We start from the raw sequence: 57,671 nt of genomic DNA, 5'->3' as shown, positions 1-57,671 counted from the left end.
CTCAAAAAAATAATCGATTCAGAAATTAAAAAGAAGAAAAAATGATAACGTATTTTTTAAAATCAGGTTTGCTGCTTGTTATTTTTTATGCAGTTTATAAATTGCTTTTAGAAAACGAAAAGATGTTTCGTTTTAATCGTATTTATCTTCTTGGAAGTATGATTTTTAGTTTGATCCTTCCGCTGCAATTGTTTTCAATCGAATCGATTTTTTTAAATAAAATTAAAGTCATTCAATTGAACGAAATCATGATTGTAACGAATAAGGCGATTTTGGATAAGGTAAATTATAACGAAATTCTAGCAGACTTTCTAACTATAAGTTATGCCGTTATTGCGGGAATTTTGGTTTTTCGTTTTGTACGGAATTTGTATTCCTTTTATAACCGAATAAAAAAATCTAAAGTGGAGATCATTGAAGGGCAAAAAATGGTTTTGACAAAAGAAAGTATTTTACCGCATTCTTTTTGGAACGCTGTTTTTGTTAATTATGAAGATTTTAAAAATGGCAAAATTCCATCAGAACTAATTGCGCATGAAAAAGCACATTTGGAGCAAAAACATACTTTAGACATTCTTTTTGTTGAGGTTTTGCAGATTTTATTTTGGTTTAATCCAATCTTTATTCAATACAAAAAAGCAATAAAACTCAATCACGAATTTTTGGCTGATGAAGCTGTCAATAAACAATTTGGAGAGGTTCGAAATTATCAAAACCTTTTACTTGGTTTTGCCTCACAAAAAGAGACAATTTCTTTGGCAAGTAACATTAATTATTTAATAACTAAAAAACGTTTACTGATGATGACAAAAAAAGAATCTCCAACAAAAATATTTTTAAAAATCGGTTCCGTAACTGCCGTATATCTTTTATCATTATTTGCTTTTAATACAGGAGCTTTAGCGCAGTCAGGCAATAATCTAATAAATCAAAATGATGATAAAATTAATTATGTTTCGGCAAATGTAAAAGAACCGCAATTTCCGGGCGGTATTGAAAAGTTTTATATGTTTGTGGGGCAGAATTTTAAAATTCCCCAAGAATTTTCAAAACAAAAAATTGATGGAAAATTGGCTCTGGAATTTATGGTTGAAAAAGATGGAAGTTTGTCTGAATTTAAAGTGGTGAAAGATTTGGGATATGGTTCAGCAGATGAAGCAATCAGGGTTTTAAAACTTTCTCCAAAATGGATGCCCGCATCAGAAAATGGAAAGCCAGTACGCGTTATGTACAGTTTGCCTATTACGATTCAGGCTGAAAAATAACAGAGGTTCAAAGGAACATAGGAGCAAAGGGACAAAGGTTTAGTTTAGGGGTAAATAATCTTCAAATGAAACCTTTGTCCCTTTGTCGATTTGAATCTTTGTGCTTTGAAAAAAAATCATACAAGCTGATGATAAGGTTCAAAGGAACATAGGAGCAAAGGGGCAAAGGTTTAAGTTGGAGTAAATAATCTTCAATGGAACCTTTGTCCCTTTATAGCTCTGAACCTTTGTACCTTGGGAAAAGGTTTACTTGGGATAAACCTTTGTGCCTTTGTGGCTCTGAACCTTTGCCCCTTCAAAAAAAAAATCCGCTTCTGGAACTTGAAGCGGATAAAATTAAAAACTAAAAAAAAAATTCTCAAAAAAAAGTAATCAGAACTAAAACAGGTCCGGATTATATCCAAAGTAAGGCATGGTTTGTTCATTAAAAACAACACCATACTCTTCTAATTCTTTTAAAATAGGGAGGTAAACTTCTTTTTTAATAGGAAGTTGTACACCGGGAGTTGTGATTTTTCCATTCAAAATCAATAAGGTCGCCATGGCAACCGGAAGTCCGACTGTTTTTGCCATTGCTGTATACGTTTGATCGTCTCCAATGCAAACCATTTTCGAATCGATTTGCGATTTCTCACCATACAATTCATAACCGAATTTATGGTACATCACAATCATATCTTTATCGTCTGACGCTAAAGTCCAGCTGTCTGATAATATTTTTTCTAATATTTGAGCAGGAGTGGCATTTGGTAAATTCACTTTTTTGTCCGGATTAAATAAATCCAGTTCCAAAAGTTTATCCCACATGATGTCGTCCTGATCAATTTTTAAGATCAATCGGGTTTTAATTTCAACAGAATCTGTTGGATGATACGGTAAGAATGAGTTTGTAAATTGACGGTAACTCATGTTTTCAGAATCTTCCATAATATAGCTGTCATCTGTCATTCCGAGTTGTACAAACATATTCCACGCTTTTGAAAAGCCAACTCTTCTAATCGTTCCGCGATACAAAGTCAGAATATCATCTAAACCATAAATAGAGCGATATTTAAGCGAATCACGGTTGGAATAGGCCTCAAATTTATCGTAGCCCTCTACTTCAAGAAATTCAGTTCTGCGAAATAAAGTTCCGTACGGAATGTATTTATAAGTACCTTCCTGAATAAATTTTGCTGCACCACCCTGACCCGCCAATACTACATTTCTTGGTGCCCAGGTAAATTTGTAATTCCACAAATTATTGTCTGATTCAGGAGCAACCAAGCCGCCACAAAACGATTCAAAAAGCAGCATATTACCACCTTTCGATCTAATTTCGTCAATAACTTTCATGGCGCTCATATGATCAATTCCGGGATCAAGGCCAATTTCATTCATGAAAATCAAATTGTTCTTTTTGGCTTCTTCATCAAGTGCCTGCATCGCGTCACTTATATAAGAAGCTGTGACAAGATGTTTTTTGAATTGAAGACAATCTTTTGCAATTTCTATATGTAAATGAGCCGGTAACATCGAAATTACGATAGACGCTTTTTCTATCGCAGCTTTTCTTTCATCGGCATCAAATATGTTTAAAGCAATTGGAGTAGCATTGGGATGTTTTTCTGTCTTTTTTTCGGCCAGGGCCAAAGAAAGGTCGGCTACAATAAGATGTAGGTTTTCACTTTCTGACTTTGATAGTAAATAACGTATCAAGGATGATGCTGATCTTCCAGCTCCGATAATTAAAATGCTTCTCATGTTTTAAATATGTAACACAAATATATTAATTTGTTACAAATATAACAATTGAATTGATTTAAAAAAATGAAATGTATTTTATTTCAGATAAAACTTTAAAGAATTCCTTTTCTCAAAAAAAGATTGCAGAAAGTAAAAAGCTTTTTGAATACTTTGAAGTATTTTTGCCTTAAAATTAAAAGTATTAGAATATTATGAAAAGAAGAATTATACTGACTGGTGCATTTATAGGTATGCTGGCTATTATTTTAGGGGCTTTTGGAGCACATCTTCTCAAAAAATACTTATCAGTAGAGCAGTTGGTTACCTTTGAGACCGGAGTTCGTTATCAGATGTATCATGCTTTCCTTTTGCTTTTTCTTTCAACGCGAAAAGAGTTTACTCCAAAAGCGTTAAAAACAATGTATAATTTAACGGTTGCGGGTGTAATTTTATTTAGTGGTTCGATCTATTTATTAGCTACAAAAAACCTTACGTTATTCGATTCTCAAATTATCGTATTCGCAACACCTTTGGGTGGATTTTTATTAATTCTCGCTTGGTTGGCATTATTTGTTAATATTTTTAAGCAAAAATCATAAAATACAGAATAAAAAATTCTATCTAAGAATTAATCTTTAATTTTGTCTCATAAATAACATAAAACTTTACTTCTGTGAATTTTTATTCTTTTTTGTTGGTATCAATAAAAAATATAACAATTCAATATCTTAAAATGTAAGTATTTAAAGATCAGAGTAAAAAATGTTTTCAGTTAAAAAATAAATATACACAACTACAAATTTATGGACACTAACACACTTTTCTCGCAATCGATTTCGTTAAAGGAATTAGGAATTGAAAATGCCAAAGTTCACTATCAATTATCTGCGGATGAACTGCATGCTATTACAGTGCAATCAGGACAAGGTGTCGAAAACTCTACAGGAGCATTGGCGATCAATACAGGCGAGTTTACAGGACGTTCTCCACAAGATCGTTTTATCGTAAAAGATAGTATTACTGAAGATAAGGTTTGGTGGGGAAATGTAAATATTCCGTTTTCATCAGAAGCTTTCGAAAAATTATATAATAAAGTAACACAGTTTTTATCAAATAAAGAAGTGTATGTGCGCGACTCATACGTTTGTGCAGATGCTAATTACAGATTAAATGTTCGTGTAGTAACAGAAACGGCTTGGTCTAATTTGTTCTGTTACAATATGTTTTTAAGACCGGAAGAGTCTGAATTAGCTAACTTTACTCCGGAATGGACAGTAATTTGTGCACCAAGTTTTATGGCAGATCCTGCTGTAGACGGAACACGTCAGTCTAATTTTGCAATTTTAGATTTTACTAAAAAAGTAGCTCTTATTGGTGGAACAGGTTATACAGGAGAAATGAAAAAGGGAATTTTCTCTGCTTTAAATTTCATTTTACCAGTTTTCAAAAATACATTACCAATGCACTGTAGTGCTAATGTTGGTGAAGGTGGAGATACTGCCATTTTCTTCGGATTATCAGGAACAGGAAAAACTACTTTATCTGCAGATCCTGCACGTAAATTAATTGGTGATGATGAGCACGGATGGACTGCTGAAAATACAGTTTTTAACTTTGAAGGTGGTTGTTATGCTAAAGTAATCAACTTGTCTGAAGAGAATGAACCGGACATTTTTAGAGCGATCAAAAAAGGAGCGCTTTTAGAAAATGTGGTTTTCAAAGCAGGAACAAATGAAGTGGATTATGATGATGTTTCTATCACTCAAAATACGCGTGTAAGTTACCCAATAACACATATTGATAATATTCAGCCAGGTTCTATTGGCCACAATCCAAAAAATATATTTTTCTTAACGGCAGATTCTTTCGGAATTTTGCCTCCAATCTCAAAATTGACTCCAGGTCAGGCTGCTTACCACTTTATTTCAGGATATACTGCAAAAGTTGCCGGAACTGAAGCGGGTGTAACAGAGCCACAACCTAATTTCTCAGCTTGTTTTGGAGCACCATTCATGCCTTTGCACCCAACACGTTATGCCGAAATGCTAACTAAAAAAATGAAAGATGCAGGCGTAAAAGTTTGGTTGATCAACACAGGATGGACAGGTGGACCTTACGGAACAGGAAGCCGTATGAAATTAAAATATACTCGTGCCATGATTACCGCTGCATTAAACGGTGAATTGGATAACGTAGAATATAAAGATCATGCCGTATTTGGAATTGCAAAACCACAATCTTGTCCTAATGTTCCAGAAGAGATTTTAAATCCTAGAAACACTTGGGAAGACAAAGATTTATATGATAAAAAAGCGTTAGAGTTAGCTGCGAAATTCAAAGCTAATTTTGCCAAATTTGAAGAATTTGCAAATGAAGAGATTTTGGCCGGTGCGCCAAAAACAGAATAAGGAAAATTACTAATTCAAACTAAAAAAAGCTGTTCGTTATGAACAGCTTTTTTGTTTGGTATTCAACCGCAGTAAAAAAAAATAAATAAAACACTGAAACCTGCGGCTGAAAAACCTAAAATATTATTTTTTAGCGGCATCAATACGTTGCTGCATCAAATCCCAGGCATAATAATGAAACGTCATTCCGTTGCTCATCGCTACAAAAAGCCCATTTTTATATTTTCCTCCTAAATTAATACTCGTAACATCAGCACCATCGCATTCAATTGTTGAAGTTGGAATTTCTGCCAATAAAGGATAATTATTCGGATTGCCTTTTGCGCCTTCTCTTGGATAAACCATAAAACTATTGGCTTGCTGGTTCGATACTAAAATGTAACCTGTAGAATCTGTTTTTTTGTAAATCGCAATTCCTTCATTGTCAGCTTTAAAACCCGTTTTTCCAAAAAGCGCCATTTCTTTATTGTCGTTTAATGCAGGATCAGCTTTGTATTTTCTAATTCCGAATTGCTCGTCGCAATATAAAATCGTTCCTAATTCATTATCAACAGCAATCGCTTCGATTTCTTTCTTTCCGCTGTAAGCGCCAAATTTGCGTACTACTTTTGCAGTGGCAAATTTCCCATTTCCGGAAAGTTCATATTGCCATAAATAACTTCCTGATGGTCCCGATTTTCTTCCTACCACGGCAAAAATTTTGTTATCACTTGGTCTCGTGTACAACGCAACTCCCATTGGGTCACGTAATTCTTCACCTTCAAAAACCGGAATTCCGCCGTTATCAATGGCTTTCAAATCGGGTAAACTGAAGATTCTTATTTTGTTGCTTTCGCGTTCTGTAGTTACGGCAACGTCAACTTTTTTTCCGTCGATTACTAATCCGTAAGCGATATCAACATTGTTAGGTCGTTTTAAAACTTCTGATTTACCTACAATTTTTCCATTTAAATCAAAGGCATACAAACCACCGTCTGTGTCTTTATCTGTTCCAACAATAATACTTTTTGTAGAATCGGTAGGATGAATCCAGATCGAAGGATCATCGGTATCGTGAGGCAAAGCTTCTGTAACTGCTGTGGGTTTAACTGCGTTTGCAGCAACGGGTGCTAATTTGTCATCTTTACAAGAAAGGAATAAAACACTTAAAAGTAAAAAAGCGATTATAGAATTATTTTTCATTCTGATTTTTATTTAATAAAATTAGACAGAACCGCAAAGTCCTGTCTAATTTAAGAATTTTATAAATGGTTATTACAAGTCAAATTTCAATCCCAAATTGTAACGGGCCTGATAGTATTCAGCTTGTTTGGTGTGCGCTTCAACTCCTTGGTAGTAACGCAGCGGTTGGTTTGTTAAATTATTGGCTTCAGCAAAAACGCGAAGTTGTTTAGTAATTTTGAAAGAAGCATTGGCATCTAAGAAAAACTGCTTGTCATAATAACTGTCTTTGTAAGACTCAGAACCCAATTCATCTAAATAATCTGATGTGAAATTTGTCGAAACTCTGGCTGAAAAACGTTTGTTTTCCCAAGATAATGATCCATTAAACATATGTGGAGTTGTTCCCGGAAGGCTGATGTCATTTCTTTCATTTCCATCTTCGTCAGCAATTCCTTTTGCTTTTGATTTTGTATACGTGTAGTTCAAATAGATACCAAATCCTTTTAAGAATTTACCTGGCAAGAAATCTAACTGACGTTGAAACGCCACTTCAAAACCGTAAACATCAACTTTATCTCCGTTTCTTGATTGTACAAATGACCAGTTTTCGCCAACCGGAATTGGGTTGATTTGATTTGGAAAATCAGTAGCAAATTTTACGCTGTCGTATTGATTATCACTGTAATTGTAAATGAAATCATTTAATCTTTTGTAGAAAACACCACCCGAAATCAAACCAACTGATTTGAAATAATTCTCAGCCATGAAATCATAGTTATAAGAATACGTTGCATCCAAATCTGGATTTCCAGCTGTAATTTCTTTGTCTGCAGCAATATTATTTACATAAGGAGCCAATGCATAGTAGTTTGGACGAGCCAAAGCTGTTGTAGCAGCCGCTCTTAAAACTAAATCTTTTGTTGCATTATATTGAAATGAAATACTTGGTAATAAATTAGTGTAAGAGTTTGTTGTGTTGATTTCACTTTCTAATTCCTCTTCATCCAAAACTCTGTTTCCTGTATAATCGATATGGGTGTTCTCTACACGGAAACCTAAAACCATAGAAAGTTTGTCGTTAAAATCCTGATCCCATCTTACGTATGCCGCATAGATATTTTCTTTAGCATTGTAGTTTACGGCTAAAAATTCTGCCGGATCTGCTTCTTTCTCAAATAACGCTGAATTGTTCAAATCTAAACTTCCTAAGAAATTGGCAGAAGCAAAAGTTCCCGGTACATATTTGCTTCCTGGATTAAATCCTTTTCCGTCATAATAACTTGTTGGGACTTCAGATAATAAATCCATTCCGTCGTTGATTGGTTCGTAAGAATAGAACATATTATTTCTTTCTTTTTCTTTTAAACGCAATCTAAGACCCGTTCTTAATCTACCTTTTTCTGAAGGAATAACGGTGAAAGGGAAACGAATGTTGATTTTCGCTCCAAATTCACTTTCGGTTGTCTCATCTGTGTTTTCTGTAACCGAATCAAATTCGAATTCATCTGTAGATTCACCAACAGTAGTCATTAAAGGAAATCTTGGATCAGATAAATTTTCGATCATTTGCAAACCTTCCTGACGGTATTCGATATAACGTTCCTGCGGACGATATTCTCTCGCTTTTGCATAATTCGCAGACCAGTCTAAATCTAATTTTGAGTGGATCAAATGCTCACCACGAATCGAATAATTCTGAACACGCTGATCTTCTAATCTTCTATTTTTGTTTCTGTCGCTATCAACTCCACCTTTTGTCTGGCGTTTTACACGACCTTCAAAACCTGTAATTTCTTCGCCATTGTATATTGGTTCAATATCATCATAAGTAGTTCTGAAACGGTTTTCTCTATCATCTCTCCAGTTATAAATAGCGTTGGCAAAAATGGTATTGTTTTCGTCAAATTTATAATCTAAAGCCACAGAACCGCTTCGGCGAATACGTTGTACATCGTATTTTCTAACTTCAGAAGCTTGCAAATATTCATTTCCGAAATCATCTTTTACCCATTCGTTTTCTATATTATCAGATCCGTAATCTACATTATTGTAAGATCCGCTAAAAACAGCTCCTAATTTATTGTCGAAAAAACGATTTCCATAAACTAATCCTGCAGTGTAAGAGGCATGTTCACGAATTGGTAAATAGCCTCCCGCAAGTGTTGCAGAAATTCTTTCGCCGTTTGGAGTTGCTCTTGTAATTAAATTTACAGAACCTCCAATGGCATCAGCATCCATATCTGAAGTTAAGGTTTTGTTTACTTCGATAGTCGAAATCATATCAGATGGAATCAAGTCCATTTGAACATTTCTGTTGTCTCCTTCTGCTGATGGAATTCGGTCGCCATTTAAAGTTACCGAGTTCAATGACGGAGCCAAACCTCTAATAATGATATTACGAGCCTCTCCCTGGTCATTTTGCATGGTGATACCCGGAACACGTTTTAATGCATCTCCAACATTCGCATCAGGAAAACGACCCATTTGGTCAGATGAAATTACGTTTCCGATGTTTTTATTATTTTTTTGTTGGTTCAGTGCTTTGGCCTGACCTTTTAAAATGTCTCCAACCACTACTTCGTTCAACTCAGTTCCTGAAGTTTTAAGTGCAAAATCAAGAACATTATTTTTGCCTGCCTCTACTTTGATTTCCTGAGTTGTTGTAGTATATCCTATATATTTTACTTGTACCTGATATGTTCCTTCATTAATATTAAGCAATTCAAAACGACCATTATAGTCTGAAACAGTGTACTTATTTTCACCCACAATTTGAATCATTGCTCCTGGTAAAGGAAGCTTGTCGTCTGCATCTAATGCTTTTCCTGAGATAATTGCTTTTTGAGCATACCCGGAAAAGGTTAATAATGCAAACATTAGTAATAAATAAAATTTTTTCATTAGTTTTTTAGTTTGATTTTGGTTGCGAAACTAGAACCTTAGTATTACTAAAAGCCTTTAAAAAAATTAACATACTGTTATGATTTTTGCGAAAAAGAGAAAGTTATTAATGTTTAAATAACATTTATTTAGAACAAATTTTTTATTGTCAAGTAAAAACAAATCAACTATTTACCTCAGAATTAATTTTTTGGCGTTAAATTTGCCCTATCAATCACAATCAAAAATCATCAATCATGTTAAAACAATTTTTCATCCTTTGTTCTGGAGCCGATCGAGATCTTCTCGAAGGCTGTTCAGAAGGCGAACAAACCAAATATGTTGGTATTGGGGCCACCGTTTTTTTTACCGCAGTTATGGCATTCCTTGCCAGTGCTTATGCGCTTTTCACTGTTTTTGATTCTATTTATCCCGCCTTAATTTTTGGATTTGTCTGGAGTTTATTGATCTTTAATTTAGATCGATTTATAGTTTCGACAATCAAAAAAAGAGATCGTTTTATGGATGAATTCCTGCAAGCGACTCCACGTATTGCATTGGCGATTATTATAGCCATTGTAATTTCGAAACCATTGGAAATTAAAATTTTCGAAAAAGAAATCAATACTGTTTTATTGAAAGAAAAAAACGAAATGGAATTGGCCAATAAAAAACAAATTGGAACCTATTTCAAATCAGATTTAGATAAAAATAAAGCTGAAATTGCTTCTTTAAAAGCAGATATCCTGAAAAAAGAAAAAGAAGTAAATGCTTTATATTCCACTTACATTACAGAAGCTGAAGGAACTGCCGGAACTAAAAAACTAGGAAAAGGTCCTGTTTATAAAGAAAAACGTGAGAAACACGATGCCATTTTAAAAGAATTCGAAATCTTAAAAACAACTAACGAAGCAAAAATTGCTGAGAAAGAAAAAGCAGGCAAACAATTGCAAGCCGACTTAGATAAAAAAGTTTCACAAACACAACCGATTATTGAAGGTTTTGATGGTTTAATGGCCAGAATTAATGCTTTGAATAAACTGCCGTGGATGCCGTCTTTCTTTATAATGTTATTGTTTCTGGCGATTGAAACTTCTCCTATTATAGCTAAATTATTAGCTCCAAAAGGGGAATTCGATTTTAAACAAGAGGAAGCTGAAACAGCTATGAAAGCAACATTGGAACAAAATAAATACCAACGCGAATTGCTTAAGAAAACTAGTGCTCAAATGCACGACAGGGTTTATGCTGATATTGGTGAAGATAAAAGCCTATACGATCTGCAACGTAAAAATGCAACCGAGTTATTAGAACTACAATCAAATAGTTTTGTCGAAAAACAAAAGGCTACGCTTTAGTCTGAAAGTCAAAAGTCGAAGCGAATACTTAAAAAAGATAAAGCCAGAAATAGAATTTTCTATTTCTGGCTTTTTTATTTAGACAAAGTCAAAAACTTTAAAACTTTCGACTTTTGACTTTAAGACTTACATATAACTTAATATCTCTTTTTTATAAGCATCATATTCACCTTGCATGATCAATCCGTTATCAAGAAGTTTTTTATAATTCTGTAATTTATCAAAAAGTTCTTCTTTAGATAATTCACTTAATTTACGTTCTCCTGTTGATGCTGGAGCAGGTTGAATTGGCTCATATGTTTCATAAGATGGAGAAGGGGTAACAGCTGGCATAATTTCAGCATAATTCGTTACTTCTTCTGTTTCAACTTCTTCAATTGCTTCTTCTTCCTCTTCCTCGTATTCTGGTTCAACAACTTCCTGAATAGAAGTTGCAGTTACAACCGGGTTTTTTAAAATATCCAATTGTTCTTTAGCATATGTATAGATTTTTCTTGCCTGAATTTTAGGAATATAATCTATTGAAACCTGAATGTCTGTTTTTGTAGAAAAAGAGAACTCCGAACCTAATATGTTTTCTTTTACAAAAGTTCCTACGATTTCATCCCAGGTATAATCTGTAAAGTCCATCGAAAGACCTAAATTTTTAGGTTTACAGATAATAATTCTTTTGTTTGTTAATACAATACTATCTGGAAAAACAGTAATTGCTGGTTTTTTTTGAACCGCGATATATCCAACTTCCTCACCTTTCATCAATAAATCATTGAGTTTTGAGGTGATTTTTTCAATCGCTTTTGGATCTTGTTCTTCGTTTAGAAATTTTTTAAATTGTTCTTTCATGTTTGATAAATTGCTAAGTAACTGAGTTGCTAAGTTTTTGACTGATGCTGCAAATGTAATGCCTAATTTTCTAATTGCTCCGCCTGTTCGGTAAAAAATTACCTCGGGTCGATAATTTCGTTCTGAATTTTCTTTGTCAAACTTTTGAAGACCAATTCATACGAATGATCAATAAGTTCTTTTATAAAAGCGGTCGACAAACTGCCATTCAGGGCGATAGTATTCCAGTGAACTTTGCTCATATGAAAGCCTGGTTTTATCTCATCATATTCGGCTCGCAGTTCCTGCGCGCGTTCCGGATCACATTTTAAATTGACAGAGGGTTCATTCTTTTCCCATTGCGATAAGGAAGATAAAGCAAACATTTTTCCGCCCACTTTAAAAACCAAAGTATCTTCATCAAAAGGAAAATGGTCGCTGACCCCTTTTTTCGAAAGACAATATTCGTAATACGTTTCTAGATTCATACTCTTTATTATTTACCAATTTCACCTAAATGTGTGTATTTAAAACCACTTTCATATTTTAAACCGTATCCAAAAAATCGATCCATTGATGAATGCGAAAATAAAATAATTCCTGTAAGTTGTAAAATTTCAATTTTGAAATAACAACCTATTATATACAACAAAACCGCAATTCCACGATGATGGAATATATTGTATAAAAAAGCGCCAATTTTAGTATCAAAAACATAACCAAGCATCGAAAAATCGGGTACTAAAATTAATGCCAAAAACCACCACCATTCATAATTTAAAAGACTAAACAAATAGATTCCGAGTATAAATAAACCTAATTCTTCAAGTTTTATTATTGTTTTCATAGTTTCTTTTCCATCATTTTTTCAGGATGTTCCAATGCTTTAAAACCGAATTTCTCATATAGAAAATGAGCATCGGTTGTGGCCAGTCTCCAAATTTGAATATTTTTTAAAATAGTTTCGTTCATCATATTTTCAATTAAAATAGACGAATAGCCTTTTCCGCGATGTTCTTCAGTAATGAAAACATCCATGACATATCCAAAAACTACATAATCTGTGATCACCCGCGCGAAACCAATTTGTTTATCGTTTAAGTAAACTCCAAAACAAACTGAAGCATCAATAGTAGTTTGAACTTCTTCAATAGTTCGGCCAGCAGCCCAATAAATGTCTTTTAGAAAGTTTTGTATGAAGGGAACATCGAGTTTGTTTTTATCGGTCGAAACGGTAATTTGATTCATTTTTTTTGAATAGGTTCTGAGGTACTAAGGTTCTGAGATTCTAAGGAAACTTAGCTTCTTAGTATCTCAGAACCTTAGCAACTTATTTTACTACATTTTAATTTTATCATCAATTTTTTCTACAGGTTTTGCAATAAAACCTGGTGCATTAAATCGGTAACCAAAATACAATAATCCGTAAATTTTATCATTACTAATAATGTTGTTTTTATCTTCATTATAAGAGCTAATGCTGAAATTTAAACTTGCACCAAAAAGTATACGGTCTGAATTATATCCCATTTTTAAACCGCCATCCAAATTTCTGGTGAAGTACGTTTCTTTCTCAATAGTTTCAACTCCCGAATCTATGCTTTTATCCTTCATGAACTTCACTCCTAAAGAAGGGGATAAATTTGGAGCAATATAAAATCGTTTATGAATGATAAAATTGTAATAGTAGCCAGCTGCAAGACGAATATCAAATTCTTTTTGCTTACCATCAAGATCATTTGATTTTGAGTGAATTGTATTGTAGCTATAAATTAAAGACGGAACAAAACTTCCTGCACTTTTTTTCTGCCATTCGGTAAATGAAGTAATACTTTTCAGAGAGAATTTTGGATTGAAAATATAGGAGGTTGACATTCCTAACTGCAAAGTTTTAAAATCAGGAAATTGAAGATATGGATCCTTTCCTTCAACCCAATCCGGTGCAAAATCTTTCATATTAGCAACATAATAGCCTTTTGTTTTGCTGTAATTGACCGTTTGAAGCCAGCGTCCTAAAAAGAAACGAAAGTTATAATCGGAAAAAGTAGATTTCCCTTTTAAATCTTCATCTTTATTTCCTCCAAAAAACTTTGGGTAAAAACCGTAACTGAAACCTATAAATTTATAATCGACACTTAGAAATAGCTTGTAGCTGTTATTGGTTTCCAGATCCAGATTTGATCCCTTTTTATTATTAAGAAGATAGTTGTCGCTCTGCGTGCTCAAATTTGCCCTGATCATTATTTTGTCAGGATAATAAATAAAATTAACAGTGTCTTGAGACTTCTCGTTTTGGCTATAAAGTGATGAGAAATTCAGAAAAAAAACCGCCAGAACAACACATAATCCAATTGTATTATGATTTGTTGGGTTTGCGTTTTTTTTCTTTAAAGCTTTCAATACAAGATTTTTATTTGTTTGTAATATAAAACTACTAATTTATTATCGAATAATTGAATATAAAATGGGCTTGCTCGGACTTGCGTCGTTTTCAAAAGAAGCAATCTGCAAGTTTAGTATATAATCGCCATCCGGAATTTCATCCGAAACAAAAATCATTTCTGTAATTGTGGCTTCAAAACGGGCGTCTTTATTTACATTATGCGTGTCTTTTACATTCCAAAATGCTTTATGCGCCAATAATTTTCCTTCGTCATGTTCTTTGTCAACGCTTGGCAAATCGATCAGTAAATGCTGAATTTCGCTTTCGCGGATGAAAATCGCCGCTTCCTCAGACAAATAAGGTGGATTTGTATTTGAATATTTTCTTGATTTTTTTGCTGCCTGATTTGGAAGTGTTCTGATGATTAAAGCTTCACTCTTTCTAACTGCAGTTGAAGCATTTGTCACATTGAGCGAAGTCGAAATGTGATCTTTTGTAATAACATAATCCTCTCCAATCTTTTCAGGTTCAACTGTAATCAATTTGGCAAAAAAGAAGAATTGTTTCAAAGCCTGATTGATACTGTAAAAATCATTCGTAATATGTCCCAGACACTCTGTATGGGTTCCATGCCCATGCGGGTTAAAGAAAATATTATTGAAATTCGTTGATGATTTTCCTTCTGAAACCTTCCCAATCCAATCACCAAAAACCACAGGTTCAATAACTGGTTTTTCGATATACCAGGCAATAGGGTTTTCGTCCGTATTGGTTAACGGAATAGAAATATCAATAGGTTTTGATAAGTCGATTTGATATTTGTTATTGAGAAGTGCTAGCATAATGGAACACGGATTTTACGGATGTTCTAACGCGGATTTTACGGATTTTCAATCAACGTTGCTTGCATCCGTTTTATCAGCGTTCTAATTTTTATTCTTCCAAATTTAGATAAAATAAATCTGAAGCAATTCCATCTGTCAGAAATTTTCCTTTTGAAGTTGGTTTGAGAATGTTATTTTCGATTGAAAGCAATTCATCGTTTAGGAATTTCTGACTTTGTTTTTGCAGATAATTTAAATATTCCAGACCAAATTCTTTTTCAATTCGTTCTAATGAAACGCCCCAAATCGTTCGCAATCCCGTCATAATATATTCGTTATATCGATCCGATTTTGATAGGATTTCAGTTTCAATCGGTAAAATATTTTCCTGAATCGATTTTAAATAAAGTGAATTATTCGAAATATTCCAGCCTCTTTTTTCGCCGTCATAACTGTGTGCCGAAGGGCCAATTCCAATATATTTTTTACCAAGCCAATAAGCTGAATTATTTCTCGAGAAATAATTCTCTTTCCCGAAATTGGATAATTCGTAATGTATAAAACCATTTTTTTGAAGAGTATCGACCAGGATCATAAAATGATTGGAAGCCACTTCGTCTTGTGGTTCAGCAATTTTTCTGGTATCGATTAATTTTCTCAAGGCCGTTTTGGGCTCAACTGTCAAAGCATAACTCGAAATGTGCGGAACACCAAAACTTAAGGCGGTCTCAATATTTTGTTTCCACATTTCGTCTGTCAATCCCGGAATTCCATAAATTAAATCCAAAGAAATATTGTCAAAATATTTGGTAGCTTCTTCCAAACATTTTTTGGCTTCCGCCGAATTGTGAGCCCGATTCATCATCTTTAAATCTTCTTCATAAAAAGACTGAATCCCAATGCTTAAACGGTTTATCGGACTTTTTGATAATGCTAAAATTCGCTCTGAAGATAAATCATCAGGATTCGCTTCAAGCGTAATTTCCGGATTTTCGGAGACTTTATAGTTTTTATAAACTTCGTCAATCAAAAAGTTTATTTCGTCATTTGTCAAGACAGATGGAGTTCCGCCGCCAAAATAAATGGTTTCTACAATTTCATTCGTGAATTCATTTTTGCGCATAACAATTTCTTTAGCCAAAGCCAAAACCATCTCCTCTTTCTTCTTCATCGAAGTCGAAAAATGGAAGTCGCAATAATGGCAAGCCTGCTTGCAAAAAGGAATATGGATGTAGATACCTGACATTTTTTTAATTAGATAATTTGTCAATTAGAAAATTAGATAATGTAATATTGGAATGTTGAAAATTATATAATTAGTTAATCTCAATTCAATTATCTAATTTTCTAATTGGCACATTATCTCATTTCCTCACTTTGTCTTCATTTTGTTTCACAAAAGCATCCCATCCCGAATAACTTTTCCCAGCTACTATTTTTCCGGAATTAAAGAAATGACAAACAGCCGCTGCCAAACCATCGGTTGAATCGAGGTTTTTTGGCAATTCTTTCAGTCCTAAAAGCTGTTGCAGCATTTTGGCAACTTGTTCTTTACTGGCGTTTCCGTTTCCGGTAATCGCCATTTTTATCTTTTTAGGTTCGTATTCCGTAATCGGAATATCTCTTGAAAGTCCCGCCGCCATGGCAACGCCTTGCGCGCGTCCAAGCTTTAACATCGACTGAACGTTCTTTCCGAAGAAAGGAGCTTCGATCGCAATTTCATCAGGATGATGCGTTTCTATAAGTTCAATAGTACGCTCAAAAATGATTTTTAGTTTTTGGTAATGATTGTCATATTTGGACAATTGCAGTTCGTTCAACTGCAAAAACTCCATTTTTTTGTTGATGACTTTAATCAGTCCAAAACCCATGATTGTGGTTCCGGGGTCGATTCCTAATATGATGCGTTCTTTTGTCAAGGAGTTTTTTGTTTCAAGTTTCAGGTTTCAAGTTTCCGCTCTAGAAAATTGACTCATTTTCTAATTGGCACATTCTCATTGTCACATTTTCAAATTGATTACTTTTGCGGCATGATTTCAATTCCTCACAAAGCTAAGCAATTCCTAGTTCTTCTGATCAAACTTTTGATTGTAGGCGGTGCATTTTATTTTATTTACAATCAGCTTGCAAACAACGATAAACTTGACTGGCAGAAGTTCCTTGTTTTATTTCGTAAAAATCAATCGGTTTTAGGAATCGGGTTTATATTGCTTTTGAGTGTTTTGAATCGCTATTTTGAGATTTTGAAATGGCAGAATCTGGCAAAAGTTATTCATGGAATTTCTCTAGGAGAAGCGACAAAACAAGTTTTAGCTGCACTAACAGCCGGAATTTTTACGCCAAATGGAGTAGGAGAGTACGCTGGAAAAGCATTGTATTACCCAAAATCAGAAGCTAAAAATGTCGTTTTTCTGAATCTAATCTGCAACGGAATCCAAATGATTTTGACAGTAATCTTTGGAACAATCGGTTTACTTTTTCTGGGATATTGGAAATGGGTTCTAACAATTATCGTAGTATCTTTCATCTTGCTTCTTGCCTCTTTCTTCTTAAAAAGTATAAAAATCAAAGGCTACTCAATTGAAAAACTGATTCAGAAAATCAATGAAATTCCGAAACCAATTCATCGCAAAAACATTGTATTAGGCATTTTGCGTTATTTGGTTTTCTCGCATCAATATTACTTTTTGTTTCTGGCTTTTGATGTCGACTTGCCTTATTGGACTTTGATTTCAACAATTGCGGTTGTTTACTTTTTGGCTTCGTCGTTACCCACTTTTCAGTTTTTAGATTTTGCTGTAAAAGGAAGTGTTGCGGTTTATTTCTTCGGAGTTTTACATGTAAACGAATGGATTGTTATTTTTATAAGTACCTTAATGTGGTTCTTAAATGTGGTTTTACCAGTGGTTTGGGGAAGTTATTATGTACTGAATTTTAAGACATCTCACGCTATACAAAATAAATAAAAGAATAGAATTCAATTAAAATTATATCGTCCCTACGGGACAAATTTCGACTATAATGTATGAACTACCAATATATAATCTCTCCGAGATACTCCGCTAGGAGTTAAACATTGGTAGAAATGTTGACCGGTATTTTTTAAAATGTCCCCGTAGGGACTACATTTATTGATTAAAAGTTTTTTATATTAAAGTTATGATGACCATTATTCTAAGTGTAATTTTAGTTATTTATATATCTAGTATTGGATTACTAACTTATGGTTTTTTACGAATCAAAAAATATCAGAAAACAGATTTAAAACCACAAACAAGTTTCACAATTATAGTTCCCTTCCGAAATGAAGAAGAGAATCTTCCAAATCTTTTAAATAGCTTTTCAAAATTAAATTACCCATCAGATTTATTCGAAGTAATTTTAGTTGATGATTCTTCTGAAGAAAAGTTTGACATCTCATCTTTCACATTTCACATTTCACAAATAGACAATATTCGCGTTTCAAATTCTCCTAAAAAGGACGCTATTACAACAGCAATGGAGCACGTAAAAACCAATTGGGTTATTACTACTGATGCCGATTGTATTGTGCATGCAAACTGGCTTTTAACCTTCGATAATTATATACAGGAAAATCAGGTTTCGATGTTGGCTGGAGCCGTCTCATATAAGTGCGAAAATTCATTTTTGCATCATTTTCAGCAATTGGATTTAACGAGTTTGCAGGGTGCCACAATTGGAAGCTTTGGACTTAACAAGGCTTTTATGTGTAATGGAGCCAATTTTGCCTACACAAAATCTTTGTTTGAAAAACTGAATGGATTTGAGGGGAACAACAAAATTGCCAGCGGCGATGATGTTTTTTTATTGCAAAAAGCGGTAGAGGAATTTCCAAAAGAAGTTCATTATTTAAAAGCGGAAGAAGCGATTGTAATAACCAAACCAACAGAAACCTGGAAAGCTTTATTTTACCAAAGAGTGCGCTGGGCGGCGAAAACAAGTTCGTACAAAAGTACTTTTGGAAAGTTTTTAGGATTGATTGTCTTCTTTGGAAATCTGAGTTTTGTAATCGGTTTTTTCTTTTTACTGTTCGGAATTTGGTCGTATCCAATATTTGTCTTGTTTGCCTTTTTTAAGTTTGGGATTGATTTTGTTTTGCTTTATATAACGAATCAATTTTTAACTAGAATCCGAATAAAAAGTTTATTTTTAAGTAGTTTGCTTTATCCTTTTTTTAGTTCGGCTGTAGCTTTGTATAGTTTATTTGGAAGTTATGAATGGAAAGGTAGAAGGTTTGGGAAATAAATTCCAATTTTTGCAAATTCCAAATTCCAAAATATGTAATCTCAATTTTGTGATCCCTCGTTCCTTGGAATGAAAATAGACAAAGCGTCTTTTGAAAATGAGTGCCCTAGCCCTGATGGGAGGGAAAATCCTTTTGTGCCGGGGTTCGGCGCAAAAGATTGGAAGGACAGCAGGAAATAGCTCCTTATAATTCTGATGATTTACTTCTGATCTTTAGCCTTAATAATAACAGGCAGAATGAACTGTGTTTTTACCGGAATGCCGCGTTTGATTGCAGGATTTACTTTTGGGAAATCGACTAAACGTGCATGCAGAATACTGTCGATTTTAATGGTATCGTAAGCGACAGTATCTTTAGGAAACTGTGGTTCAAATTTCATCGTTGCGTTCGGGAAAACGGTTACTTTGACTTCTATGGTGTCCAATTCCGGATAAAGAATTGATAACGTATCAATGTCTAGTTTTGCCTCAATAAGTTGTCCCATGACTTCAAAAAAACATTGCTGGCGCAGTTTTTTGTCGGCTATTTTTTCGCATTCAGCAACTGAAGGATACTCGTCAACTTCTTTCCAGTTAATTGCTTTTAACTCTTTTTGAAGTAATTCTTTTTCAGACGGAACCTGCTTGTCAAAATATTGACAAGAATTGAAAATAATAAAAACTAAAAAAATAGGAAACTGCTTCAAGGCTTTAATATTGATTGTAAACTAATTAGATTATAAAAATACGATTATTTTTTTTGAGAAGCTTTGTATTGCAAATATTCTTCGTAGCTTTCTGAAAGCCATTTTTCTTTGTTTGCTGCGGCAATTTCCTTTTGATCAGGATATAAATGTGCTAAACGATCTGAAAAAGTGGCAATTTGAACGGTGTAATTGTAAAACTCGGTTTTTGTTAAAGTAATATTTGGATCATTTTTTCGATTAAAATACTCAAAGAAAAGCTCGTCAAATTCCTTCATGGAAAAATTTAATACCTTTTTCTTATTACTTTTATAAATACTGTCCTGAAGTATTTGATCATCGACAGCTAGTTTTTTAACTTGTGCATATGCAATATTATTGATCGAAAAAATCAAAAAACAAATAAAAAATAATTTTAAAAGTCTAGGCATTGTCTAATTTTTCTGACGGTTGCTATACAAATTTACAAAAAAATATATGGATTTACTACTGTTCACGCTCGGATTTATATGCATTCTTATTGGGATTTTTGGTAGTTTTTTGCCTGTTTTACCTGGTTTGTCGAGTTGTTGGGTTGGATTGTTGTTATTGTATTTAACAAAAGCGGTCGAAAACAACTATTGGGTTCTTGGAATTACGCTTTTAATAACCATCATAATTACAATTTTGGATTACATAATTCCGGCAAAAGGAACCAAAAAGTTTGGCGGAAGTTCATACGGAATTTGGGGAACCAATATTGGTTTAGTTGCTGGAATTTTAGCTCCAATTCCGTTTGGCGTTATTATCGGACCTTTTGTTGGCGCTTTTATTGGAGAACTTATTTATGATTCTAAAAACCACAAAAGAGCATTAAAAGCCGCAACCGGATCTTTGCTTGGGTTTCTTGCTTCGAGTTTTATCAACTTTATGTTTTGTATTATTTTTCTAGGTATTTTTTTGCGTGTAACATGGGAATATCGAAACATATTGTTTTAATTATGTAACATTGGGTTAGGTTTTTTCTTATTTTTTGCGAATTTTTAAGGAAATATTTGATTTTTTTTAAAAATATTTTGTTTTTATTTTGATAACGAAAGGGTTATGTTTATTGGGTATGAGAAGTTTTTGACAAAAATAAATGTTAAATCCACGATTAAATTTTTAACTTAATCTTTGGAAATGTTAAAATATTTTATATTTTTATCCTGATAAACGATAAAAACGCCCCTTTTATCGATTATTTTGAATAAGTATAAATAATTTTTTAAATAAATTAAGTATGACTCCTAACCTACAAATTGAACTTAGACGTTTTATTTCTTCTAATGTTGTTTCCAAGTTGAACAAGTTTTATTTTGAAAATGATGCACTCTTAATCAAAGGAATCGATGTCTCGATCGGAACCGTTTTAATGGGATTGTATAACAGGGCCGGCGAATCGGGTTTCTACAAAGAATTGACCACCTTAATTGCAGACGATTCCACTTTTTACCAGGAAGTCGATTTTACATCAGGTAGAATCTTATCAGTTGATGATTGTTACCGAATAGAAGGAAACGCCTTATTGAAAGGAATCTTCACTGAAAAAAAAGGAAGAATTTCGGAGATGATTTCAAATGAAGTCGGAATCAAAAGCGAAACCGCAAGAGAAATACTTAACTTCTCAGCCTTATTAGTAGTTTCTTATCTTAAGAACAACATGCAATTACTAGACAGTTTAAAATTACTTCTTGAAGAACAAAAAAGAGAAATTTTAAACAGTATTCAACCCGGAATCAAAATTATCTTAGGATTTTCATGTCATGAAGCAGTTGAAGATAAAAACCAATCGATGGGAAGATCTATTTTTACCCTTTTTGGACACAACTTTTTCAGTTTCTAAATAAAAAAAAATCCCATCTTACAAAAGTAAAACAGGATTTATATTCTTGAATTTGAATCGTTTACTAAACGTTTTTCAAATTGATAATTTCTTGCTCAGTCAAAAAGCGCCAGTTACCTCTTGGTAAATTCTTTTTGGTTAAACCTGCAAATGATACACGATCTATACGTAAAACATCATATTCGAAGTTTTCGAAAATAGCGCGAACCACTTTTACATTCGATGAACGTAATTTAAGCCCAACTTCGCTCTTTGGTTCATTATCAATATAACTAACCTCTTCAACAAATACACGGTGTCCGTCAAGAACCAAACCTTTGCTGATTTTTTCTAAATCCTCAAATTTTAAGTTTTTGTCTAATGAAACCTGATAGATTTTAGATGATTTCTGACTCGGTAAAGTAAATTTACGAATCATATCTGTATCGTTGGTGAATAACAACAAACCAGTAGTGTTTTTGTCCATTCTTCCAATCGGAGCAATCTTTGCTGTTGTAGAACCGCGAACAAGTTCCAGTACGTTACGGTATTCCTGACCTTCGTCAAGTGCAGTCGTAAAGTTTTTAGGTTTGTTCAACAAGATGTATTCTTTCTTTTCAGGAGTCAAAGTAACACCGTCAAAATTGACAACATCGTTTAATTTTACTAAATAACCCATTTCAGTAACCGGAACGCCATTTACTTTTACGTTTCCAGACTGAATGTATATATCGGCATCACGACGCGAGCAAACACCTGAATTAGAGATGTATTTGTTCAAACGAATCTCGTCTGCAGCTTTTTGTCTTTTAGGCGCCTGATTCTGTTTTTTGATTTTTTCTGCTTTTTCTTCTTCAGCAGCTTTAACAGCCGGCTTCACTTTTTTTGGCCCTTGCGCACGTTTCGCCATAGGAGGTTTTGGCTTGCTAGAGTTTGATCTCGAGCTATTTGGTCTCGAACCACCTCTTTTATTATTGCCTTCCTTATTGTTCATAAATTCTGTAATTTGTGCAAAGATAGTTTATTCTTGCTAAATAATCTTAAGTTCATTGTTCTTAGATTAATAGCTATTGTTTTTTGGGGTTTGAGAGAGTTGTATTTAGACTTTTTGGCCACTTTGAATTGTTGTTATTCCACAGAGATTCACCGAGTTCACACAGAGATTCGCAAAGTTTTTAAAAGAGCTTTGTGAATCTTTGCGAAATCTTCGTGAATCTCTGTGAAATAACTTAAACTAGAATTTTGAAATTAAAGCTTTCCCGTGCCACAAAACACTTGGATTAATCAAAACAATGCAAAAAACGCCCGATACAATCAGGAATTTCAAAACATTATGCAGTAATAAATATTGTTCCTTCGAATTTGATTTCCATAAATAAAGCAGGAAAAACAACAAAACGCCAAAGCATACATAAAAGTAAATGTCCATATAACCAACATCATAAATGTTGATTAAAACATAAACCGGAAGTACGGTCAAAATAGTCAAAGCAGTAATAACTTGTTTTGAAACCGTTTCGTTATAAAGTATCGGAATTGTTCTGTAATCGTTGGCCAGGTCGCCCTTAAGGTTCTCTAAATCCTTTATCATTTCACGAATCAGCAACAATAAAAACAAGAAAACAGCATGTGCTGAAATTACCATAAAATGGCTCATATGATCTTCAATTTCCTCAAATGAAATCTTGTTGTAGAAATATAACAGAATCGCGAAAAATGGAATAACAGCCAAAAACGCTGCCATCAAATTACCAACAAGTGGATATTTTTTGACTTTGTGTGAATAAAACCAAATCAGGAAAATATAGGCGGAAAAGAATAAAAAAGCACGCCAGGAAACAATGAAGGCCATTAAAACAGCAACGAAATTCAAAGTAAAATAAACTGATAATTTTGTTTTCTGACTCACCAAACGATCGAGCATCGATTTGTTTGGTCGATTGATTAAATCTTTTTGGCTGTCGTAAAAATTATTGATAATATAACCCGAAGCGATTGTTATTGCCGAAGCAAAAACAATCAAAAATAAATTGAAATCAAGTAAAATATCTAACGCTCTTTTTTCTGGAGCCAATATAAAAATTGCTGATAGATATTGTGCTAAAACAATAATCGGAATGTTATAGCCTCTTACTACAGAGAACAAACTAACAATTTTCATTACTAAAAGTTTGTGCTGTCTGCTTAACATTTTTTGATTAAAGTTTTTAGATTGAGGTGTAATTTAAGATTTTTTAATGGAGAAACCGAATGATTAAAGTTTGTTTTTTAATAATGCTGCCGATCCGTAACCCAATTTTCGAATGCAAGCCAGCGCTTCTTTTTGAGAAACAGCAACTTCTGTAATGTCTTTTTTTTCTACAAAAACCACGGAACCACTCCACGGATTTGGAGCATCGGGAATAAAAACAGCAAATCTGTTTTCGTTTATTTCTTCTACTAAAAAGGCGAATTGTAAACCTGCATCGGTGGGAACCAGAATCACTTTTAAATCTTCGTTAGATTCAAAACCTAACATGCTTTCATTCATGTTTTTCATGAAAGAGTAGCCGGGAACGAAACTTAATATTCCGTCTTCTAATTTTTGTATCAGTTTTTGTGCTCCTTGAGTTTTCGCAATTAAACCAGCTGTGAAACAAATAAAAGCTATAATAAAAATGGCTACAATTTCCTCAATTGCTAATCCTAAAACCTTTACGTCCGGAAATTGATGTACTATTGGTTTTGTGATCTTTTGAATGATGCTAAATCCTTTCTCCAGAAGAACCAATAATAAAATTAATGGGGCTAAAAAGAGAACTCCTCCTAAAAAAGTCGCTTTGATAATCTTTAAAATACTTTTCATATTCAATAACTTTTTTAGGGTAAAATTTCAGGAAAATGTATTCAGATAAATCAGTGCTTTTGAAGATTAAACTTAAAACTGATAAACTACTTCTAGTTTATAGTCTTTTAAAGAAGCTTTAGCACGCTCTAAATCTTGTGTAAAACCAAGGATATAACCACCACCACCAGAACCACAAAGTTTTAAATAATAATCGTTTGTGTCAATTCCGTTTTGCCAGATTCCGTGAAATTGCTCCGGAATCATTGGTTTGAAGTTGTTCAAAACAACTTTTGAAAGTTTCTTGGTATTAGTAAACAAAGATTTCATGTCGCCGTGTAAAAAATTCTCTACACAAGCATCAGTATGTTTTACGAATTGGTTTTTAAGCATCGCACGGAAACCTTTGTCTTTTAGGTTTTCCATGAAAATGTTTACCATTGGAGCCGTTTCGCCTACAATTCCTGAATCTAATAAAAACACAGCGCCTTTTCCGTCAAAACTTTGAGTTGGAATTCCGGTTGCTTCAATATTATCTTTAGAATTGATTAAAATCGGAATGCTTAAATAACTGTTTAAAGGATCTAAACCAGAGCTTTTTCCATGGAAAAAACTCTCCATTTGAGAAAATATATTTTTCAATTGTAACAGTTTTTCACGAGTTAAATTCTCTAAAACTGTTATTTTGTGTGTAGCATATTTATCGTAAATCGCAGCAACAAGTGCACCACTGCTTCCAACGCCGTAACCTTGCGGAATACTAGAATCAAAATACATTCCAGTTTCAACATCATTTTTTAAAGCTGCCAAATCAAAAGCAACCAATTCAGGTTGTTCTGTTTGCAAAGTTTCAAGGTAAGATGTGAATCGTTTTAAACTTGCGTTTGATGCCAAAGCTTCTGCTGAAGGTTCTTCAGATTTCTTTAAAGCGCCGTTGTAAAAATTATAAGGAATAGAAAGTCCCTTAGAGTCACGAATGATTCCGTATTCTCCGAAGAGTAATATTTTTGAGTAAAATAATGGTCCTTTCATGTTTATTTTATGTCTTTCTTTATTTTATTTGGTTCTTGTCTTGTGTCGAAAATAGCATGAATTCTTACTTCATTTGAACCAAAACTATACAAGAGACTTGATTGTTTTGTTATAACACATTTTCGATATTTTTTATTTACTGATGATTTAGGAAAAATTTCAGGATTCATGCTAATTATTGAAATTGCTTTTTCAAATTTAACAATAAACATTTCTTTTGATTTTTTAGACCATCTTGCTTCAATAAAATTTAAAACAGCGTCTAAATTTTTCTCAGCTGTTTTTGAAATATTTACTCTAAGATTCACTACCTGTATTTTTTCATCACATCTTCAAAGCTTGTAAATTCTCCTCTTTCAAATTCTAATTCACTTTGAGCAACATCTTCTTTCTGGGTATCAGTCAAATCATCCCACCAATCTTTTTTCTCTTTTCTTAGCAATTTTGCAACAGCCATAATGATTGAAGGATCATTAGTTTCTTTCAACATATTCATTGCCTCGAGTTTTTCTAATTGAATGTCCATAATCAAAATTTTAATTAAAGATACGGAAAATTATAATGCAATTGATCCTTCTCCAATTTGATCGCAAATGTACTGACCATTCTGACAAAATACAACTAATTCGTCCTTAATAAATTGTAATACTTTAGCGCTAACGTTTTCGGGATAAAGTACATGCACATTTGCACCCGCATCAAGCGTAAAACAAACCGGAATCTGGGTTTCATTCCTAAATTTCCAGATCGCATTGATGATCTGCAAAGTGTTTGGTTTCATCAAAATAAAATACGGCATAGAGGTCATCATCATCGCATGCAAAGTCAAAGCTTCACTTTCAACAACTTTAATGAATTCTTCCAGATTTCCATTTTCAAAAATGGCAATCAACTGATCCAGATTTTCATGTGCCTGCGCAAAACGTCTTTCTGCATAAGGATGATTGTGCATTAAATCATGACCAACCGTGCTTGAAACCTGTTTTTCACCTTTATCAACCAATAAAATCGTATCCTGGTAATTCTTGAAATTTTCATGAATCGTATATGGAAATTCAACCCCAAACAAGTCCGAACTTCCTTCAATGTTTGCCTGATTTCCCCACACTACAACTTTTCCTTTTACACTTCGGCAGGCACTTCCAGAACCTAAACGCGCTAGAAAAGAAGCTTTTTGATAGAAATAATCTTCTGTCATTTCCGGATTTAGCACTTTTTCTAAACTCATGAAATTCATTGCCAAAGCCGCCATTCCAGATGCCGAAGAAGCGATTCCTGAACTATGAGGGAAAGTATTTTGAGTGTCAATCGTAAAATGATAATCTTTCAAAAAGGGAAGATACACTTCAATTCGCTCTAAAAACTTTTGAATTTTCGGTTTGAAATCTTCTTTTGGTTTTCCTTCAAATAATAAATCAAATGAAAATGTATCGTTTGTCACATTGAGCGAAGTCAAAATGTCTCTTTTTTCGAAACCTAATTTGGTAATTGTTTTACAGTTATTCAAAGTAAAACTCACTGAAGGATTTGCCGGAATCTGATTGTCTTTTTTCCCCCAATATTTTACTAATGCAATATTGCTGGGAGCGCTCCACTCAAAGTTTCCGTTTTCGATTGTAGAAGTATATTTTTTAGGAATAAAATCAGCTGCTGTAAACATGAAATATAAATTTTGGCAAAGATAGTTTTTAAATTTTTTTACCATATAAGTAATATAAGAAAATTAAAATCTGCTTTTCTAAAATGAACTTGTAATAGCGTACAATTTTTCTTTTGACTATTTTTGATTTAAAATTTAATAAAATGAATAAATACATAAAAATTGCAATAGCTTTATTGGTTTGTTTAGCAGTAGGATATTCTGCCAGTACAGTAACAAGGCCAAGTGTAGAAAGCTGGTATCCAACGCTTGTAAAACCAATTTTTAATCCGCCAAATTGGATTTTCATGCCAATGTGGACATTACTTTATATTTTAATGGCGGTCGCTGCCGGATTAGTATGGGATAAAATCAAAGAACAAAATGAAGTTGTAAAAAAAGCACTTCTCTTCTTTATTATTCAGTTAACACTGAATGCAATTTGGTCTTATTTATTCTTCGGATTAAAAAATCCGCTTTTGGCTTTAATCGAAATTGCGCTTTTATGGCTGATGATTTATGAAACGTATTTAAAATTTATCAAAATTAATAAAACTGCAGGTTATTTACTGATTCCATATATGGCTTGGGTTGCTTTTGCAGCGGTTTTGAATGCTAGTATTTGGTGGTTGAATAAATAGTTTAGTTTCAGGTTTTTTAGTTTCAGGTTTAAATCAATTACATTTTACTTTATGAATAAATTCAGGGCTTTTTTAGTTGTTTTGGTTTTAGTTTCCTTTAAGAGTTTTGCTTGTTTGAACTGGGAAATTAAAACGCTGAAGAATAAGATTGAAATTTACCGGGACCGCACATATCAGTATGTTCCACGCGGACATCAATTTAAAATTAAAGATTTTTCGAGCTTAATTTTAGATCTTGAAGCAGGATATAAAAAGACTAACGACGTGGATTATTTGTCTGATAAAGGTTATGTTTTAATTATTCAGGGAAAATATAAGGAAGCTTTAACATTATATCTGAGCATCGAGAAAATAAAACCAAACAGATATTCTACGGCATCAAATATAGGGACTCTTTATGAATTGATGGGAGAAAATGAAAAAGCATATGAATGGATTAAGAAATCAATCAAAATTAATCCCGAATCTCATGAGGGATCTGAGTGGCTTCATCTTAAAATTTTAGAAGCGAAAATTCAAAAATTGCAAAATTTATCTGGAGCATTTTTTATCAATACTAATTTTGGATCTGAAATTATTCCAAAAACGAATATGGGAGATGAAGCGTTGGCAAAATTGAAAGATGCTTTATACTTTCAGTTAAATGAAAGGATTACATTTATAAAACCCAAAGATAAAATTATTTCGATTTTGCTTTTTGAGTTAGGAAATATAGCAACCATGCAAGTCTATGATCCTCAAAGTGCAGCTGAAGTATATGAACTTTCAAAAAAATACGGATTTCAAAGTGATTTACTTTACGAAAGGCTGGTACTCAATTATAAAAAGATGAATGAGTTTTGGGTAGAAAACACCGATGATTTGCAGAAAATAGTTTTTAGAGAACAAAACACAAATACAATTAATGCAAGAGAATTAAGAAAAAATCATAATTTGACTAATATTTTGATTGGTATTTCCATTTTCTCTTTTGCTTTATTGGTTTGCTCAATAGTTTTTTTCTTAAAATGGAAAAACTTGAAAAAATCTATTTCAGCTTCTTAAATTCATCGTTTTTAGCAGTCAAAAAATCCATTGTTGCCAGAATATTTGGATGCTCTAACAGCATTTTAGATTTTAGATCGGCATCACAAAATTGAAGAAATAGCTCTTTTTCATCAGAAGTTAATTTTAGGTCTTTTGTAAAGAAAGTTTCAGGGACTGTATTTGCAATAAGTTTTTTAAAATCCATTTCTGGGATTTTCTTTTTAGGTTCTTCTTTATCCTTTTTTAATAAACCAAAAAGCCCACCACCAATTGCACCAAAATTCATTCCGTTTTGTATTGTACCATCATAAACCGGAATAAAGCGTTTTAAATCTCTGGCCTGTTTGTCAATATTTATTTCAGCAAACGCTTCTGCATCATACTCAATTTTTGGAAATTTAATTTTGGTTATAACAACTTCATCCAGTTCTTCGGGTTTTAAGACCATACTAACTACCAGATTATTGACTTCAATGTTCTGGGAGGTTACTTTTAATCTTGAAAAGAAATAGTCTTTAGAAAAGAAAATCAAACTGTCTTTGATGTTTACCAAAATAGAAAATTCTCCCCGAGCATTTGTAGTTGTGCTTGTTTTTGTTGTTTTATTGATAACCTCCACATTTTTTAGGACATTATTTTGAGATACAACTTTTCCATGCAATAATTTTTCCGTTTGAGAAAAGGAAAGCTGATAAGTGAAAAAGGAAATTGTGGTAAGTAATTTTGCTTTCATTTAATTAAGGTTTTTCGTTTCCAATTTCTTAAATTCCTCATTTTTAGCATACAAAAAATCCATTGTTGCCAAAACATTAGGATGTTCTAAAAGTATTTTAGATTTCGGATCGGCATCGCAAAATTTTATAAAAAGTTCTTTTTCTTGAGAGGTAATATTTAAGTTTTTAAGGAAAAACTCAGGTGGACAAGAAGCGATTATTAGTTTTTTGAAAAGGTCATCATGAGGCTCAATTTTTTTCTTCGGTTTGTCAAAAATTGGGTAACTAAAATTGAGAGCATTTTTAATTTTACCATCGTAAACAGTAACCTTTGTAGTAACATCATCAAATTGCTTTCGATTTTTGATTTTGTTTACTTCTTCTCTATTATTGGCGATTTCTTTAAGTTCAGTTTTATTAAAAACAGATCTTGAAACTACAACAGTCTCCAACTCTTCGGCTTTCGGATTCATCTCAACAATGAGATAGCTTTTTTCCAGATCTTTCAAAGTTAGCTTCAATCTTGTAAATAAGTAATCCTTTGAAAAAAACAATAAACTGTCCTGCTCTTTTGCTAAAATAGAAAACTCTCCCAATTCATTTGTTCTCGTACTAGTTTGGGCAGTTTTGTTTATGACTTCAATATTTTTAAGTACCAGTTCTTGAGAAGCAACTTTTCCGTGAAGTAGTTTCTCTGTTTGGGAAATAGAAAGCTGATAAGTGAAAAAAGAAATTGTGGTAAGTAATTTTACTTTCATTTAATTACTATTTTTCGTTTTTAATTTCTTAAACTCATCATTTTTAGCATACAAAAAATCCATTGTCGTTAAAATATTACTGTGGTCTAAAAGTGTTTTAGATCTTGGGTCAGCATCGCAGAATTCAAGGAATAACTCTTTTTCTTCAGGTTTTAAATTAAGTTCTTTTGTGAAAAAATCAAGAGGGACAGATATTCCAATGAGTTTTTTAAAATCAATTTCAGGACTTTTAGGTTTGATTTGTTTTTCTTTTGATAAGAGGGCGTATAGTTTTTTTCCAATGTAGACAAAGTCCATTCCGTTTTGGATTGTTCCAAATCCTGTTGGCCTGCCAGAACTGAGTTTAATTTCTTCAATTTCATTAGCTGTAAGCTGGATCGGTTTAAATTTTATATTTGAAACCACGACTTCATTTAATTCTTCAGGTTTAAGAATCATATTTATTACCAGATCACTGGTTTCAATATTTTGAGAGGTTACTTTTAATTTTGAAATGAAATAATCGTTAGAAATAAAAAATAAACTGTCTTTTACGTTTGCTGAAATTGAAAACGCTCCCAAATCATTAGTGGTCGTACTTGTCTTTGCTGTTTTATTAATGACGTCAGCGCCTTTAATAATGTTGTTTTGAGAAACAACTTTTCCGTGCAGTAATTTTTCCGTTTGAGAAATAGAAAGCTGGTAAGTGAAAAAAGAAATTGTGGTAAGTAATTTTACTTTCATCTAATGGTATTTAGTTGATAGTAAAATTATTAGAATTGTCTTAACGAAAACTTACAGAATCTGTAAATTCTTGTTAATTCGGTTTTTTAGTTTTCAGTCGCGGTCTCAGTTTTCAGTTGTATTGTCTGTGACTGAAAACTGCGACTGCAAACTTTTTACAATATTTCAATTAAATCTGAAGGATTATTGATTACCAATTTGGCACCACTGGCAAGCAGCTCCTCTTCCGTGCGATAACCCCATGAAACGCCAAGTGGAAACATCTTGGCATTTGTTGCTGTTTGCATATCAATATCAGAATCACCGATAAAAATGATTTCTTCTGTTTGTAAGTTCCAGTTTTTGCTTATTTCAATTGCTTCAAACGGATTTGGTTTTTTAAGTGCTTCAGTACTTAAACCAACAGCAGTATTAAAATATTCAGGGAATATTTCTGATGCTATCTTTTTCGTTAGCTCATCTGCTTTATTTGAGAAAACGGCTAATTTAATATCACGTGAAACTAAATTATCCAGCAATTCAACAATTCCTGCGTAAGGTTTTGTTTTCAGCGTGCAAATTTCACGATATTCTGAAATCATATTTTCGAAGCAAACTTCGATTTCATTTTCTGAATTGTTTGATGCCGGCAAAGCTTTACTAACCAAATTTCGCAACCCGCTTCCAATAAAATACTGGTAAGCATCGTAAGTATGTGTTGGATAATTTAGACTGTTAAGAACATTATTCATGGCATCTGAAATGTCTTCTAATGAGTTGACTAATGTTCCGTCTAAATCAAAAATAATTCCTTTGTATTTCATTCTATTAAATATTATTGGCTAAAATAAACCCACTTGTCCAGGCATTCTGAAAATTAAAACCTCCTGTTATAGCATCAATATTTACAATTTCGCCTGCAAAATAAAGATTTTGATGCAATTTGCTTTCCATAGTTTTAAAGTTGATTTCTTTTAAATCAATTCCGCCGGCAGTAACGAATTCTTCTTTAAAAGTGCTTTTTCCGTTGACCTGAAATTTTGCTTTTGTGAGTTGAGAAGCTAGATTTTGTAATTGTATTTTAGATAAATCGGCCCATTTTGTTTCCGCGTCAATTTCAGAAGCCAAAACCAAACTTTCCCATAAACGGTTCGGGAAGTCGAAAGGAGATTTTTTTGAAACGGCCTTTTTAGCATGTTCCTGTTTTAAGTCTTTTAGCATTTTCGCGGCATCTTCTGCATCCACATCATTTAACCAATTGACGAAAATAGTAAACTGATAATTCTTGTCGAATAAAATACGGGCTCCCCAGGCCGAAAGTTTCAGAATCGCTGGACCACTCATTCCCCAATGCGTAATTAATAAAGGTCCGGTGGATTCCAGTTTAGTATCTTTTACATTAACGGTAACTTGTGCCGCAACGCCGGGTAATTCTTTAATGCGTGGATCTTTGATATTGAAAGTAAATAGGGAAGGGACTGGGCTGATAATTGCATGTCCTTTCTCTTGAAGCATTTCCCAAATTTTAGGATTACTTCCTGTCGCTAGAACTAATTTTTCAGCAATAAATTTATCGCTTTGCGCATCAATTTTCCAATGATTTTCTGCTTTGTAAATCGATTGAACGCTTTGACCTGTCAAAACTTTTATGCCTAATTTTTCGGTTGCTTTTAAAAAACAATCGATTATGGTTTGAGACGAATTAGAAACGGGAAACATTCTTCCGTCATCTTCAATTTTTAGTTCCACACCATGTTTTTCGAACCATTCAATTGTATCTCCAGAACAAAACTGATGAAAAGGCCCACGAAGTTCTTTTTCGCCACGCGGGTAAAATTTGACCAATTCATTCGGTTCAAAACAAGCGTGTGTTACGTTGCATCTTCCGCCACCGGAAACGCGGACTTTAGAAAGTACTTCTTTTCCTCTTTCTAAAATGGCAATTTTCAGTTTCGGATTTTTCTCTGCAATATTAATAGCGGTAAAAAAACCTGCAGCGCCTCCGCCTACAATTAGGATGTCGAAATTTTGACTCATATTTTATCTGGAAAATCAGTGATGATTCCGTTTACTTTTAAATTTTTTATTTTTTGAATATCTTCCTCAATATTTACTGTCCAGGGTAAAACCAGAAATCCTTTTTCCTGAATTTCCTTAGTGTTTTCCTCATTCAATAAATGATAATAAGGATGAATGGCCTTTGCTTTTATGGTTTCGGCGAAAGCCAAAGCTAAATTCAGATCCGTTTCGGTTAATACGCCAATCGGGATATTTTGATTTAAATCATGAATATCTTTTAAAGCACTCCAATCAAAACTTGAAACAATAAAATGCTCGTATTTCCAATTTTTCTCTGAAACATATTCTTCAATTAATGCAGAGACGCACTGCAGTGCGTCTTTACTTTTCAATTCGATATTGATCAGGCATTTTTTGTCTACCAAATCAAAAACTTCATTTAAAGTTGGAATTTCATGCTTGTCAGCAATCAAAAACGATTTTAACTCCGGCAAAGATAAGGTATTTACAAAACCTTTTCCATTGGTCATTTTGTCGATCGTTTCGTCGTGAATTACGATTATGTGCCCGTCAACGCTTAAGTGAACATCGAGTTCGATTCCGTCAGCATTTAAGTCTAATGCTTTCTGAAAGGCTTGTAAAGTATTCTCGGGTTCGTAGCCTTTGGCACCGCGATGTGCAATCTTGAGCATGTCTAGAAAGTTTTACCGCAAAGGTCGCAAAGTTTTACGCAAAGGTCGCAAGGATTAGGTAAAAAAATTTGCCACAGATTCCACAGATTAAAAAGATTAGAAAAATCAATTTAATCCATTAATCTGTGGCAAAAAACTTTGCGAACCTAGCGTAAAGCTTTGCGGCCTTTGCGGTTAAGTACGTTCCAATAAAACGATGTCGAAATCACTATCAATGGTAACTTTTCCATCAATAACTTCGGCGTTTTGATCCGAATAAGTGTCTCTTAATTTTGTTCCGTTTTCGAAAATAGCATTTACCGAAATTTCTTTTTTGCCTTGTGGTAAATCCAAACCAATTACGACTTTATCTTCGAAAGCTCCTTTTGAGAAAGTTCTGGAAAAAACATAAGGTTCTGAACTAATTTGTTGATGAATTCCGGCGCCAATTGCAGGATGATTTCTTCTAAATTGTCCTAATTTTTGCCAATGTAAAAGTGTCTTTTTAGTTTCGGGATTATTCAAAATATCATCCCAATTCATGTTGGAACGAAGCGTTGCATCGCCGTTTGTACCTTCCACAACTAAAGATCTTCCAGACTCATCTCCGTAATAAACTTGCGACATTCCGGGAGATAATAATAATTTTGTACCAGCTTCGATGCTTTTTGTTCTGTTGGCGTCAAAAGGCTGGCCATCGTCGTGAGAAGACATATAGTTAAGAACAGAATATCCTTTTAATTCATTGTTTAATGAATTTGAATATTTAGAAAATAAACCTTCATAATTGTTTTGACCAGCATTCCATTTGAATTCAAAATTAATCATGCTATTGAAACCATTTTGGAAGTAATTTACTTTTCTATCTCCAAAATCATAATCCTGACCACCGCTGATTCCGTAACCGTAAACTTCGGCAATCGTATAAAACGGGTTTTGATCTAAAACTTGTAAAGGATGATGTTTTTTCCAGGTTTCGAAAGCGTAATCACATTCCTTTTTAAAATCGGCCCAAACGTCTTCGTTGGTATGTTTTACGGTATCGGCGCGGTAACCGTCAATTCCGAATTCAACGATATAATCTGTCAGCCATTTTATGATGTAATATTTTGGTGTTCTTGGATAGTTGGTTCTTTTGAAGAATTCATTCAAAGAGGCAATTTCTTTTTCATAACGGCCTTCTTTTTTCCATTTTTCAATCAAAAATGGAGGGAGCTGAACTTCCTGCGTACTTTCTGTTCTTACATCCGGAAGATTATCAACTAAAGTACACATAGTTGTATTTTCAAATGATTTGTAGTCGCAAACGACTCCGGTTCTAACCCAATCCGAAGGCCAAACGGGATCTTCAGGAGTTACTGGACCAGTATGATTGATTACACCATCCAGAATAATTCTGATGCCTTTTTCATGTGCTTTTTGAACCAGTTTTGCCAAATCTTCTTTAGTTCCAAAATTCGGATCTAAAGCGGTCCAGTCTTTTGCCCAATAACCGTGAAAGCCATAAGTCAAACCCGTTCCTTCATCAACGCCATCGTGAATTTGCTCTACAATCGGCGTAAGCCAAATAGCATTTATTCCCAGTTTTTCAAAATATCCTGATTCGATTTTTTTTGTAATTCCGATGATATCTCCGCCTTCAAATCCGCGCAGTTTTGCGGGAGTTTTGGTTCGGTTGAAATTTATATCGTTGGCAGTATTTCCATTATAAAAACGATCGGTAAGTAAAAAGTAAACATTTGCTCCTTCCCAAACGAAAGGTGTTTTCGAAGTATTTTCGTTATTCATTGAAACTGATTTTGAGCCAGAACAACTCGTGATTAAGAATACTAAAGGTAAAAAAAGGAAAGTGTATTTTTTCATTTATTTCAAATTTAACGTTGTAGAGACGCACTGCAGTGCGTCTTTACGATAGACATTGTGTTGTAAACCGTATTAATTAAAAAAAATAGCCACGAATTCACGAATTATTTTAATACTCTATGAAAAATATAAATTCGTGAATTCGTGGCGGAAAATAGTAACCTATAATTTTAAACACATAGAAACATAGATTTTCTTCCTTTCGAAAAGGATAAATAAATGACAAATCATTTACACATAGCTATGTGTTTTGATGCAAGTGAAATGCCTTTTTTTAGACTATCAAAAACTATGTCTCTATGTGTTTAAATAAAATATTTATTCCAATTCTAAAACCAAAGCTGATTTTGGTTCTAATGTAATTTCAGTAGCTAAATCAAATGTTTTTCCGGTTAAAACATCTTTTCCTGATTTAAAGTTTTTGATGTTTTCTTTAAAACGATTTGTTTTGATAGTTTGTGCTTTAGCGTTGTTATTGAAAACAACCATTACCGTTTTTGTATCATTATATCTGAAATAAACATAAGTGTTGTTTTCCGGAATATAATGCGTCATTTTCCCGGTATGAATCGCTTCATTTGATTTTCTCCAATTGAATAATTTGGATGTAAAATCAAAATATTGTGCTTGCTCGGCTGTTCTTCCTGTTGCAGTTAGTGCGTTGTTTTTGTCGCCCGCCCATCCGCCAGGAAAATCTCTCCGAATGTCTGCATCGCCTTTGCCTTTGTCGCCACCCATTCCAATTTCTGAACCGTAATAAACCTGTGGGATACCACGAATGGTTGCTATTAAAGTCATCGCCAGTTTGTATTTCGGGAAATCGTATTTAAACTTATCATTCATACGATCCGTGTCATGATTTTCGGCAAAAACCAAAATGTTATTTGTGTTTGGATATAAATAATCCATGGCAAAATTGTTGTAGAATTTAATCAACCCGTTGTCCCAGCTTGGTTCGTCTTCGTTGAAAGCAGAAGTAACCTGACTTTGCAATGTAAAATCCATTACACTTGGTAAATTCGAATTGTAGTTTTCAATTGCACCAATTTTACTGTCTTTTTGCCAAAACGCTAAATTCGCCTGATTGTGCATCCAGATTTCTCCAACGATATTAAAATTAGGATATTCATTCGTAATTGCTTTTGCCCAATTGGCCATTCCAGTTTTGTCAGAGTAATTATAAGTATCCACTCTAAATCCATCAAGATTAGCATATTCAATCCACCAGATTGCATTTTGAGTTAGGTATTTTGCTACTAACGGATTTCTTAAATTCAAGTCTGGCATAGACGGTACAAACCATCCATCAACACAAACTTCCTGATCTATTTTTGAAGCGTGAATATCTGTAATTACCTCACGTCTGTGATGTGTTTGTGTGAAGTTTTCAAATTGATTGAACCAGGTTTTAGTTGGCATGTCTTTCATCATCCAGTGGGTAATTCCCCAGTGATTCGTAACATAATCCATAACCAGTTTCATGTTTTTTTTGTGCATTTCTGATGACAAACGAACGTAATCTTCGTTCGTTCCATAACGCGGATCTATTTTGTAAACATCAGACTGCGCATATCCATGATAAGAATGCTGTTTGTCGTTGTCTTCGCATAAAGGCGTGTTCCAGATTGTAGTGGCACCCAAAGACGAAATATAATCTAAGTTTTTAATAATTCCTTCGATATCTCCGCCGTGACGTCCTGCAGGTTCTGCGCGATTTCCTTTTTCAGTTAAAGAAGTATTGGTGTCATTTTTCGGATTTCCGTTAGCAAAACGATCCGGCATGATCAGGTAAATCAAATCTGAAGAATCGTAACTTTTTCGGTCAGCCGAATTCGCTCTTCTTTCTTTAAGGGAATATTTTTGAGTAAAAGCAATTTTGTTATTGGCTTTAAAAGAGAAAACCAATTCTGAAGCTTTTAGGTTTTGTGTGTCAATCGTAACAAAAAGATAATTTGGATTTTCTGTTTTTTCGACATTTTTAATCGCCACATTGTTAGAAACCGAAGCTTCATATTGCGCGATATTTTTTCCGTAGAACATAATCTGCAACTCCGGATTTTTCATTCCCGCGTACCAAAATGGCGGTTCTACTTTCTGAATTTGCGCTTTCGCGGAAGCAGAAAATATTAGGATGAAAAGGAATATTTTGTAGAATGTGTGGTTGGTTTGAATTCTCATAATTAAAGTTTTTAGTTTTCCTGCAAGGTTCTTAAAACCTTGTAAGTATGTTTGAGAAAAGCTTAAACCTACAAGGTTTTGCAAAACTTGTAGGAAGCTGGAATTTAAACTATACAAGAAAATGTAAGAACATTTAAGATAAAAGCTGGGGAGATTTCTATTTAAATGGACTTACATTTCTCATATGGTTAATTAAAATTATTTAGTTTCAATAATGCTGATCGCATAACCTCCGCCCGGAGCAGATAACTGAGATAATTTTGATTTATTTGTTACAGCAATTTTCTTGATCGTATAAGCTTGCGGATTTGTTTTGTAATGCGCATCTTTTGCATCAGCATAGATTGTTGCGGTGTATTTTTTGCCTTTTTCAAGGAAACTGAAATCGATGTTTGAAGTACGGGAAGTTTCTCCGTTTACGTTTCCAACAAACCAGTTGTTAGTTCCTTTTGCTTTACGGGCAACTGTAATAAAATCACCTGGTTCAGCTTCAATATATTTGCTTTCAGACCAGTCAACAGCCACATCTTTAATAAATTGGAATGCATCTGGAAAACGGTTGTAGTTCTCTGGAGTATCAGCAGCCATTTGCAATGGGCTGTACATTGTAACATATAAAGCCAACTGATTACAGATTGTGCTGTTTACATGCGATTTGTTGTCAGGATTCATTTTGCTGATATCCATTTCGAAGATTCCAGGAGTGTAATCCATTGGACCTCCAATTAATCTTGTAAATGGTAAAACGGTAACGTGATTTGGTTTAGAACCTCCAAAAGCCTGATATTCTGTTCCTCTTGCGGCTTCGTTTCCAATTAAGTTCGGGTACGTTCTTGCAATTCCTGTTGGGCGAACCGCTTCGTGAGCATTCACCATAATTTTATAATCAGCTGCTTTTTCGATTGCGTATTGATAATGGTTTACAATCCATTGATCGTAATGGTTTTCACCGCGAGGCAAAATGTCTCCAACGTATCCGCTTTTTACAGCATCATATCCGTTGTCTTTCATGAATTGGTACGCTTTGTCCATATGACGCTCGTAATTACGAACTGAACCTGAAGTTTCATGGTGCATGATAATTTTGATTCCTTTAGATTTTGCGTATTCGTGCAAACCTTTTACATCAAAATCCGGGTAAGGCGTTACGAAATCAAAAACATAATCTTTTGAATGTCCAAACCAGTCTTCCCAACCTTCATTCCATCCTTCAACCAAAACAGCGTCGAAACCATTTGCAGCAGCGAAATCAATGTATTTTTTTACGTTAGCATTGTTCGCTCCGTGTGTTCCGCTTGGTTTTGCTTTTGAGAAATCAGAAACACCTAATTGAACTGTTGGAAAATCGTTTGTGTACGACCAAGAGCTTTTTCCTGTAATCATTTCCCACCAAACACCAATGTATTTTACAGGTTTAATCCAGGAAGTATTATCAATTTTTGATGGATCGTTTAAGTTATAAGTCATTTTTGAAGCTAAGATTTCTCTTGCGTCATCGCTCACCATAATTGTTCTCCAAGGAGAGTGGCTCGGTGCCTGCATATACCCTTTATCTCCTTTTGCATCTGGAGTTAACCAAGATTCAAAAATCATGTTTTTGTCATCTAAATTCAAATGCATACAAGAATAGTTGATCAAAGCCGCTTCGTGCAGGTTGATGTAAATTCCGTCATTTGTTTTTAACATCAAAGAAGTCTGAACTCCTGTTGGAGAAAAGTTCTTTTGAGAAACGTTTGCTGTGTATGCTTTTTGAGATAAACCTCTAATTTCAGATAATTTCGATTTTGTATAATCGTATTCCTGTGTATCATAATCCCCCGGAATCCAAAATGCCGTGTGGTCGCCCGCCATTGCAAATTGTGTTCTCTCTTCTTTAATTACAAAATATGTAAGATTCTTTTGAGCTGGGAATTCATATCTAAATCCAAGGCCGTCATTAAACAAACGAAAACGAATAACGATTTGTCTGTCCGTTCCTTTTTGATTTAAAGTAACAGCCAATTCATTATAGTGATTTCTAATGTTGTCCACTTCCCCCCAAACCGGTTTCCAGGTTTCGTCAAAAGTGGTTGTTTTTGTATCCACAACAGTAAAGTCATTCAATAAAGATTTTTTGTCATCTTTAAGTTCAAGACCTAGTTTACTTGTTTTTACTACCTCTTTGTTTTTGTATTTTAAGCTGTAAGTTGGTGTTCCGTCATTTTGAAGCGAAAATTCCATTACGAACTTTCCTTCGGGTGATTTTAATTGTTGTGCATTTGCAATCGAGCTAAATGCAAACAAGATTAAACTTGCGAAAAATAAGTTTTTCATGTTTTTTGATTTTAAGAGTATTAATTTATTTGTGCAAATTTACCTGCAATTTCAGGTTTCCCGTTAACTACAATAGTTAAATCCTGGTCTCCGTCTACGGTAAAAGTTGTTTCGTTGTGATTTACAGCTACTTTCAAAATTTGATTTCTGAAATTAATTTTAAACGAATAGCCTTTCCATTCTTTTGGAATTTTCGGAGAAAAATGAAGCTGGTCATTTTTAACACGCATTCCTCCAAAACCTTCTACAATGCTCATCCATGTTCCGGCCATTGATGTAATGTGACAGCCTTCTTCTACTTCTTTATTATAATCATCTAAATCCAGACGAGAAGTTCTTAAATAGAAAGTGTATGCCATATCCATTTTATCTAAATGTGCAGCCTGAATCGAGTGAACACAAGGCGAAAGTGAACTTTCATGAACCGTAAAAGACTCATAAAAATCAAAATTGCGTTCTAATTCTTCTTTAGAAAAATGATCTTCGAAGAAGTAGAAACATTGTAAAACATCGGCTTGTTTAATATAAGGAGAACGTAAAACACGATCCCATGACCACTTTTGATTGATTGGTCTTTGTGAACGATCTAAGTCTTTTACCGGAACTAAATCTTTGTCTAAGAAGCCGTCTTGCTGTAAATAAATACCCAGTTCTTTTGAAATAGGGAAGTACATATCGTCAGCTACTTTTTTCCATTCCTGAATTTCATTAGCAGATAACTTCACTTTTTCAAGAACACGTTTGTGATCCGCTGGATATTCTAAAGCTACTTTATTAATTTGTTCAGCTGCATAATCGATACACCATTTTGCAATATAATTGGTATAGAAATTATTGTTGATGTTATTCTCATATTCATTTGGACCCGTAACGCCCAAGATCACATATTGATTCTTTTCTTTAGAAAAAGAAGCTCTCTGATGCCAAAAACGTGCAATTCCGATTAATACTTCTAAACCTTTTTCAGGGATATAAGAGTAATCTCCGGTAAAACGGTAATAGTTATAAATCGCAAAAGCAATCGCACCATTTCTGTGAATTTCTTCGTGTGTGATTTCCCATTCGTTGTGGCATTCTTCTCCATTCATGGTAACCATTGGATACAGCGCTGCACCGTTTTTGAAACCTAAATTGTCTTTTGCATTTTCAATCGCTTTATCCAATTGATTGAAACGGTACGTCAATAAGTTACGAGCAACCTGCTGATCTTTTGTCGCCATGTAAAATGGAATACAATAAGCTTCAGTATCCCAATAAGTAGATCCACCGTATTTTTCTCCGGTAAAACCTTTTGGTCCAATATTCAAACGAGAATCTTTTCCTAAATAGGTTTGATTTAATTGGAAGATGTTGAAACGAATTCCCTGTTGTGCTTTTACGTCGCCATCAATTGTAATATCTGACATTTCCCATATTTTTGCCCAGGCATCAATTTGATTTTGAAGTAAAGCTTCATATCCTAAATTAACGGCAGCTTTTATTGTTTTTTCGGCTGCAGCCAAAGTGTTTTCGTGATTTAAAGAGACCGTATATCCACCAATTTTCTGAATGGATGAAGTTTGCCCTTTAGCAATAATAGTTCCGTAAGTAAACTGAACTTTATCTGTAGTTGAATCGATTGTTGAAGGCGAAATGTTTACGTTTTCTCCATTTGCAAAAATCGTATTGTGCATGAAAGTCGTGACTTTAAAATGCGTTTTAAAAGTCTGAGCTGTTACAAAAGCTTCGTTTGCACCTTTTTTTACTTCAAGAGGTTCCCAGAATTTTTCATCCCAATTGGCATCTTCATTGGTAACTCCGGCGTCGATATAAGGTTTGTAAACGATTTTTGCATCTTTGTTTAAAGGTGTGATGTCGTATTTAATGATTCCGGATTCGTCTAAATCTAATGAAAGAAAACGACGAACGTTTACAGCGATTTCAGTTCCGTTTTTAAGAACAGCTTCAAAAGAACGATTGTACCATCCTTCTCTCATATTCAATTCCCTGCGAAAGTTTCTAACTTCGGTGCAAGCATTTAAATCAAGATTTTCTTCGTTGATTTCTATGTCAATTCCAATCCAGTTTGGAGCGTTAAGAACTTTTGCAAAATACTTAGGATAACCGTTTTTCCACCAGCCCACTTTTGTTTTGTCTGGATAATAAATTCCGGCGATATAACTTCCCTGAAAAGTTTCGCCAGAGTATGTTTCTTCAAAATTGGCACGTTGCCCCATAGCACCGTTCCCAATACTAAAAAGACTTTCAGACGATTTTACTCTTTCTACATCAAATCCTTCTTCTATGATGGACCAATTGTCTGGTTTTATATAATCTTGATTCATTTTTTCTTTAATTAGATAATTGGGCAATTAGATAATTCTACAATTAGAAAATGTGTCAATTAGATAATTAGATAATTACCTCTTTGGCTCTCTTTTTCGATTTATCTGATTAATTGCTCGTTTGTACTATTTTACTTTTTTAATTAGTTGATTTATATTTTCAAACCAATTAGATAATTCGTCAATTAGATAATTAGAAAATTCACGTTCGGAAAATTATCTAATTATCTAATTCGCACATTTTCTAATTAATTAGTTTCTCAATAAACGTGGTGTTTATTTGGGTAAAATCTTTAAAAATATAATCAGCTTCATGTAAAATTGTTTCCTCACCAATTCCAACACTTACCATTTCTCCTATGTTTGCTGCCTGAATTCCGGCAACAGAATCTTCAAATACAATTGCATTTTTTGGATCAATATTTAATAATTGAGCCGCTTTTAAGAAAACTTCCGGATCTGGTTTGGCATTGGTAACGTCGTTTCCGTCAACAATAACATCGAAATACGAAAGGATTCCAGTTTTTTCAAGGATTGGTCGGGCATTTTTACTCGCAGAACCCAACGCAATTCCTTGGTTTTTATCTTTTAATAGTTTCAGAATTGTAAAAACTCCTGGAAGAATCTCGCTTTCGTCCATGTCAACTAAATAAGATAAGTAATCTTCATTTTTTTGAATCAGCCATTTGTCTTTGTCTTCCTGCGAAGCCTTAACATTTCCTAATCCAAGTATAATATCTAACGAACGTACACGGCTCACGCCTTTAAGCAGTTCGTTGTCTTCAAGCGTAAAATTTATATTTAAAGACTGAGCTATTTTTTGCCAGGCTAAAAAATGGTATTTGGCGGTATCAACGATCACGCCATCAAGATCGAATATGAATGCTTTTCTATTCATGAATTTCAATTTTAGTTCTGTTATTTACTCTCAGTGTAAGCAATCCGGCGAATATCATGGATACACCACCAATGATTAGAGCGTAAATAGGTTCATTATGAAAGAATTGTTTGATTACAAATCCTAAGATTGTTGCAGCTACAATTTGTGGTATTACTACGAAAAAGTTAAAAACACCCATGTAATAACCCATTTTAGCTGCTGGCAAAGCACCAGATAACATGGCGTATGGCATAGATAAAATACTTGCCCATGCAATACCAACGCCTAACATTGGAAGGATAAGCATTTGCTTGTCACCAATAAAATAAATAGAAATTAAACCAACACCTCCAGCACATAATGCTAGTAAATGGGTTGCTCTAACGCCTACTTTTTTAGCAATAATTGGTAATAAGAAAGCTACGGCAGCAGCGATTCCGTTATAAACAGTAAACAGAACCGAAACCCAGTCAGCAGCATCATTGTAAACTTTTGAAGTTGTATCTGTCGTTCCAAAAATGTGTTGTGTAACGGCTTGCGTAGTGTAAATCCACATAGAAAAAAGGGCAAACCAGGAGAAGAACTGAACCCAGGCCAATTTTTTCATTGTGGCAGGCATATTCAATAAATCAGTCATGATTATGGTGAAACCATTATTTACCTTAGAGCTTCTTAATTGAGAAGCTATCATAAATAAAATGCCCATAAAAACTAAACCAACAAAGAGAATATAGAGTTCTTTTGCTAAACTGTTTTCGAAAATTAAAAAGGAAACTAAAGATCCAATTGATGCTAATAATACTCCCAAAAACAATTGTCTTTTGATATTGCTTTTAGATTCTGTTTCGGGATTAATAATTTCTTCTCTGTCTTTTTTGCTTTGAAGTTCGAATGCATGAAGTTCTTCCGGTGTATATTCAGTTGTTTTAAAAACAGTCCATAAAACCGAAAGTAAAAATACGATACCTCCAATGTAGAAAGACCATTTAACCGAATCGGGGATAATTCCTTCAGGTGCAGTATTGCTTACTCCAAAGACATTTGTAAAAAGATACGGCAAAACAGAACCTACAACAGCACCAGTTCCGATAAAGAAACTCTGCATTGCAAAACCTAAGGTGCGTTGTTTTTCAGGTAAATTGTCACCTACAAAGGCACGAAAAGGTTCCATCGAAACATTTATCGACGCATCCATTATCCATAAAGTACCGGCAGCAATCCATAAAGTTGGAGAGTTGGGCATTATGAATAAAGCAACAGATGATAAAATGGCTCCAATTAAAAAATAGGGGCGACGTCTGCCTAAACGAGTCCAGGTTCTATCACTGAAATAACCAATTACAGGCTGAATTATTAAACCTGAAACAGGAGCAGCAATCCATAAAATTGGAATTTCATCAATTTTAGCACCAAGGGTTTCAAAAATTCTTGAAGTATTTGCGTTTTGCAGTGCAAAACCAAATTGTATTCCCAAGAAACCGAAACTCATGTTCCAAATTTCCCAGAAACTTAATTTACGCTTTTCCATTATCGTAATTAAAAAATTAATTAGACGATAAGCGCTTTGCTTATCAAAACTTACTATTTTTTCGAAGTAAAAGTAAAAGCTTTGACGGCCGTAAAAGTATAAATTATTTTTAGATATATGCTAACAAAAAAGCCATAAATACTCTTTATGGCTTTAGAAAAGGTTGATTTTAAGAATTTTAGTCAGTAGATTCTCTTTTTATTAAGTGCGTTTCTATAACTTCTGTAGTGTAATTTTCGTTTTCTTCATCGTCATCATCGTGTTCGGCTTCTAATCTTTCAATTAGCATTTTAGCTGCTTTATTTCCCATTTTTTCACCACTCTGACTTACGGTTGTAATACTTGGTGTGGAGTATTTAGAGATAATTCCATCTGTAAATGCAATGACAGCCAAATCTTCAGGAACTTTAAGCCCCATTTTATTGGCAGTTTTGATAATGGTTACGGCAAAAAGTTCATTTACAGCAAAAACAGCATCAAAGGCTCTATCATGCAAAAGCTGACTAATCGTTATTTCACAAGTATCTACATCTTCAATTTTAATGATTAAATCTTCATTGAAAGACAATCCGTTGTCTAAAAGTGCTTTTTCGTAACCATCCGTTCTTAATTTTCCAACACTTACATAATCAACAGTGGTAACTAAAGCGATCTTTTTTCTGCCATTATCAATCAAGCTCTGAACCGCTTCATAAGCAGCAGCTTTATCATCAATAATAACTTTATCGCATAAAATATCATTGGTTACACGATCGAACATTACAACCGGCATTCCTTGATTTATAACCTCGGTAATGTGGTGGAAGTCCCCTTTATACTGGGTTTCTTTAGAAAGAGACATGATAAATCCGTCGATGCTTCCGTTGGCCAACATCTCCATATTTAAGACTTCTTTATCAAAAGAATCATCAGATAAACAGATGACAACACTATAACCATTTTCGTTGGCTACCTGCTCAATTCCGTTGATTACAGTCGAGAAAAAATAATGTACAATTTCCGGAATGATAATGCCAATACTTTTGGTTTTTCGGTTTTTTAAACTAAGGGCAATATTGTTGGGTTTGTAGTTGTAAAACTTTGCAAAAGCCTGGACTTTTAAGCGTGTTTCTTCGCCTATTTCTAAGCTGTTTCTAAGTGATTTTGAGACAGTTGAAATAGATACGTCTAGTTCCTTTGCAATCTGTTTTAAAGTGATTTTGCGTTTCATATATAGTATTGAAAAAAATCTAATTAATAATAAAGGTATCTTTTATTTTCTGATTTAGCATTTTTTGACTTAAAAGATTACAAAAAATAGAAAGTTTTCAACACTATCACGTTTTCGTAAACCAATTAAAATGCCCTCTTGTTGAGCGTGTTAATTAATTCCTAATTTTGAAATTCGAAGTAAAATTAAAAACTTAACTAACAATCACAAACTCAAACTAATTTAAACAAAAAGTATGAAAACAATTTACAAAAAGTTGTTATTTTTATTCCTATTGTTGCCATTTACTGTGTTAGCTCAAAACACTTTAAGTGGGACTGTTGTCGATAAAGCAACGGGTCAGCCAATACCGGGAGTAAATGTAAATGTACAAGGTGCTCCAAGCGGTGCATCAACAGGATTTGATGGTAATTACCAACTGTCAAATGTTAAAAGCGGAAACAAAATTGTTGTTTCATTTATTGGATACAAAACACAAACCCTTGATTACAGTGGACAAAAAACGCTAAACGTTTCTTTAGAAGAAGATACGAATCAACTTAAAGAAGTTGTGGTGCAAGTAGGTTATGGAACTGTTAAGAAAAAAGACGCAACAGGTTCTGTATCACAAATCTCTGCAAAAGAATTTAATAAAGGTATTAATGTAACTCCAGAGAGTTTAATTAGTGGCCGTATTGCAGGTGTTAACGTTACAGGAGGCGGAGCACCAGGAGCAAAAGCGGATATTAGAATTCGTGGAGGATCATCATTGACTGCTTCAAATGAGCCATTAATCGTTTTGGACGGATTGCCTTTAAGTAATAGTGTTCCAAGTGGAGCGACAAGTATCTTATCTACAATTGATCCTAATGATATTGAGTCATTTACAGTTTTAAAAGATGCTTCTGCAGCAGCGATTTATGGATCAAGAGCTGCAAATGGTGTAATTGTAATTACAACTAAAAAAGGTACAAAAGGTGGCGTAAAAGTTAACTTTAGCTCTCAGGTTGGTATCAACACAGTAGCAAATCAGGTTGATGTATTAAGTGCTGATCAATTTCGTGAATTAGTAAATACTAAAGGTTCAGCGGCTCAACAAGCTTTAATGGGGACTGCAAATACAAACTGGCAGGATGAAATTTTCCATACTGCATTAACAACAAACAATAACATATCTGTTAGTGGTTCTTTATTTAATAAATTACCGGTACGTTTATCTGTAGGAAATGTTGATAATCCAGGAATCCTTAGAAACACTTCTTTTGAAAGAACTACGACATCGTTATCGTTAAATCCGGTTTTATTTGACAATCATTTAAAAATTGATATTAGCGGGAATTTATCTTTTGGAAAAAATCAATTTCAGGATGAAGGTGCAGTAATTGGAAGTGCTATTGGTTTTGATCCAACACAATCAGTTTACAGCGCTGGTTCTCGTTATGGAGGATATTTTGAATGGTTGGAAGCTAATGGAAACTTACCATTATTACCAGCAAGAAACCCAGTAGCAAGATTAAATCAAGACGAGAGAAGAGCAACTTCAACAAGAAAATGGGGAAATGTTAGATTAGACTATAAATTACATTTCTTTGAAGATTTAAGAGCTGTTGTAGAGGCAGGTATCGATAGATTCGATAGTAGTGGTTACACAGAAGTTAGTACTGAAAGTGCCTTAGGGTATCAGCCAAATGCTTTTAGTTCAGGGAATTGGACTAATGTTGGAAACTACTCAAGCTACACAGATATGTTGCAAAATAAAAACCTAAACGCCTACTTTAATTATACAAAAGATATTGGTAAAATTAAAATTGACGCAACAGCAGGTTATAACTATCAGTTATTCCAAAAAGAAAAATATCAATCGGGAGAAACTAGACAACCAAATCCTAATGAGGATGTTATTACTGATCCGGATATTAACTTACAATCTTACTTTGGACGTTTAACGTTGAATTATGATAGCCGCTATTTAGCGACAGTAAATTATAGAAGAGACGGAACTTCACGTTTCTCTGAAGATAACAGATGGGGTAATTTTGGAGGAGTTGCTTTAGCATGGAATGTTGCTGAAGAAGAGTTTTTAAAAGGTAACGAGACTTTGTCAAGTTTAAAATTAAGATTTGGATACGGTACAACAGGACAACAAGATATTCCTGCTCAGTATGATTATTTAAGACGTGTTACTTTAGGAACAATTAATACACAATATATTTTTGGTGGTCAGATATATTCTACTGCAAGACCAGAAGGATATAACGAAAATATTAAATGGGAAGAATTAGCTGAAACTAACGTTGGTATCGATTTTGGTTTCCTTAATGACAGAATTACAGGTACAGTAAACTACTTTGATAAAAAATCAAGTGACTTACTAGCTGATGTAGTAGTTCCTGACGGGGCAAACATTAGAAACCAAGGTACTTATAACATTGGTAGTGTAAGAACTAAAGGTATTGAGTTTAATATTCAGTCTGATATCGTTAAAAACGATAATTTAACTTGGAATGTTGCTTTTAATACAACTTATATTGATCAAAAAATTACAGATTTAGGAATTACTGTTCCTGGTTTCCAAGGTTACCTTTCGGGAGATAATATTGCAGGAGGTGCAGGAAATAAAATTCAGGTTAACTCAGTAGGGTATGCACCTAACTCATTCTTAGTTTACGAGCAATTATATGATGCTAATAAGAAACCAATTGCGGGTGCATATGTAGACAGAAACGGTGATGGAAAATTAGACGATGCAGATCGTTACAGATTTCACAAACCAACACCAGATTATACATTCGGTTTGTTCTCTACTTTAAACTACAAAAAGTTTGATTTTACAATGAACTGGAGAGCAAGTTTAGGAAATTACATTTTTGATAACGTAAGTTCTAATTTAGGTTATTCAGATGCAGGTTTAAGAAGACAAACAGATTTGTCTAATGTAAGCTCAGATTATCTTAATACTGGTTTCACTTTTGAAGATAATGGTACATCACGTTATTTGTCTAACTATTTTATTAAAGATGCTTCTTTTATCAAACTTGACAATGTAACTCTAGGGTACACTTTTGATAAGACATTACTTAAAGCGGCTTCTTTAAGATTCACAGCTGGAGTTCAAAATGTTTTTGTTCTTACAAAATATGACGGTTTAGATCCAGAGAAATTCAACGGAATCGATAACAATGTTTATCCAAGAGCCAGAACTTTCTTGTTTGGAGTAAATGCAAGTTTCTAATAGAATATTGAAAACAAATTTTAAAAACAAATAAAATGAAAATATCATTTAAATATATATCTTACTTTTTCCTATTCATTTTGGGATTAAGTATGACGCTTACTTCGTGTACAGACGATTTAAACGTGACACCGGGCGATGATGATGAGTTTCTATCTGAATCATTTTTTAAAGATCCGACATCATATAAACAAGTATTAGCAAAGTTATATGCGGGTTTGTATGTAGGAGGAAATGATGGAGACGGGCAAGCTGATATTGCGGGAATTGGAGGAGATTTTAGTAGCTACTTGAGATTACTTTTTGTAACTCAGGAATTGCCAACTGATGAAGCGGTTATTGCTTGGGCTGATGGTACTTTACCAACAATCAATACTCAAACATGGTCACCTGCAAACGAATTTTTAGCGGGAACATTTTCAAGAGCATTCTATGAAATTAGTGTTGCCAATGAATTTTTAAGACAAACAACAGATGAAAAATTGAATGAAAGAGGTGTTGATACTAATCTTAAAGCTGAAATTGCAACTTTTAGAGCTGAAGCTCGTTTCTTAAGAGCATTTTCGTATTATAACTTAATGGATTTGTTCGGAAATGTGCCGATTACTACAGAAAACGATCCAGTAGGTTTCTTTTATCCGGAACAAAAAACAAGAGCTGAAGTTTTTGCTTTTCTTGAAGCTGAATTGAAAGATTTAGATGGTAGCCTTGCTGCTCCAAAAACAAACGAATACGGAAGAATTGATAAAACAGCAGCTAAATTTTTATTAGCTCAAATGTATTTGAATTCTAAAGTTTATACAGGTACAGACAGAAATAATGATGCAGCTGTATTGTGTAATGAGATTATTACAAGTTCAGGATACGCATTTGCAGATGTTCCCTACAACTATTTGTTCTGTGCTGATAATGACAAAAATGGTGCGCAATCGGAATTTATTTTTCCTATTATAGGTGATGGAAATGCTATTAGAGCTATTGGTGGAGGAATGAGTTTTATTATACATGCTTCTATTGGAGGAACTATGGATGCTTCTACAAGAGGTATGGATGGTGGATGGTTCGGGACAAGAGCTCGTAAAGAGTTTGTTGCTCTTTTTCCTGATGCAACTGCTACCGGAGATAAAAGAGGAACGTTTTATACAGATGGTCAGTCTTTAGATATTAATAATATCGGAACTTTTACAGATGGTTATGCAGTTACAAAGTATAACAATACAAAATCTGATGGTTCTCCAGGTCAAAGAACAGATATGCCGGACACTGATTTCCCTATGTTTAGATTGTCTGATGCTTACTTAATGTACGCTGAGGCTACTGTGAGAGGTGCGTCTTCAGGGAATATTACAACTGCTGTAGGTTATATAAATAAAATCAGAACCAGAGCAAATGCTACACAAATTAGCGCAACAGATTTAACTCTTGATTTTATTTTGAATGAAAGAGGAAGAGAATTGTTCTGGGAATGCCACAGAAGAACTGATTTAATTCGTTTTGGAAAATTCACAGGTGGATCTAAAATCTGGCAATGGAAAGGTGGTTCTATGAATGGTACTGCAACAGAATCTTATAGAGATTTAATGCCTATTCCTTCAAGAATCATTCAGGCAAATCCAACTTTGAAACAAAATCCAGGATACTAACACCTTTATAAAACAGTAAAATGAAAAATATATATAAAATTTTAATCGCATTTATTGGTGTATTGGCGGTGTCATGTAATGCTGATGCTGTAGATGACAGGCCAATAGTTTCAGCTGTTTCAGTGCCAGAAATTACTGCACCGGCAACAGGAGCACAATTTGTTTTGGATGCTGATAAACCATCAGAAGTAGCTACAAAATTTACATGGTCACCTGCAGAATATTCAGCAGATGTCGTAGTGAAATATACTTTGTTAATTGATAAAAAAGGTGGAGATTTTAAATCTGCCAAAACACTAGCGACAACAAGTGGTGTAACTGAGGCTTCAATACTTGCTAAAGATTTAAATCAGGCAGCAATTGATCTTGGTGCAGCAACAGATGTTGTTTCTCAATTTGATGTAAAAATCACTTCAAGTGTTGCAGGTGCTATTCCTCAGGAAGGAAAAACATTAATTACAATAAGTGTAACGCCGTATACAGGTAGAGTTGATTATAACTTTACAGAATGGTATTTAGTTGGAGATGCAACTGTTTCAGGATGGGATAACAATAAAGGAAATCAAATCTTGTTTAGAAATCCAAAAAATTCAAACGAATATAAGTTTACTGGATTCTTTAAAAAAGGATATTTCAAAACAATTTCAAACTTAGGAAGCTGGGCTCCAATGTATGGTGGTTCTGGTGGAACTTTAGTGTACAGGGGAACAGAATCTGATCCGGATCCTGCAAGTATTGAAATAACTGCAGATGGATACTATACATTTGTTATGGATGTTGAGAAATTAACTTACAAACTTACTCCTTATGATGCTTCTGGTGCAACATTATATGCAACAGTGGGTATTATTGGAGACAGCACTCCTGGTGGCTGGGATTCTTCTACACCAATGATCAAATCTACTTTCAACGGACACATTTGGAGTCTTGGCGTAACTGCTTTGAAAGATGGTGGTCTTAAATTTAGAGCAAATGATAGCTGGGATGTTTCATGGGGTGGTAATACTGCTTTCTCAGGCGGCGGAACTGGTGATAATATACCAGTAGCTAAATCTAAATATCTAATTTATTTCAATGATTTAGACGGAAGTTATTTAATGATTCCAAATCAAGAGTAATATTTTTTGAAATATTTAAAAGGGCTATCGACAAGGTAGCCCTTTTTTAATCAAACTAACTAAATAACCACATTATGAAAAAAACTTTACTATTATTTTTCCTTTTGTTGTCAGCAATATCATTTGCACAACAGCAAACGGTAACTTACTCTGTAAGTCCAGCTACTTTTGAGGAAAACACCGCTGTTACCGTTACAATTAACGGAAGCAGTATTAACGAAAGTACCTGGGGAGTTACAGATCATTCTCTTTATATGTGGGCATGGGCTTTCGATACCAATGATACTACACAGAAAGGCACACCTAATAATGGAGCATGGGAGGCATCAAGTGATGCAAGTAAATTTACTTATAACTCCGTATCCGATACTTATACTAAGATCATTAGGCCAACAATATATTACAATGTAACCGGAATTGGTAAAATAGGTTTTTTGATTAAAGCAAAAAATGGTGCAGGGGATAAAAAATCACAAGATATTCTGGCCGAAGTAGGTTCTTTTCAGGTAACCTTAACAGCTCCTGTTGAAAATAGTACTACCATTATATCGTCAGGTTCAAATTTTAATATTACTGCAACAAACACAAATGGGGCGGCAAGCTATTCTTTAAAAGCGAATGGAACGGTAATTAATACGGTAGCAAGTGCATCAAGTTATACTTATTCCCACACTAATATTGTTAGCAATCAAAGTTATGAGTTGTTGGCAACTCAGGGAACGACTACTATTTCTAAAAAGTTTTCTGTTGTTGTAAATCCAAATACCGTTTCTGAAGCTATGCCTTCGGGATTAGTTGATGGAATTAATTACAATGCTACTGATGCTACAAAAGCAACTTTAGTTTTAGATGCACCTCTAAAAGATTTTGTTTATGTTGCCGGAAGTTTTAACAATTGGCAGCCTTCATCGGCCTATGCAATGAAGAAAGATCCTGTGTCAGGTAAGTTTTGGCTGGAATTGACAGGGTTAGTTTCTGGCGTAAACAATACCTATCAATATTGGGTGGTTGATGCAACTCCGCTGGCAAACTCCCCTTCAATGGTAAAGACCGCAGATCCTTATTCAACCTTGGTTTTGTCGCCTTATGATGATGGAGGAATTCCTGCGGCTTCATATCCAAATATGCCAGCTTATCCGACAGGGCAAACTTTTGAGGTTACAGTTCTTAAAACAGGTCAAACTGCATACAATTGGCAGGTAACGAATTTTACAAAACCAGAAAAAGATAAATTGGTTGTGTATGAAGTTTTAGTACGTGATTTTGATGCAGCAAGAAATTACCAAAGTTTAATTGATAAAATAGAATATTTTAAAACACTTAAAGTAAATGCAATCGAATTAATGCCGGTTATGGAATTTGAAGGCAATGAGAGCTGGGGGTATAATACTTCATTTCATATGGCTTTAGATAAATTTTATGGAACTTCAGATAAATTAAAAGAGCTAATTGATTTATGCCATCAAAACGGAATTGCAGTTATTCTTGACGTGGCTTTAAATCATGCTTTTGGAAGAAATCCTATGGTAAGAATGTGGATGAATGATGCTGATGGAGATGGTTTTGGTTCGCCAACAATCGAAAATCCTTATTTCAATACCGTAGCTAAACATAGTTATAGTGTTGGAGAGGATTTTAATCACCAGTCATTAAAAACACAGTATTATGTGGAGCGTGTGGTTAAACAATGGATTGAAGAATACAAAATTGATGGTTTCCGTTGGGATTTAACTAAAGGTTTTACTCAGGCTTGTACAGCCGCAGATGAGGCTTGTACAAACAGATACCAACAAGATAGGGTAGATATTTTGAAAAAATATGCTGATTATTCATGGGGTCTTGATCCTACACATTATGCTATTTTCGAACATTTAGGATCTGATGCTGAAGAACAGGAGTGGGCAAACTACAAAATCACTGAAACGCCGAGTAAAGGTATTATGATGTGGGGAAAAATGACAGATCAATACAATCAATTGTCAATGGGATACTCTACAGAGAATAATATTTCGAGAATGATGAGTTCAAGCCGTGGTTTTACAGCAAACCGTTTAATGGGTTATGCAGAAAGTCATGACGAAGAACGTGTGATGTATAAAAATGTACAATACGGAAATTCGTCAGGAAGTTATAATGTAAAAACATTAAATACAGCATTGTCAAGAATGTCGGCAATTGGAGCAGTTTCATTGTTGATTCCAGGGCCAAAAATGATTTGGCATTTTGGTGAATTAGGTTGGGATGATTCTATTTTTACTTGTAAAGACGGAAGCGTAAATGATGCTTCGGGAACTCTTTCCGGCGATTGTAAATTAGATACGAAACCACAGCCACAATGGGCAGAAAATTGGTTAGGAAATACGAATCGAAATAAAATTTATTACGATTGGGCAAAAATGATTAACCTGAAAGTAACGGAGCCAGTGTTTTCAGGTACAGCTACAATGGCAAATGCCAATACTTTGACGGTAAATGTAAAAATTACAAACAATAATCTTGCTGCAACACAATTAAAAGATGTATTGATTTTAGCCAATTTTGATGTGACAGCGAAAAATGTAGCCACTGGTTTTCAATACACTGGGACATGGTATAATTTAATGGATAATACTTCTATGAATGTAACTGATGTTAACGCTACGATAAATTTGGCACCTGGAGAATATAGAATTTATGGAAACAAAACAGCTAATCTGGCAATTCCTGAATTTGAAAAAGAGAACTCAGTTAATTTATATCCAAATCCGGTTTTAAATCATTTTACCTTAAATATTGCTCCGGCAAAAGTTCAGGTGTATGCAATATCTGGTCAATTGGTAAAAAGCTTTACTCCAAATGGTAATACCGATTTTCAATATGGCGTAAGCGATTTAAAAACAGGTTTATATGTCGTAAAAGCAATTGATGAAAATAATAAAGTTCAGGTGATGAAGTTTATTAAAAAATAAAATTTTAAAGTACAGTCATTATTTAAAATGATGAATGTTTGGTTAGTTTAGTAATGGGAAAGGGCTGTCATTTTTTTGACAGCCCTTTCAATTTTAAGTTGATTTGGTTTATTTTTTCTGATCATATTCTCCAATCATAGAAAAATAACCAAACGTTCCCAAGCCTAAAACGATTAATGGGGTAAGGATAAATAGGATAATAATTCCAAAGACTAAATCATCTTGTTTGTCTGATAAAAACTTAGGTAAGCCAAATTCAAACACACAAAAATAAGCAGCGGCAATGGAGAGTATAACCCACAAAACACCTAAAATTCTTTTAATTGTATTCATATTCTATGTAGGTATTAAAGGTGATTCGTTTTGTTTTTGTTGTCAATGTAAACCATTCCAATTACAAAGCAGACTGATGCAATAATAATAGGATACCAAAGTCCATCAAGATAAAATTCAGGTTTTCCATTCGCTTTCGCATGTGTTACAAAGTAGGTTGAAATCGCAGGAAGTAAACCTCCAAAAATTCCATTTCCAACATGGTAGGGCAGTGACATCGAAGTGTATCTGATTTTTGTTGGAAACATTTCTACTAAAAATGCAGCAATCGGGCCATAGACCATTGTTACAAATAATACCTGAATAAAAACCCAGAAAATTAACTTCCACTCATCTTCAGAATTTATTTTTATCGACATAGTGCTTTGAGATTCTTTTTTATTGGCAAAATCTGTTTTCTTTTCTGTATACGAAGTTCCGTCTGTAAAGGTTTTAGAAATTGTTGTTATTATGTCATTATTTTTAGTTGTTTCAATTTTTTGAGTTGTTTTTTCAACGATTTCGGTTTTGTAACTTACATTCGTGGTGTTGTACATTTCTTTGTAAATAGATCTGTAAGATAAAATGGCAAGTAACATTCCCAGCATCATAATATATTTTCGACCAACTTTGTCACTCAGCCATCCAAAAACAATAAAAAACGGAGTTCCTATTAAAAGAGCAATTCCTAAAAGTCCATCAACTTGTGAAGAGTCTACATTCATCACCATTTTCATAAAACTCATGGCGTAGAATTGGCCCGTATACCAAACAACGCCTTGTCCCATAGTAGCACCAAAAAGGGCCAATAAAACAAACTTTAGATTATATCGGTTTCCGAAACTTTCTTTAAGCGGATTCGTGCTTGTTGTACCTTCTTTTTTGGCTTTTGCAAATACAGGAGATTCATCCATGTTTTTTCGGATCAAATAAGAAACACCGACCATTACAATAGAAACCCAAAACGGGACACGCCATCCCCAGTTATCAAAGTCTTCTGCGGAAAGTATATTTTTAGTTACTAAGATAACCATCAATGAAATGAATAGCCCTACTGTTGCCGTAGTTTGAATCCAGGAAGTCCAATATCCTTTTTCACCAGCTGGGGCATGTTCGGCAACATAAGTCGCTGCGCCGCCATATTCGCCGCCAAGAGCAAGTCCTTGGAGTAAACGTAAAATTAAAACTAATAAAGGAGCTAAAAAACCTATAGTTTCATAACTTGGAATACAGCCTATTAAAAAGGTAGAACCACCCATTAATAATAAGGTAGCCATAAATGTATATTTTCGTCCAATAATATCTCCAAGTCTTCCAAAAAACAAAGCACCAAAAGGTCGAACTACAAATCCGGCAGCAAAAGTCGCTAAAGTCGATAAAAATGCAGCTGTAGGATTATCACTGGGAAAGAATTTGGTTGAAATAACAACAGCTAAACTACCAAAAATGTAAAAATCATACCACTCAATCATAGTTCCCATTGAAGAAGCCGAAATAACTTTCCAAATGCCTTTAGTAGAAGTTTTGCTCATAAAAACAATCTGTATTTTTAATAATGAATAAAATAGTATAGTATCGTTTTACGAATATATAAGATATTTATTTATATACTTAATACTTTTTTAACAAAAAGCGCTTAATTGTTGACATTGCGTTTTTTAGTAGTATTTAAGTTTCAAAGAGGGAGATTTTAGCAACAAAGGGCGCTAAGATTTACGCAAGCTTCGTAAAGAACGAGCGTCAAATTTAAAAAAAAATGGAAATAGGGTGTTGTAAAACATAGCCAACGGTTTCAACTGGTGACGGCTAATTTGTATAAATTAGATGTCTATCTTCAAGTTTGAAACTTTGGGCTATTGAAAATGATATAATGCAGGGTTATAATTTGGAGTTTCTTACGGTTAAAATTTATTGGAATTTGGACTCGAGCGACAGCGAATATCCGAGGCAATTTTAAAAATTGGAATTTAATTTTCCTCAAAAGTATTAAAAAAACAAAAAACCCGAATATTTCTATTCGGGTTTTAAACGTGGTACCTCCAGGGATCGAACCAGGGACACATGGATTTTCAGTCCATTGCTCTACCATCTGAGCTAAGGTACCGTGTTGTGCTCATTGCGGGTGCAAAGATAGAATCATTTTTCGTTTATCCAAAACATTTTTTTAAAAAAATCAATTCGTATCTTCGCATTGATAAAAAAACAAACATGGTTTTAACGGTTGATGTTGGAAACACTCGAATTAAAGCGGCTGTCTTTGAGGGGAGTACTGTTCTTGAAAATTTTGTTTTTGAGAAAAATGAACTCGAAAAAAAAATTAAAATAATTTTAGAAAAATTTCAAAATTGCTCCGATTTGGTTGTTGCTTCAGTCGGAAACGTCGAAAAACAATCTTTTTTGACATTCGAAAATCAGCTAAAAATCCATTTTTTAACACATGAAGATGTTTTTCCTTTTATAAATAAATACGCCACACCAAAAACATTAGGAATTGATC

The 57,671-nt window shown here is 33.9% G+C and carries 51 protein-coding genes and 1 tRNA gene (2 of these 52 cut by a window edge); 16 read left to right on the top strand and 36 right to left on the bottom strand.

What is annotated here, in order from left to right; all coding sequences use genetic code 11:
- Window positions 1-45, top strand: partial view of a BlaI/MecI/CopY family transcriptional regulator gene (locus IRZ99_RS16085; RefSeq protein ID WP_194658234.1) — the final stretch only. The gene continues 327 nt to the left of window position 1, outside the view; only the last 45 of its 372 coding nucleotides appear in the window; the start codon falls outside the window, past its left edge; the stop codon is at window positions 43-45.
- Window positions 42-1,265 (top strand): M56 family metallopeptidase, encoded by a 1,224-nt coding sequence (locus IRZ99_RS16080; protein ID WP_228519105.1) that lies wholly within the window; start codon window positions 42-44, stop codon window positions 1,263-1,265. Before IRZ99_RS16085 ends, IRZ99_RS16080 begins: the two co-directional genes overlap by 4 nt.
- 378 nt (window positions 1,266-1,643) lie before the next feature.
- Here IRZ99_RS16080 and IRZ99_RS16075 read toward each other — a convergent pair whose 3' ends face one another.
- Window positions 1,644-3,008, bottom strand: a complete 1,365-nt coding sequence (locus tag IRZ99_RS16075; RefSeq protein ID WP_194658233.1) for a saccharopine dehydrogenase family protein — start codon at window positions 3,006-3,008, stop codon at window positions 1,644-1,646.
- 194 nt (window positions 3,009-3,202) lie between these two features.
- On the opposite strand from IRZ99_RS16075, the gene IRZ99_RS16070 reads away from it, so the two are divergent.
- Entirely contained in the window at window positions 3,203-3,589 is a 387-nt protein-coding gene (locus tag IRZ99_RS16070; protein WP_194658232.1) for a DUF423 domain-containing protein, read from the top strand.
- A gap of 204 nt (window positions 3,590-3,793) precedes the next feature.
- Entirely contained in the window at window positions 3,794-5,398 is a 1,605-nt protein-coding gene (pckA, locus tag IRZ99_RS16065) for a phosphoenolpyruvate carboxykinase (ATP) (RefSeq protein WP_194658231.1), read from the top strand.
- A 123-nt stretch (window positions 5,399-5,521) separates the two neighbouring features.
- On the opposite strand, the gene IRZ99_RS16060 is transcribed toward pckA, so the two are convergent.
- Window positions 5,522-6,580 carry a phytase gene (locus IRZ99_RS16060; protein WP_194658230.1) on the bottom strand — a complete coding sequence of 353 codons (1,059 nt, stop codon included), beginning with the start codon at window positions 6,578-6,580 and terminating at the stop codon, window positions 5,522-5,524.
- A 72-nt stretch (window positions 6,581-6,652) separates the two neighbouring features.
- Window positions 6,653-9,463, bottom strand: coding sequence for a TonB-dependent receptor (locus IRZ99_RS16055; RefSeq protein ID WP_194658229.1), 2,811 nt, complete (start codon window positions 9,461-9,463; stop codon window positions 6,653-6,655).
- A gap of 236 nt (window positions 9,464-9,699) precedes the next feature.
- Here IRZ99_RS16055 and IRZ99_RS16050 point away from each other — a divergent pair, with 236 nt between their 5' ends.
- Window positions 9,700-10,800 (top strand): DUF4407 domain-containing protein, encoded by a 1,101-nt coding sequence (locus tag IRZ99_RS16050; RefSeq protein WP_194658228.1) that lies wholly within the window; start codon window positions 9,700-9,702, stop codon window positions 10,798-10,800.
- A gap of 126 nt (window positions 10,801-10,926) precedes the next feature.
- On the opposite strand, the gene IRZ99_RS16045 is transcribed toward IRZ99_RS16050, so the two are convergent.
- The 8 genes from IRZ99_RS16045 to ruvC form a co-directional block, all read right to left on the bottom strand.
- Complete coding sequence (locus IRZ99_RS16045) at window positions 10,927-11,643, bottom strand: PH domain-containing protein (RefSeq protein ID WP_194658227.1); 717 nt, start codon at window positions 11,641-11,643, stop codon at window positions 10,927-10,929.
- Window positions 11,644-11,741: 98 nt separating this feature from the next.
- The gene (locus IRZ99_RS16040; protein WP_194658226.1) at window positions 11,742-12,110 is read right to left on the bottom strand and encodes an MmcQ/YjbR family DNA-binding protein; all 369 of its coding nucleotides are present in this window, start codon (window positions 12,108-12,110) and stop codon (window positions 11,742-11,744) included.
- 8 nt (window positions 12,111-12,118) lie between these two features.
- Window positions 12,119-12,469 carry a DUF4260 domain-containing protein gene (locus IRZ99_RS16035; RefSeq protein WP_194658225.1) on the bottom strand — a complete coding sequence of 117 codons (351 nt, stop codon included), beginning with the start codon at window positions 12,467-12,469 and terminating at the stop codon, window positions 12,119-12,121.
- Complete coding sequence (locus IRZ99_RS16030; protein ID WP_194658224.1) at window positions 12,466-12,870, bottom strand: GNAT family N-acetyltransferase; 405 nt, start codon at window positions 12,868-12,870, stop codon at window positions 12,466-12,468. The genes IRZ99_RS16035 and IRZ99_RS16030 overlap by 4 nt, the downstream gene beginning before the upstream one ends.
- Before the next feature lie 90 nt (window positions 12,871-12,960).
- The gene (locus IRZ99_RS16025; protein ID WP_228519104.1) at window positions 12,961-14,022 is read right to left on the bottom strand and encodes a DUF4421 family protein; all 1,062 of its coding nucleotides are present in this window, start codon (window positions 14,020-14,022) and stop codon (window positions 12,961-12,963) included.
- Between the two features lie 42 nt (window positions 14,023-14,064).
- Entirely contained in the window at window positions 14,065-14,847 is a 783-nt protein-coding gene (locus IRZ99_RS16020) for a cyclase family protein (RefSeq protein ID WP_194658222.1), read from the bottom strand.
- A gap of 91 nt (window positions 14,848-14,938) precedes the next feature.
- On the bottom strand, window positions 14,939-16,075 hold the full coding sequence (gene hemW, locus IRZ99_RS16015; RefSeq protein ID WP_194658221.1) for a radical SAM family heme chaperone HemW: 1,137 nt from the start codon (window positions 16,073-16,075) through the stop codon (window positions 14,939-14,941).
- A 118-nt stretch (window positions 16,076-16,193) separates the two neighbouring features.
- Complete coding sequence (ruvC, locus tag IRZ99_RS16010; RefSeq protein ID WP_026982724.1) at window positions 16,194-16,748, bottom strand: crossover junction endodeoxyribonuclease RuvC; 555 nt, start codon at window positions 16,746-16,748, stop codon at window positions 16,194-16,196.
- A 111-nt stretch (window positions 16,749-16,859) separates the two neighbouring features.
- On the opposite strand from ruvC, the gene IRZ99_RS16005 reads away from it, so the two are divergent.
- Together IRZ99_RS16005 and IRZ99_RS16000 are read left to right on the top strand one after the other, a co-directional pair.
- Window positions 16,860-17,795, top strand: coding sequence for a hypothetical protein (locus IRZ99_RS16005; protein WP_194658220.1), 936 nt, complete (start codon window positions 16,860-16,862; stop codon window positions 17,793-17,795).
- A gap of 196 nt (window positions 17,796-17,991) precedes the next feature.
- Entirely contained in the window at window positions 17,992-19,095 is a 1,104-nt protein-coding gene (locus tag IRZ99_RS16000; RefSeq protein ID WP_194658236.1) for a glycosyltransferase, read from the top strand.
- Window positions 19,096-19,295: 200 nt separating this feature from the next.
- On the opposite strand, the gene IRZ99_RS15995 is transcribed toward IRZ99_RS16000, so the two are convergent.
- Together IRZ99_RS15995 and IRZ99_RS15990 are read right to left on the bottom strand one after the other, a co-directional pair.
- The gene (locus tag IRZ99_RS15995; RefSeq protein WP_194658219.1) at window positions 19,296-19,781 is read right to left on the bottom strand and encodes a hypothetical protein; all 486 of its coding nucleotides are present in this window, start codon (window positions 19,779-19,781) and stop codon (window positions 19,296-19,298) included.
- A gap of 44 nt (window positions 19,782-19,825) precedes the next feature.
- Complete coding sequence (locus tag IRZ99_RS15990; RefSeq protein ID WP_194658218.1) at window positions 19,826-20,209, bottom strand: hypothetical protein; 384 nt, start codon at window positions 20,207-20,209, stop codon at window positions 19,826-19,828.
- Window positions 20,210-20,255: 46 nt separating this feature from the next.
- Here IRZ99_RS15990 and IRZ99_RS15985 point away from each other — a divergent pair, with 46 nt between their 5' ends.
- Both IRZ99_RS15985 and IRZ99_RS15980 read left to right on the top strand, forming a co-directional pair.
- A complete protein-coding gene (locus IRZ99_RS15985) occupies window positions 20,256-20,756 on the top strand; it encodes a DUF456 domain-containing protein (protein ID WP_194658217.1) in 501 nt (166 codons plus the stop codon).
- Window positions 20,757-21,039: 283 nt separating this feature from the next.
- On the top strand, window positions 21,040-21,642 hold the full coding sequence (locus IRZ99_RS15980; RefSeq protein ID WP_194658216.1) for a DUF937 domain-containing protein: 603 nt from the start codon (window positions 21,040-21,042) through the stop codon (window positions 21,640-21,642).
- Between the two features lie 64 nt (window positions 21,643-21,706).
- Here IRZ99_RS15980 and IRZ99_RS15975 read toward each other — a convergent pair whose 3' ends face one another.
- The 7 genes from IRZ99_RS15975 to IRZ99_RS15945 form a co-directional block, all read right to left on the bottom strand.
- Complete coding sequence (locus IRZ99_RS15975; protein WP_194658215.1) at window positions 21,707-22,615, bottom strand: pseudouridine synthase; 909 nt, start codon at window positions 22,613-22,615, stop codon at window positions 21,707-21,709.
- A 240-nt stretch (window positions 22,616-22,855) separates the two neighbouring features.
- On the bottom strand, window positions 22,856-23,812 hold the full coding sequence (locus tag IRZ99_RS15970; protein WP_194658214.1) for a geranylgeranylglycerol-phosphate geranylgeranyltransferase: 957 nt from the start codon (window positions 23,810-23,812) through the stop codon (window positions 22,856-22,858).
- 63 nt (window positions 23,813-23,875) lie between these two features.
- The gene (locus tag IRZ99_RS15965) at window positions 23,876-24,466 is read right to left on the bottom strand and encodes a DUF502 domain-containing protein (RefSeq protein ID WP_194658213.1); all 591 of its coding nucleotides are present in this window, start codon (window positions 24,464-24,466) and stop codon (window positions 23,876-23,878) included.
- Window positions 24,467-24,538: 72 nt separating this feature from the next.
- Window positions 24,539-25,477 carry a mevalonate kinase gene (locus tag IRZ99_RS15960; RefSeq protein WP_194658212.1) on the bottom strand — a complete coding sequence of 313 codons (939 nt, stop codon included), beginning with the start codon at window positions 25,475-25,477 and terminating at the stop codon, window positions 24,539-24,541.
- A 2-nt stretch (window positions 25,478-25,479) separates the two neighbouring features.
- Window positions 25,480-25,785 (bottom strand): type II toxin-antitoxin system RelE/ParE family toxin, encoded by a 306-nt coding sequence (locus IRZ99_RS15955; RefSeq protein WP_194658211.1) that lies wholly within the window; start codon window positions 25,783-25,785, stop codon window positions 25,480-25,482.
- Window positions 25,785-26,003, bottom strand: coding sequence for a hypothetical protein (locus IRZ99_RS15950; protein ID WP_194658210.1), 219 nt, complete (start codon window positions 26,001-26,003; stop codon window positions 25,785-25,787). The genes IRZ99_RS15955 and IRZ99_RS15950 overlap by 1 nt, the downstream gene beginning before the upstream one ends.
- Window positions 26,004-26,033: 30 nt before the next feature.
- Window positions 26,034-27,137, bottom strand: a complete 1,104-nt coding sequence (locus tag IRZ99_RS15945) for a diphosphomevalonate/mevalonate 3,5-bisphosphate decarboxylase family protein (protein WP_194658209.1) — start codon at window positions 27,135-27,137, stop codon at window positions 26,034-26,036.
- 143 nt (window positions 27,138-27,280) lie between these two features.
- Between IRZ99_RS15945 and IRZ99_RS15940 the strand changes: the two genes are divergently transcribed.
- A complete protein-coding gene (locus tag IRZ99_RS15940) occupies window positions 27,281-27,757 on the top strand; it encodes a TspO/MBR family protein (protein WP_194658208.1) in 477 nt (158 codons plus the stop codon).
- Window positions 27,758-27,808: 51 nt separating this feature from the next.
- Window positions 27,809-28,801, top strand: a complete 993-nt coding sequence (locus tag IRZ99_RS15935; protein WP_194658207.1) for a tetratricopeptide repeat protein — start codon at window positions 27,809-27,811, stop codon at window positions 28,799-28,801.
- Here IRZ99_RS15935 and IRZ99_RS15930 read toward each other — a convergent pair.
- The 13 genes from IRZ99_RS15930 to IRZ99_RS15870 form a co-directional block, all read right to left on the bottom strand.
- Entirely contained in the window at window positions 28,785-29,516 is a 732-nt protein-coding gene (locus tag IRZ99_RS15930; RefSeq protein ID WP_194658206.1) for a hypothetical protein, read from the bottom strand. The genes IRZ99_RS15935 and IRZ99_RS15930 overlap by 17 nt on opposite strands.
- Window positions 29,517-30,254 carry a hypothetical protein gene (locus tag IRZ99_RS15925; RefSeq protein WP_194658205.1) on the bottom strand — a complete coding sequence of 246 codons (738 nt, stop codon included), beginning with the start codon at window positions 30,252-30,254 and terminating at the stop codon, window positions 29,517-29,519. It lies immediately after the preceding gene.
- Window positions 30,255-30,977: a hypothetical protein gene (locus tag IRZ99_RS15920; protein WP_194658204.1), complete on the bottom strand. Its 723-nt coding sequence runs from the start codon at window positions 30,975-30,977 to the stop codon at window positions 30,255-30,257. It abuts the gene before it with no gap.
- A gap of 155 nt (window positions 30,978-31,132) precedes the next feature.
- Window positions 31,133-31,780: an HAD family hydrolase gene (locus IRZ99_RS15915; protein ID WP_194658203.1), complete on the bottom strand. Its 648-nt coding sequence runs from the start codon at window positions 31,778-31,780 to the stop codon at window positions 31,133-31,135.
- Between the two features lie 4 nt (window positions 31,781-31,784).
- Window positions 31,785-32,993 (bottom strand): NAD(P)/FAD-dependent oxidoreductase, encoded by a 1,209-nt coding sequence (locus tag IRZ99_RS15910; RefSeq protein ID WP_194658202.1) that lies wholly within the window; start codon window positions 32,991-32,993, stop codon window positions 31,785-31,787.
- The gene (locus IRZ99_RS15905; protein ID WP_194658201.1) at window positions 32,990-33,667 is read right to left on the bottom strand and encodes a glycerophosphodiester phosphodiesterase family protein; all 678 of its coding nucleotides are present in this window, start codon (window positions 33,665-33,667) and stop codon (window positions 32,990-32,992) included. Before IRZ99_RS15905 ends, IRZ99_RS15910 begins: the two co-directional genes overlap by 4 nt.
- 174 nt (window positions 33,668-33,841) lie before the next feature.
- On the bottom strand, window positions 33,842-35,509 hold the full coding sequence (locus IRZ99_RS15900) for an alpha-amylase family glycosyl hydrolase (RefSeq protein ID WP_194658200.1): 1,668 nt from the start codon (window positions 35,507-35,509) through the stop codon (window positions 33,842-33,844).
- 318 nt (window positions 35,510-35,827) lie between these two features.
- Entirely contained in the window at window positions 35,828-37,687 is a 1,860-nt protein-coding gene (locus tag IRZ99_RS15895) for a glycoside hydrolase family 13 protein (RefSeq protein ID WP_194658199.1), read from the bottom strand.
- Between the two features lie 198 nt (window positions 37,688-37,885).
- Complete coding sequence (locus IRZ99_RS15890) at window positions 37,886-40,000, bottom strand: glycoside hydrolase family 97 protein (protein ID WP_194658198.1); 2,115 nt, start codon at window positions 39,998-40,000, stop codon at window positions 37,886-37,888.
- Between the two features lie 20 nt (window positions 40,001-40,020).
- Window positions 40,021-42,324: a glycoside hydrolase family 65 protein gene (locus IRZ99_RS15885; protein WP_194658197.1), complete on the bottom strand. Its 2,304-nt coding sequence runs from the start codon at window positions 42,322-42,324 to the stop codon at window positions 40,021-40,023.
- 244 nt (window positions 42,325-42,568) lie between these two features.
- Window positions 42,569-43,222, bottom strand: a complete 654-nt coding sequence (gene pgmB / locus IRZ99_RS15880; RefSeq protein ID WP_194658196.1) for a beta-phosphoglucomutase — start codon at window positions 43,220-43,222, stop codon at window positions 42,569-42,571.
- Window positions 43,215-44,732, bottom strand: a complete 1,518-nt coding sequence (locus IRZ99_RS15875; protein WP_194658195.1) for an MFS transporter — start codon at window positions 44,730-44,732, stop codon at window positions 43,215-43,217. Before IRZ99_RS15875 ends, pgmB begins: the two co-directional genes overlap by 8 nt.
- A 178-nt stretch (window positions 44,733-44,910) precedes the next feature.
- Window positions 44,911-45,942, bottom strand: coding sequence for a LacI family DNA-binding transcriptional regulator (locus IRZ99_RS15870; protein WP_194658194.1), 1,032 nt, complete (start codon window positions 45,940-45,942; stop codon window positions 44,911-44,913).
- A 235-nt stretch (window positions 45,943-46,177) separates the two neighbouring features.
- Here IRZ99_RS15870 and IRZ99_RS15865 point away from each other — a divergent pair, with 235 nt between their 5' ends.
- The 4 genes from IRZ99_RS15865 (at window position 46,178) to IRZ99_RS15850 (ending at window position 54,862) form a co-directional block, all read left to right on the top strand.
- On the top strand, window positions 46,178-49,153 hold the full coding sequence (locus IRZ99_RS15865) for a TonB-dependent receptor (RefSeq protein WP_194658193.1): 2,976 nt from the start codon (window positions 46,178-46,180) through the stop codon (window positions 49,151-49,153).
- A 35-nt stretch (window positions 49,154-49,188) separates the two neighbouring features.
- Window positions 49,189-50,796, top strand: a complete 1,608-nt coding sequence (locus IRZ99_RS15860) for a RagB/SusD family nutrient uptake outer membrane protein (RefSeq protein WP_194658192.1) — start codon at window positions 49,189-49,191, stop codon at window positions 50,794-50,796.
- A gap of 20 nt (window positions 50,797-50,816) precedes the next feature.
- Window positions 50,817-51,914 (top strand): SusE domain-containing protein, encoded by a 1,098-nt coding sequence (locus IRZ99_RS15855; RefSeq protein ID WP_194658191.1) that lies wholly within the window; start codon window positions 50,817-50,819, stop codon window positions 51,912-51,914.
- A 74-nt stretch (window positions 51,915-51,988) separates the two neighbouring features.
- On the top strand, window positions 51,989-54,862 hold the full coding sequence (locus IRZ99_RS15850) for an alpha-amylase family glycosyl hydrolase (protein WP_194658190.1): 2,874 nt from the start codon (window positions 51,989-51,991) through the stop codon (window positions 54,860-54,862).
- 108 nt (window positions 54,863-54,970) lie between these two features.
- On the opposite strand, the gene IRZ99_RS15845 is transcribed toward IRZ99_RS15850, so the two are convergent.
- From IRZ99_RS15845 to IRZ99_RS15835, 3 genes are all read right to left on the bottom strand, one after another.
- Window positions 54,971-55,195: a DUF6814 family protein gene (locus tag IRZ99_RS15845; protein WP_072970345.1), complete on the bottom strand. Its 225-nt coding sequence runs from the start codon at window positions 55,193-55,195 to the stop codon at window positions 54,971-54,973.
- 14 nt (window positions 55,196-55,209) lie between these two features.
- A complete protein-coding gene (locus IRZ99_RS15840; RefSeq protein ID WP_194658189.1) occupies window positions 55,210-56,706 on the bottom strand; it encodes an MFS transporter in 1,497 nt (498 codons plus the stop codon).
- A gap of 499 nt (window positions 56,707-57,205) precedes the next feature.
- Window positions 57,206-57,278 (bottom strand) — tRNA-Phe (locus tag IRZ99_RS15835).
- A 104-nt stretch (window positions 57,279-57,382) separates the two neighbouring features.
- On the opposite strand from IRZ99_RS15835, the gene IRZ99_RS15830 reads away from it, so the two are divergent.
- Window positions 57,383-57,671, top strand: partial view of a type III pantothenate kinase gene (locus IRZ99_RS15830; protein ID WP_194658188.1) — the 5' portion only. It continues 446 nt past the right edge of the window; 289 of the gene's 735 nt are visible here — the first part of the coding sequence; it begins with the start codon at window positions 57,383-57,385; its stop codon lies beyond the right edge, outside the window.

The organism is Flavobacterium sp. LC2016-12 (assembly GCF_015351595.1).
In the GTDB taxonomy this organism is placed as follows: Bacteria; Bacteroidota; Bacteroidia; order Flavobacteriales; family Flavobacteriaceae; genus Flavobacterium.
This window is presented reverse-complemented; position numbering and strand designations above follow the sequence as displayed.

Excerpts from the sequence above, each read along its gene's own strand:
- IRZ99_RS16000 (WP_194658236.1), top strand. The coding sequence starts at position 17,992 with ATGACCATTATTCTAAGTGTAATTTTAGTTATTTATATATCTAGTATT.
- IRZ99_RS15875 (WP_194658195.1), bottom strand. The coding sequence starts at position 44,732 with ATGGAAAAGCGTAAATTAAGTTTCTGGGAAATTTGGAACATGAGTTTC.
- pckA (WP_194658231.1), top strand. The coding sequence starts at position 3,794 with ATGGACACTAACACACTTTTCTCGCAATCGATTTCGTTAAAGGAATTA.
- IRZ99_RS15840 (WP_194658189.1), bottom strand. The coding sequence starts at position 56,706 with ATGAGCAAAACTTCTACTAAAGGCATTTGGAAAGTTATTTCGGCTTCT.
- IRZ99_RS15910 (WP_194658202.1), bottom strand. The coding sequence starts at position 32,993 with ATGAGTCAAAATTTCGACATCCTAATTGTAGGCGGAGGCGCTGCAGGT.
- IRZ99_RS16080 (WP_228519105.1), top strand. The coding sequence starts at position 42 with ATGATAACGTATTTTTTAAAATCAGGTTTGCTGCTTGTTATTTTTTAT.
- IRZ99_RS15920 (WP_194658204.1), bottom strand. The coding sequence starts at position 30,977 with ATGAAAGTAAAATTACTTACCACAATTTCTTTTTTCACTTACCAGCTT.
- IRZ99_RS15870 (WP_194658194.1), bottom strand. The coding sequence starts at position 45,942 with ATGAAACGCAAAATCACTTTAAAACAGATTGCAAAGGAACTAGACGTA.
- IRZ99_RS15985 (WP_194658217.1), top strand. The coding sequence starts at position 20,256 with ATGGATTTACTACTGTTCACGCTCGGATTTATATGCATTCTTATTGGG.
- IRZ99_RS15950 (WP_194658210.1), bottom strand. The coding sequence starts at position 26,003 with ATGGACATTCAATTAGAAAAACTCGAGGCAATGAATATGTTGAAAGAA.
- IRZ99_RS15975 (WP_194658215.1), bottom strand. The coding sequence starts at position 22,615 with ATGAACAATAAGGAAGGCAATAATAAAAGAGGTGGTTCGAGACCAAAT.
- IRZ99_RS16020 (WP_194658222.1), bottom strand. The coding sequence starts at position 14,847 with ATGCTAGCACTTCTCAATAACAAATATCAAATCGACTTATCAAAACCT.
- IRZ99_RS16055 (WP_194658229.1), bottom strand. The coding sequence starts at position 9,463 with ATGAAAAAATTTTATTTATTACTAATGTTTGCATTATTAACCTTTTCC.
- IRZ99_RS15930 (WP_194658206.1), bottom strand. The coding sequence starts at position 29,516 with ATGAAAGCAAAATTACTTACCACAATTTCCTTTTTCACTTATCAGCTT.
- IRZ99_RS15855 (WP_194658191.1), top strand. The coding sequence starts at position 50,817 with ATGAAAAATATATATAAAATTTTAATCGCATTTATTGGTGTATTGGCG.
- IRZ99_RS15885 (WP_194658197.1), bottom strand. The coding sequence starts at position 42,324 with ATGAATCAAGATTATATAAAACCAGACAATTGGTCCATCATAGAAGAA.
- IRZ99_RS15925 (WP_194658205.1), bottom strand. The coding sequence starts at position 30,254 with ATGAAAGTAAAATTACTTACCACAATTTCTTTTTTCACTTATCAGCTT.
- IRZ99_RS15865 (WP_194658193.1), top strand. The coding sequence starts at position 46,178 with ATGAAAACAATTTACAAAAAGTTGTTATTTTTATTCCTATTGTTGCCA.
- IRZ99_RS15960 (WP_194658212.1), bottom strand. The coding sequence starts at position 25,477 with ATGAAAGGACCATTATTTTACTCAAAAATATTACTCTTCGGAGAATAC.
- IRZ99_RS15980 (WP_194658216.1), top strand. The coding sequence starts at position 21,040 with ATGACTCCTAACCTACAAATTGAACTTAGACGTTTTATTTCTTCTAAT.
- IRZ99_RS15970 (WP_194658214.1), bottom strand. The coding sequence starts at position 23,812 with ATGTTAAGCAGACAGCACAAACTTTTAGTAATGAAAATTGTTAGTTTG.
- IRZ99_RS15935 (WP_194658207.1), top strand. The coding sequence starts at position 27,809 with ATGAATAAATTCAGGGCTTTTTTAGTTGTTTTGGTTTTAGTTTCCTTT.
- hemW (WP_194658221.1), bottom strand. The coding sequence starts at position 16,075 with ATGTCAGGTATCTACATCCATATTCCTTTTTGCAAGCAGGCTTGCCAT.
- IRZ99_RS15850 (WP_194658190.1), top strand. The coding sequence starts at position 51,989 with ATGAAAAAAACTTTACTATTATTTTTCCTTTTGTTGTCAGCAATATCA.
- IRZ99_RS16050 (WP_194658228.1), top strand. The coding sequence starts at position 9,700 with ATGTTAAAACAATTTTTCATCCTTTGTTCTGGAGCCGATCGAGATCTT.
- IRZ99_RS15860 (WP_194658192.1), top strand. The coding sequence starts at position 49,189 with ATGAAAATATCATTTAAATATATATCTTACTTTTTCCTATTCATTTTG.
- IRZ99_RS16005 (WP_194658220.1), top strand. The coding sequence starts at position 16,860 with ATGATTTCAATTCCTCACAAAGCTAAGCAATTCCTAGTTCTTCTGATC.
- IRZ99_RS15945 (WP_194658209.1), bottom strand. The coding sequence starts at position 27,137 with ATGTTTACAGCAGCTGATTTTATTCCTAAAAAATATACTTCTACAATC.
- pgmB (WP_194658196.1), bottom strand. The coding sequence starts at position 43,222 with ATGAATAGAAAAGCATTCATATTCGATCTTGATGGCGTGATCGTTGAT.
- IRZ99_RS16030 (WP_194658224.1), bottom strand. The coding sequence starts at position 12,870 with ATGAATCAAATTACCGTTTCGACCGATAAAAACAAACTCGATGTTCCC.
- IRZ99_RS16070 (WP_194658232.1), top strand. The coding sequence starts at position 3,203 with ATGAAAAGAAGAATTATACTGACTGGTGCATTTATAGGTATGCTGGCT.
- IRZ99_RS15965 (WP_194658213.1), bottom strand. The coding sequence starts at position 24,466 with ATGAAAAGTATTTTAAAGATTATCAAAGCGACTTTTTTAGGAGGAGTT.
- IRZ99_RS16045 (WP_194658227.1), bottom strand. The coding sequence starts at position 11,643 with ATGAAAGAACAATTTAAAAAATTTCTAAACGAAGAACAAGATCCAAAA.
- IRZ99_RS16040 (WP_194658226.1), bottom strand. The coding sequence starts at position 12,110 with ATGAATCTAGAAACGTATTACGAATATTGTCTTTCGAAAAAAGGGGTC.
- IRZ99_RS15915 (WP_194658203.1), bottom strand. The coding sequence starts at position 31,780 with ATGAAATACAAAGGAATTATTTTTGATTTAGACGGAACATTAGTCAAC.
- IRZ99_RS15900 (WP_194658200.1), bottom strand. The coding sequence starts at position 35,509 with ATGAAAAAATACACTTTCCTTTTTTTACCTTTAGTATTCTTAATCACG.
- IRZ99_RS16060 (WP_194658230.1), bottom strand. The coding sequence starts at position 6,580 with ATGAAAAATAATTCTATAATCGCTTTTTTACTTTTAAGTGTTTTATTC.
- IRZ99_RS15895 (WP_194658199.1), bottom strand. The coding sequence starts at position 37,687 with ATGAGAATTCAAACCAACCACACATTCTACAAAATATTCCTTTTCATC.
- IRZ99_RS15890 (WP_194658198.1), bottom strand. The coding sequence starts at position 40,000 with ATGAAAAACTTATTTTTCGCAAGTTTAATCTTGTTTGCATTTAGCTCG.
- IRZ99_RS15905 (WP_194658201.1), bottom strand. The coding sequence starts at position 33,667 with ATGCTCAAGATTGCACATCGCGGTGCCAAAGGCTACGAACCCGAGAAT.
- IRZ99_RS15990 (WP_194658218.1), bottom strand. The coding sequence starts at position 20,209 with ATGCCTAGACTTTTAAAATTATTTTTTATTTGTTTTTTGATTTTTTCG.
- IRZ99_RS15845 (WP_072970345.1), bottom strand. The coding sequence starts at position 55,195 with ATGAATACAATTAAAAGAATTTTAGGTGTTTTGTGGGTTATACTCTCC.
- IRZ99_RS16075 (WP_194658233.1), bottom strand. The coding sequence starts at position 3,008 with ATGAGAAGCATTTTAATTATCGGAGCTGGAAGATCAGCATCATCCTTG.
- IRZ99_RS15940 (WP_194658208.1), top strand. The coding sequence starts at position 27,281 with ATGAATAAATACATAAAAATTGCAATAGCTTTATTGGTTTGTTTAGCA.
- IRZ99_RS16035 (WP_194658225.1), bottom strand. The coding sequence starts at position 12,469 with ATGAAAACAATAATAAAACTTGAAGAATTAGGTTTATTTATACTCGGA.